The organism is Nitrosomonas marina, assembly GCF_900110145.1.
Lineage (GTDB): Bacteria > Pseudomonadota > Gammaproteobacteria > Burkholderiales > Nitrosomonadaceae > Nitrosomonas > Nitrosomonas marina.
Genome location: NZ_FOCP01000019.1, coordinates 1 through 57,671, shown reverse-complemented (window position 1 = coordinate 57,671; position 57,671 = coordinate 1). Strand labels below are relative to the sequence as shown.

At 47.8% G+C, this 57,671-nt stretch carries 44 protein-coding genes, 4 tRNA genes and 3 rRNA genes (1 of these 51 running past the window's edge); 24 read left to right on the top strand and 27 right to left on the bottom strand.

What is annotated here, in order from left to right; all coding sequences use genetic code 11:
• Together BMX44_RS12480 and BMX44_RS16620 are read right to left on the bottom strand one after the other, a co-directional pair.
• Window positions 1-1,784: the 5' portion of a TonB-dependent receptor gene (locus BMX44_RS12480; protein ID WP_177167756.1), read on the bottom strand. 445 nt of this gene lie to the left of the window's left edge; 1,784 of the gene's 2,229 nt are visible here — the first part of the coding sequence; the start codon lies at window positions 1,782-1,784; its stop codon lies beyond the left edge, outside the window.
• A complete protein-coding gene (locus tag BMX44_RS16620; protein ID WP_143056946.1) occupies window positions 1,765-2,562 on the bottom strand; it encodes a hypothetical protein in 798 nt (265 codons plus the stop codon). The genes BMX44_RS12480 and BMX44_RS16620 overlap by 20 nt, the downstream gene beginning before the upstream one ends.
• Before the next feature lie 221 nt (window positions 2,563-2,783).
• Between BMX44_RS16620 and BMX44_RS16890 the strand changes: the two genes are divergently transcribed.
• Entirely contained in the window at window positions 2,784-2,933 is a 150-nt protein-coding gene (locus BMX44_RS16890; protein ID WP_177167755.1) for a hypothetical protein, read from the top strand.
• Here BMX44_RS16890 and BMX44_RS12470 read toward each other — a convergent pair.
• Window positions 2,915-3,415 carry a VOC family protein gene (locus BMX44_RS12470; RefSeq protein ID WP_090633550.1) on the bottom strand — a complete coding sequence of 167 codons (501 nt, stop codon included), beginning with the start codon at window positions 3,413-3,415 and terminating at the stop codon, window positions 2,915-2,917. The genes BMX44_RS16890 and BMX44_RS12470 overlap by 19 nt on opposite strands.
• Window positions 3,416-3,976: 561 nt before the next feature.
• On the opposite strand from BMX44_RS12470, the gene BMX44_RS12465 reads away from it, so the two are divergent.
• Window positions 3,977-4,660 carry a hypothetical protein gene (locus BMX44_RS12465; RefSeq protein ID WP_090633547.1) on the top strand — a complete coding sequence of 228 codons (684 nt, stop codon included), beginning with the start codon at window positions 3,977-3,979 and terminating at the stop codon, window positions 4,658-4,660.
• Window positions 4,661-4,735: 75 nt separating this feature from the next.
• Here the strand turns inward: BMX44_RS12465 and BMX44_RS12460 are convergent, their stop codons facing one another.
• The 7 genes from BMX44_RS12460 to BMX44_RS12430 form a co-directional block, all read right to left on the bottom strand.
• A complete protein-coding gene (locus BMX44_RS12460; RefSeq protein WP_090633545.1) occupies window positions 4,736-5,266 on the bottom strand; it encodes an REP-associated tyrosine transposase in 531 nt (176 codons plus the stop codon).
• A 140-nt stretch (window positions 5,267-5,406) separates the two neighbouring features.
• Window positions 5,407-5,784, bottom strand: a complete 378-nt coding sequence (locus tag BMX44_RS12455) for a toll/interleukin-1 receptor domain-containing protein (protein WP_245738920.1) — start codon at window positions 5,782-5,784, stop codon at window positions 5,407-5,409.
• A gap of 136 nt (window positions 5,785-5,920) precedes the next feature.
• Entirely contained in the window at window positions 5,921-8,203 is a 2,283-nt protein-coding gene (locus tag BMX44_RS12450) for an AAA family ATPase (RefSeq protein ID WP_090633542.1), read from the bottom strand.
• 216 nt (window positions 8,204-8,419) lie between these two features.
• Window positions 8,420-8,683: a hypothetical protein gene (locus tag BMX44_RS12445; protein ID WP_090633540.1), complete on the bottom strand. Its 264-nt coding sequence runs from the start codon at window positions 8,681-8,683 to the stop codon at window positions 8,420-8,422.
• A gap of 125 nt (window positions 8,684-8,808) precedes the next feature.
• Window positions 8,809-10,197: a class II fumarate hydratase gene (gene fumC, locus BMX44_RS12440; protein ID WP_090633538.1), complete on the bottom strand. Its 1,389-nt coding sequence runs from the start codon at window positions 10,195-10,197 to the stop codon at window positions 8,809-8,811.
• 171 nt (window positions 10,198-10,368) lie between these two features.
• Window positions 10,369-11,562 (bottom strand): ribonucleotide-diphosphate reductase subunit beta, encoded by a 1,194-nt coding sequence (locus BMX44_RS12435; protein WP_090633536.1) that lies wholly within the window; start codon window positions 11,560-11,562, stop codon window positions 10,369-10,371.
• Between the two features lie 57 nt (window positions 11,563-11,619).
• Window positions 11,620-14,427, bottom strand: a complete 2,808-nt coding sequence (locus tag BMX44_RS12430; RefSeq protein ID WP_425433716.1) for a ribonucleoside-diphosphate reductase subunit alpha — start codon at window positions 14,425-14,427, stop codon at window positions 11,620-11,622.
• Window positions 14,428-14,784: 357 nt separating this feature from the next.
• On the opposite strand from BMX44_RS12430, the gene BMX44_RS12425 reads away from it, so the two are divergent.
• Window positions 14,785-18,213 carry an acyl-[ACP]--phospholipid O-acyltransferase gene (locus BMX44_RS12425; RefSeq protein ID WP_090633531.1) on the top strand — a complete coding sequence of 1,143 codons (3,429 nt, stop codon included), beginning with the start codon at window positions 14,785-14,787 and terminating at the stop codon, window positions 18,211-18,213.
• A gap of 9 nt (window positions 18,214-18,222) precedes the next feature.
• Here BMX44_RS12425 and BMX44_RS12420 read toward each other — a convergent pair whose 3' ends face one another.
• Together BMX44_RS12420 and BMX44_RS12415 are read right to left on the bottom strand one after the other, a co-directional pair.
• Window positions 18,223-20,034 carry an ABCB family ABC transporter ATP-binding protein/permease gene (locus BMX44_RS12420; protein WP_090633529.1) on the bottom strand — a complete coding sequence of 604 codons (1,812 nt, stop codon included), beginning with the start codon at window positions 20,032-20,034 and terminating at the stop codon, window positions 18,223-18,225.
• A 58-nt stretch (window positions 20,035-20,092) separates the two neighbouring features.
• On the bottom strand, window positions 20,093-21,358 hold the full coding sequence (locus tag BMX44_RS12415; protein ID WP_090633527.1) for an NRAMP family divalent metal transporter: 1,266 nt from the start codon (window positions 21,356-21,358) through the stop codon (window positions 20,093-20,095).
• 192 nt (window positions 21,359-21,550) lie between these two features.
• Here BMX44_RS12415 and BMX44_RS12410 point away from each other — a divergent pair, with 192 nt between their 5' ends.
• The 7 genes from BMX44_RS12410 to BMX44_RS12380 all read left to right on the top strand — a co-directional run bounded on the left by BMX44_RS12410 (window position 21,551) and on the right by BMX44_RS12380 (window position 28,721).
• Window positions 21,551-21,964 (top strand): hypothetical protein, encoded by a 414-nt coding sequence (locus BMX44_RS12410; RefSeq protein WP_090633523.1) that lies wholly within the window; start codon window positions 21,551-21,553, stop codon window positions 21,962-21,964.
• Window positions 21,965-22,493: 529 nt separating this feature from the next.
• A 16S ribosomal RNA gene (locus BMX44_RS12405) occupies window positions 22,494-24,029 on the top strand.
• A gap of 118 nt (window positions 24,030-24,147) precedes the next feature.
• Window positions 24,148-24,224 (top strand) — tRNA-Ile (locus BMX44_RS12400).
• Between the two features lie 6 nt (window positions 24,225-24,230).
• Window positions 24,231-24,306 (top strand) — tRNA-Ala (locus BMX44_RS12395).
• Between the two features lie 292 nt (window positions 24,307-24,598).
• Window positions 24,599-27,529, top strand: a 23S ribosomal RNA gene (locus BMX44_RS12390).
• A 107-nt stretch (window positions 27,530-27,636) separates the two neighbouring features.
• Window positions 27,637-27,749, top strand: a 5S ribosomal RNA gene (rrf, locus tag BMX44_RS12385).
• Together the 16S, 23S and 5S rRNA genes with 2 tRNA genes alongside form the textbook arrangement of a ribosomal RNA operon.
• Window positions 27,750-27,992: 243 nt before the next feature.
• On the top strand, window positions 27,993-28,721 hold the full coding sequence (locus BMX44_RS12380; RefSeq protein WP_090633521.1) for a ZIP family metal transporter: 729 nt from the start codon (window positions 27,993-27,995) through the stop codon (window positions 28,719-28,721).
• Between the two features lie 229 nt (window positions 28,722-28,950).
• Here BMX44_RS12380 and BMX44_RS12375 read toward each other — a convergent pair whose 3' ends face one another.
• Both BMX44_RS12375 and BMX44_RS16885 read right to left on the bottom strand, forming a co-directional pair.
• Window positions 28,951-29,160 carry a hypothetical protein gene (locus BMX44_RS12375; protein WP_090633519.1) on the bottom strand — a complete coding sequence of 70 codons (210 nt, stop codon included), beginning with the start codon at window positions 29,158-29,160 and terminating at the stop codon, window positions 28,951-28,953.
• 18 nt (window positions 29,161-29,178) lie between these two features.
• Entirely contained in the window at window positions 29,179-29,319 is a 141-nt protein-coding gene (locus BMX44_RS16885; protein ID WP_177167754.1) for a hypothetical protein, read from the bottom strand.
• Between the two features lie 342 nt (window positions 29,320-29,661).
• On the opposite strand from BMX44_RS16885, the gene BMX44_RS12370 reads away from it, so the two are divergent.
• Window positions 29,662-30,966, top strand: a complete 1,305-nt coding sequence (locus BMX44_RS12370; RefSeq protein WP_090633517.1) for an ATP-grasp domain-containing protein — start codon at window positions 29,662-29,664, stop codon at window positions 30,964-30,966.
• A complete protein-coding gene (locus BMX44_RS12365) occupies window positions 30,963-32,984 on the top strand; it encodes a CocE/NonD family hydrolase (RefSeq protein ID WP_090633515.1) in 2,022 nt (673 codons plus the stop codon). The genes BMX44_RS12370 and BMX44_RS12365 overlap by 4 nt, the downstream gene beginning before the upstream one ends.
• A gap of 398 nt (window positions 32,985-33,382) precedes the next feature.
• Here BMX44_RS12365 and BMX44_RS12360 read toward each other — a convergent pair whose 3' ends face one another.
• From BMX44_RS12360 to BMX44_RS12305, 12 genes are all read right to left on the bottom strand, one after another.
• Entirely contained in the window at window positions 33,383-33,907 is a 525-nt protein-coding gene (locus tag BMX44_RS12360; protein ID WP_245738919.1) for a cytochrome c oxidase assembly protein, read from the bottom strand.
• Between the two features lie 824 nt (window positions 33,908-34,731).
• The gene (locus tag BMX44_RS12355) at window positions 34,732-35,097 is read right to left on the bottom strand and encodes a hypothetical protein (protein WP_090633511.1); all 366 of its coding nucleotides are present in this window, start codon (window positions 35,095-35,097) and stop codon (window positions 34,732-34,734) included.
• A gap of 199 nt (window positions 35,098-35,296) precedes the next feature.
• Window positions 35,297-36,220, bottom strand: a complete 924-nt coding sequence (locus BMX44_RS12350; protein ID WP_090633509.1) for a F0F1 ATP synthase subunit gamma — start codon at window positions 36,218-36,220, stop codon at window positions 35,297-35,299.
• A 15-nt stretch (window positions 36,221-36,235) separates the two neighbouring features.
• Window positions 36,236-37,759: an alternate F1F0 ATPase, F1 subunit alpha gene (locus BMX44_RS12345; protein ID WP_281246253.1), complete on the bottom strand. Its 1,524-nt coding sequence runs from the start codon at window positions 37,757-37,759 to the stop codon at window positions 36,236-36,238.
• A gap of 4 nt (window positions 37,760-37,763) precedes the next feature.
• Window positions 37,764-38,546 carry a F0F1 ATP synthase subunit B family protein gene (locus BMX44_RS12340; protein ID WP_090633504.1) on the bottom strand — a complete coding sequence of 261 codons (783 nt, stop codon included), beginning with the start codon at window positions 38,544-38,546 and terminating at the stop codon, window positions 37,764-37,766.
• 3 nt (window positions 38,547-38,549) lie between these two features.
• Complete coding sequence (locus BMX44_RS12335) at window positions 38,550-38,825, bottom strand: F0F1 ATP synthase subunit C (RefSeq protein ID WP_090633502.1); 276 nt, start codon at window positions 38,823-38,825, stop codon at window positions 38,550-38,552.
• Between the two features lie 20 nt (window positions 38,826-38,845).
• A complete protein-coding gene (locus tag BMX44_RS12330) occupies window positions 38,846-39,544 on the bottom strand; it encodes a F0F1 ATP synthase subunit A (protein ID WP_090633501.1) in 699 nt (232 codons plus the stop codon).
• The gene (locus BMX44_RS12325; RefSeq protein WP_090633499.1) at window positions 39,541-39,849 is read right to left on the bottom strand and encodes an ATP synthase subunit I; all 309 of its coding nucleotides are present in this window, start codon (window positions 39,847-39,849) and stop codon (window positions 39,541-39,543) included. The genes BMX44_RS12330 and BMX44_RS12325 overlap by 4 nt, the downstream gene beginning before the upstream one ends.
• Before the next feature lie 18 nt (window positions 39,850-39,867).
• On the bottom strand, window positions 39,868-40,197 hold the full coding sequence (locus tag BMX44_RS12320) for an AtpZ/AtpI family protein (RefSeq protein ID WP_090633497.1): 330 nt from the start codon (window positions 40,195-40,197) through the stop codon (window positions 39,868-39,870).
• Complete coding sequence (locus tag BMX44_RS12315) at window positions 40,194-40,655, bottom strand: F0F1 ATP synthase subunit epsilon (protein WP_245738918.1); 462 nt, start codon at window positions 40,653-40,655, stop codon at window positions 40,194-40,196. Before BMX44_RS12315 ends, BMX44_RS12320 begins: the two co-directional genes overlap by 4 nt.
• A complete protein-coding gene (gene atpD, locus BMX44_RS12310; protein ID WP_090633495.1) occupies window positions 40,633-42,036 on the bottom strand; it encodes a F0F1 ATP synthase subunit beta in 1,404 nt (467 codons plus the stop codon). Before atpD ends, BMX44_RS12315 begins: the two co-directional genes overlap by 23 nt.
• 117 nt (window positions 42,037-42,153) lie before the next feature.
• Window positions 42,154-42,456: a hypothetical protein gene (locus tag BMX44_RS12305; protein WP_090633491.1), complete on the bottom strand. Its 303-nt coding sequence runs from the start codon at window positions 42,454-42,456 to the stop codon at window positions 42,154-42,156.
• A 212-nt stretch (window positions 42,457-42,668) separates the two neighbouring features.
• Here BMX44_RS12305 and BMX44_RS12300 point away from each other — a divergent pair, with 212 nt between their 5' ends.
• From BMX44_RS12300 to BMX44_RS16880, 10 genes are all read left to right on the top strand, one after another.
• Window positions 42,669-43,970: an exonuclease SbcCD subunit D C-terminal domain-containing protein gene (locus BMX44_RS12300; RefSeq protein ID WP_090633489.1), complete on the top strand. Its 1,302-nt coding sequence runs from the start codon at window positions 42,669-42,671 to the stop codon at window positions 43,968-43,970.
• Between the two features lie 11 nt (window positions 43,971-43,981).
• On the top strand, window positions 43,982-47,236 hold the full coding sequence (locus BMX44_RS12295) for an AAA family ATPase (RefSeq protein ID WP_090633487.1): 3,255 nt from the start codon (window positions 43,982-43,984) through the stop codon (window positions 47,234-47,236).
• 65 nt (window positions 47,237-47,301) lie between these two features.
• A complete protein-coding gene (gene gluQRS, locus BMX44_RS12290) occupies window positions 47,302-48,237 on the top strand; it encodes a tRNA glutamyl-Q(34) synthetase GluQRS (RefSeq protein ID WP_245738917.1) in 936 nt (311 codons plus the stop codon).
• Window positions 48,238-48,248: 11 nt separating this feature from the next.
• The gene (locus tag BMX44_RS12285; RefSeq protein WP_090633485.1) at window positions 48,249-49,406 is read left to right on the top strand and encodes an FAD-dependent oxidoreductase; all 1,158 of its coding nucleotides are present in this window, start codon (window positions 48,249-48,251) and stop codon (window positions 49,404-49,406) included.
• A 23-nt stretch (window positions 49,407-49,429) separates the two neighbouring features.
• A complete protein-coding gene (locus BMX44_RS12280) occupies window positions 49,430-49,903 on the top strand; it encodes an SRPBCC family protein (RefSeq protein ID WP_090633483.1) in 474 nt (157 codons plus the stop codon).
• Window positions 49,904-49,973: 70 nt separating this feature from the next.
• Complete coding sequence (locus tag BMX44_RS12275) at window positions 49,974-50,426, top strand: PAS domain-containing protein (protein ID WP_090633481.1); 453 nt, start codon at window positions 49,974-49,976, stop codon at window positions 50,424-50,426.
• 140 nt (window positions 50,427-50,566) lie between these two features.
• A tRNA-Ser gene (locus BMX44_RS12270) sits at window positions 50,567-50,656 on the top strand.
• Between the two features lie 479 nt (window positions 50,657-51,135).
• A complete protein-coding gene (locus BMX44_RS12265) occupies window positions 51,136-54,033 on the top strand; it encodes a hypothetical protein (protein ID WP_090633479.1) in 2,898 nt (965 codons plus the stop codon).
• 176 nt (window positions 54,034-54,209) lie between these two features.
• Window positions 54,210-54,285, top strand: a tRNA-Lys gene (locus BMX44_RS12260).
• A gap of 333 nt (window positions 54,286-54,618) precedes the next feature.
• Window positions 54,619-54,825, top strand: coding sequence for a hypothetical protein (locus tag BMX44_RS16880; protein ID WP_177167753.1), 207 nt, complete (start codon window positions 54,619-54,621; stop codon window positions 54,823-54,825).
• A gap of 25 nt (window positions 54,826-54,850) precedes the next feature.
• Here the strand turns inward: BMX44_RS16880 and BMX44_RS16875 are convergent, their stop codons facing one another.
• A complete protein-coding gene (locus BMX44_RS16875; protein WP_177167752.1) occupies window positions 54,851-54,994 on the bottom strand; it encodes a hypothetical protein in 144 nt (47 codons plus the stop codon).
• A gap of 210 nt (window positions 54,995-55,204) precedes the next feature.
• Here BMX44_RS16875 and BMX44_RS12245 point away from each other — a divergent pair, with 210 nt between their 5' ends.
• Entirely contained in the window at window positions 55,205-55,495 is a 291-nt protein-coding gene (locus tag BMX44_RS12245; RefSeq protein WP_090633473.1) for a hypothetical protein, read from the top strand.
• An 846-nt stretch (window positions 55,496-56,341) separates the two neighbouring features.
• Window positions 56,342-57,193, top strand: coding sequence for a PEP-CTERM sorting domain-containing protein (locus BMX44_RS12235; protein WP_090633468.1), 852 nt, complete (start codon window positions 56,342-56,344; stop codon window positions 57,191-57,193).
• Window positions 57,194-57,671: the final 478 nt, after the last annotated feature.

Here is a 57,671-nt window from a genome sequence, read left to right as displayed (position 1 = left end):
TTGGCCTCATAGCCAAAAACCGGCAGACAGTTTCGCAGGTCCGCGCAAGTCAATTGAAATCGAGGTGGATCAGGTGCAAAATTAAAAAAGAAATTCTGGTTTTCCAGGTAAATAAAATCCTGTATCGATTTGTAATAGCCGTTGGCCTGCATATGAATCTGGTTTCCTGAAAAGCGCAGACCCAGTTCATAGTGGTTTGTCTGCTCTGCGTCAAGGTTAAGGCGCCCGATTTCAAAGCTGCGGGTTGCAAAATGCGGCCCTGATGCGAACAGTTCCTGTATGTCCGGCGCGCGCTGGGCGCGTTGCCAGTTTAAATACATCGTTGTTTTGGGGAGGATCTCGTAATTCAGGCTTGCTGCAAGTGAGTATGTGAGAAAATTCAGCCTGTCCGGCAGGGGCAATTCTGATGGAATGCCCGCCAGCCTGATTCCGCTGCTTAGGGGGTTTGTAGTTTGATGTTCGATACGGGCGCCCATTTCGAAATCGAGGCGGTCAGTGATAAATACAGTTTCAGTGATAAAAAACCCCAGCGCATTGACATCAGTAGCAGGGGTGAACGTTTCAATTCCGGTCGCCGTAAAAGAACGATTCTGCCATTGCATACCAAAAGTCCCGTCGAGCCATTCCCCTTTTTGATGGTTCATTTCAAACCGTGATTCCCAGACAGAGTTTTTAAAGCGCGTCAGCGAAGTGTTTTTATCCGCAACGCTTTTATCAAAATCCTTATGATCATAGTCGATGTGGCTCAGTTTTGCGCTTATCCTGGGCAATGACGGCCAGAGGGTTTTCCACACGCCGTCCAGGTCATAACGGCGCTGCGACATATCTATCCTGATGGCTTCCGGTGCGACGCTTCCTGGCTCGGTATGACCCGGAACGCCGGGGGGTATGCCATAGTTTCTGACCATTTCATGATAACTTCCGCCGATATGGCCATGCCTGCCAATCAGCGAAATGCCAGCAGAGCCGCCCTGGCTGCTGGCATTGCTGTTTTGAATGACATTGAAACTGTTTGTACTGGGTTCAACCTGGAATTGCTGGCGGATTGCCGCTTCATCTAAAGCGGCACCGGGAATATGCGTATTATTTGATGCGCGATGAAAATAATCCAGGTGAATTGCAAGCATCCGCTTACCGATATCGATGCCAATCATTCCGGCTTTATCAGCTGAATTATGATCATAGCGAAAATCCATACGGCCGGCGGCACCGTTCAGAGGAATCTTTTCCGGTATTCGTCGGTGCTGAATATCGACCATTCCGCCAATTGCATTGCCGCCGTAACGCAGAGTAGCAGGGCCTCTCAAGACGGTGACGCTGTCAGCCAGCATGGTTTCATAAGCGATAGCCAGGTCGGGGCTCAGCGAAGAAAGATCATGCATTCCGATACCGTTTTGCATGACTCTGACGCGGGGGCCGCTCATGCCGCGAATGACTGGCTGACCTACACTGGGGCCATAGGACAGATTATTGACGCCTAGTTCCTGCTCCAGTGTTTTACCCAGCGTTTCTCCTGTGTGAACACGCAACTCCCGGCTGTCCAGTTTTTGCGTCGGGTCAGCAGGCATGGAGACTGCTTCGATGGTAATCGTGTCAAATGTGACAGGCGCTCCCGGGTTGACCGCAGTTGCGGTTATAGCACCGGACTGGTTCTTATCTTCCGGTTTTTCTTGTGTATCAGGATCGGCTGCAAATACCGTTGGTAAAAAAAAACCATCAGGCCTGTCAGAGATAAAATTCGGGAATGGAATGGCATCGTCCGCATTACAGCCCCGCACTTTCATAAAAAGCATTTATCGGACCGTGCTCGGTAATACCGCCAAAAACACCGCCGGTAGTGTAGATCTTGCCATCTTTGCTGCCGAGACAAACGCTGTTGTTATAACAGCGTGCATAGTAGCCGAATAAAAAACGACTGTCAGCGGTGTGCGGGAACAGTTCGATAAATTGTGACTCTGCCCAGTCAAATAACGCATCCATACGGTTGTAATCGTTCAACTCGATTTCCGGCACGACTTTTAGTGCCGCAGATAGCGCCAGCTTGTCAAAACCTGCCTGGGCATTGATATGAAAAGTCAGCGCAAATGGCACAGAGGGCTTGTAGAGAATGGCCTCACCGGTTTCGTCAAAACCCAGAATATTGATGAAAACCATATAGGCGCCGTCGTCGGGTAATGATTCGTCTGTTTTTTGTATTTTGAAGACCGGGTGCGCTTCAAAGCTGCTGCTGGTCGTCAGATTTGTAATAAAGCCCTGTAATCCCGTTCCTGTTTTGTCAGTCACTGTGTTTTCGACCGACAGGCGGCTGATAACCAGTTGCTCGTCAAAGCCTTCCTGCAGCCACAGTGATTCTGTTTCGGACCACTTCAGCAGGGTGCTTTCTATTTGATAGCTGATTATTCCGCCCTGATCGAAGCCCGACCCGGTGAATCCGGCATCGCCCATGCGATAAGGGGTGAGAGAATCGGTAAAATTAATGACAAATGCCGTGTGATCACCCAGCGCTCTTCCCTGGCGCATGGTGTCGACTACAATTTTTCCGTCGCGCCAAATAAACGCCATATTCGGCTCGCCCTCATGCGCGAAAGCTGCCGTATTGCCAAGAAGCAAAAAGAATCCTGTAATAAATAAGATAAATCGGTACAAGTGTTGGTACTCCGGAAGTTTCTTTAAGATGTTTTTTCGATAGACCCGGATAATGGATTGATATCAATCGTGAGAAACAACTTGGGCTATTGCCGCTCGAGAATCTGGAATAATATTTGAGCAGGAAACTGAATTCAATGCGACAAATTGTCGCAGGCAGGATTGCAGGCAAACGCTGGTCGGTGACATGCCAATCCAGTGGCTTGGCGTTGAATACGGGTGCAACCTGCCGTTTCGTCAGAGACAAGCGACATATTCCGGGTTTTCATCAATGGCGATCGCTATGATCCTGGGTGCCTTCAAAAGCCATTTGTAACGCTGCGATGTCAAATTTTTTCATTTTCAAGAAGGCCTGAGTGACGCGAGACAGCGCGTGCGGGTCTTTCGATTGCATGATGGTGTCCATAATCGCCGGCACGATTTGCCACGAGAGGCCGAACTTATCCTTCAGCCAGCCGCATTCCACTTCCTGTCCGCCTGCTGCAGTGAGTTTTTCCCAATAGTAGTCGATTTCGTCCTGTGTATCGCATTTCACTATGAACGAAATCGATTCGTTAAATCTGCAAAAGGGCCCGGCGCTGATAGCCTGAAATTCCTGCCCGGACAGCTCAAAGGTCACCACTTCCACTGTTCCGGAAGGTGTGCCTTCAAGCATGGCGGTACTGATAATCCGTGAATTGTCGAAAACGGTGGTGTAAAACTCGGCCGCCTGTCTGGCTTCGGTATCGAACCACAGATGCGGTACGATTTTGTGTTCAATGGTCGCCATCGTGTCCCTCCCAGTTGACTATCGGTTATTGTACCGGCGCGACGGTTGATTGGCATCACTTATGTGGAGGACATGCGCAAATGTGCTAATGAGTTTCTTTGCAGTGATGAACGCGGTTCGGGAACATCGCCTTTGGGTTATGTCATGTTCCTGTTTGCTGGCCCTGCGCGGACTGCAAATAAGCGGCATGCAGGTTGGGGTGAGTGTATGAACCCCAGCATGGTGATCTCATCGCTCGCCATACGCGTCTGTTCCCGTAACTGTCCCTGTCTTGTGTGTTCCCCTTCAAATAGTTCACGACGAATGTATATGTGGATCATCTCAGTGAGAAAAGGCACAGAATATTATTTGCGTTTGGGATAGCATCGGTTCATAGGTCTGCATGAGGGTACGTCATACTTCATTATGACCGGATTAATAACCGAATGACGTTTTTGTGCCGGCAGACTCATATTTTATGCCCGTTGCGTTTACAGTGAATCATGTACAAGTTAGTAGAATCTTCTGGTCATAATCGGCAACAGGTTATATGCATTTTATTCAACTTCGGAGGCGGAGATCATGAACAGAAACAATCAAACTATACTGAAATTTTCTGAATGGACACAGATTTATGTCGGCTGTCTGTTTTTTGTTTTTGCAGCGTTAATGGGGAATCCAGCCCAGGCCGGCATGGAAAACCCTGATACCGGAGAAACCTGTCAGGGTATTGATTGCGATGGATTCAACGACACAGCCGGATCGAATGCTGGCGCAACTTCCGGTTCATCCGGTACCACAATCGATCTGAAAGTGATTGATTGTGATGCTACACAAGATAAGGATATTAATGCGGTTGCCTGGAATATTGTGGATGACTGGGAAAACTTTGAAAAGCTGGTTGAAGCAGAAACAGGCGCTAATCTGGGAAACTGCGCTAAAAACCGGTTCTCGAAGAACGGAAAGGTAAAATGCATGCCTTCCGATAAGTGTAAAAATAATGGCGACTGTTTAAACGGCTGGTCCTCACCTTTTACCAAAAAAATCAAGATTTATCCGCAATTTCTTGCGAAAATAGCAGGACTGGACCAGGCAGACCGGCGCGCCTGCTATGCAGCGCTCCTGGCGCATGAGTTCGCACATAGTTGCGATTTGGGTGAAGACGGTGCAGAAGCCCGTGAAGATGCGGCTTTCAAATACTGGAAAGACCGCTTTGCAGCCACATCGGATACACTCAATATGCAGCTTAATTGCGGACTGGACTGAATGTTTGCAAGCATTTGAATGCCATACATAGCACGTAGGTTGGGGTGAATTTTATGAACCCCAACATGCTGCTTCTCATCGCTCGCCGTACTCGCCTGTCTTCGTTTCATCACTCCACCCCCAATCGGGCAAAATGACACCTGCTGCAATGTATCGATGAATACTTGACCAGGCCCCATCCACGGCGTGATCGACATAACCGTGTTTCACCGGATTGAAATGAATGTAATCCACATGCCGCGCGTAGTCGTTATCGTTGCGGATCATATGTTCCCAATACCGCCGTTGCCAAATGCCGCGTTCGCCTTTCTTTTTTCTGCTTGTGCTGCGATGCTCGTTTTTGGGCATGCGGCGTGAAAATTGCGCCTTGATCAGCATCCACCGCGTCGCGAAATCTGCATCCTGTTCCGGCAGCGTCCAGATTGCGTGCAAATGGTCGGGCAATACGACAAAGGCATCAATATAAAACGGATGTCGTTGCTTGACTGATCTGACCGCTTCCCGAAGCGCATCAACATATTTCGTCAATAGACATAAGTGTCGCTCAGCAAGGTTCACTGTAAAAAAATAGGTACCGCCTTTTACATTCGCACGTCGGTAACGCATCGCAACAGATAACCGTCCCGGATTGACCAAGTAGAAGAATTATAACAAGCAAATTTTGGCATCGTTATAGTCCGATTAACGTTGTCTGTCAGATAAACGTTGGGGTGCGCAAAGCTTACCCCAACCTACCGTGCTTTCGATCAAGTGCTTGAGTGCCGCTGGATAGTTTTGCTCGTCCGTAAAATCCGCATAAAATTTGCCCAGTAGAAAGCAGGCAGTTCACACGGGCGATACAGTATTGGAAGCACCTTAACTTGGCGACCCGAAATTTCCTGATTCATCGCGACATCCAGCTCTCGCTGAACCCATGGCGATGCAATCGAGTCGGGAGAAAGGATTGCGGCGACAAAATCTACGCCGTCCAAACCTTGGCGGATTTTTTTAATGAGAGATTGGCCTACCTTAATTTCAGCCTCATCTAGCCAATACCGAACGCCGTGCGCCTCAAGATCAGCTGCCAACTTACGAACGAACGCTTTATCCGCATGCGTGTGGCTTAGGAAAATACTCTTGCTCAACGAATTCTCCAAAACACCCAACGGCGCGATAACCGGCGCTTGACGGCGAGCGACCGGAGCGGCAGCGCAGGGAGGAAGCGGTCAAGCGTCCGAGTTGATCGCATTGTTATGTGCCTGCACGCCACCCTCTGAACCACTAGGCCATTCCAGCATGAACAACATTGATCGCTCGCTCAACGAATTGTCTTAATTCACCATCTATGATCTGTACTTGATCGGCGGATGGATTGGTGTCGTGGTGGAACTGGCCGGCATAACTATTGATACCCGTCAATTCATCGGTGATGTTCTGAGCATGAATAAGTGGACTGCCTTGTGGGGCATTTTTGATTGCATCGATGACCTGCCCGAAAAGCAAACCGCCATTTATCAAGCCCGGAAATCTCCGGTGCAGGTACCCTTCAAGCATGGGTCGGATCGATCTAGCCACTTCCATGCTGCTCTGTGCCGCTCCGTTCAAATACTCCCCCAGCACTCTATGGCATTTGAAATACGCGCTTTCGCACTCCTTATCGATGTCTATCTCATCAAAATTGCTATAACGGTTTGCGACTGTTTTTAATTTCACACACGCAATTTCTTGGGGTGGGCTGGTGCGCAAAATTTCATTCCGTAGACCCCTCATGAAATGAATATCGTGAACCAACACGATTAGTTGCTCGCAGGCGTCATGAACTCGCTTCAAGATCAACCGAGTTTGCTGCTTTCGATTTAGGTCAAGGCTGCACATAGGATCGTCAATGACGACGACTCTATTTGCCAAATCCGCATCGGACTCGACAGACGCGACGAAAAATGCAAAAGCCAATGTACGCTTGTCGCTTTCACTTAGTGAGGTCTTGAAGTCTGGTATGCCTCCGGTCAACTCAATATTTGCACCTCGCATGTGCAGGTTGTAATTGCTCCGCAATCCTCCCTTGTAATTGAAATCTATGTTTGGGATTGAAAATTGCGCACCAAATGCACTGAGCAGACGATTTATCCTGCCTTTGTAGCGCTCTAGCGTTGTCTGCATGATCCCGTTCAACGCATCCTTTTTAGTCTGTTTCTCGGCCTTTGTAGCGACTTCCTGCGCTAACGCCGCATCAAGTTGTGAGAACAGATCAAGAACATCCTGCCGATGTCGAGTCTTCGCCATCTCCAAACCGTTAATGGCCTGACGCAAACCATCCAGATTCACTGCAGCCAAGCTCGCCTTGTAGGCCGTGATCAGGTTGACCGCATTGTCTATACCGTCGTTACAAGATTTTATGATGCCGGCGATTTCACTCCAGATTCCAAGCAGTTCGTTCTTCGCGTCATCGGAACCTACGGTTTCAAGCAGATTGGCTTCTTTAGCGAGTCTTAGAGCTTCGAGTCGTTCTCTTATCACAGCCAACTTTTCGTTGGCGGCCTCACAATCAAATTCCGGAGGGGGTATCTCAACATGCTCTTGCCAACCGTCGATGGTCGCGCTGGCCGTGGCAAAACTTGCCTGCAATCTCTCGACAATCGCTTCAGGTGCAACATTTGATATAAGCCGGGCCAGATCAGCTACAGAAGCCTTCAGTTCGTTGTAGTCCTTATTGAAATAGCTGCGATAGGCTTGTATGAGCTCGACCCCTTGGAGCGGCTGATTGCAATATGGGCAACTTTCAGTCTCTCCGTAAGCATGGCCATCACTGATCCATCTTTCGAGATTCGGCTTCGCGTGAGAGTCCAAGTGTTGCTTCACTCGTTGCTCTGCGGCCAGGTCAATATCGGCCAGCGAGCTTTCAAGGATGCGAAAGATGTGAGTAACGTCAAAGGCAGGCTCGTCCAGTTTCTTAGGCAATGCCTTCGCCTGAATTAAGCCTATGTTTTGAGCTTCGACAGCCAGTTCGTGTAACGCTGCGATCTGGTTGTCAGCATCCGACACTTCCGCAAGATCGCGAAACTGTTGAAGTGATACTCCCTGATGAAACCCCGTTAGCTGATTAGTAAGATCTCTTACCAACTGCGACGCTGCTAGAGCAGCTGTGTCCGCCTGGTCATACTCACGTTGAGCGTTCACCGCGCTACTGCCCAATGCGAATTGGAGAAGGTTTTTCCGCTGATCTGTACTTACTTGACCACCGGCATATACGTTTTTCTCCACAAAATCCGCATCGAATACCAACAGTTCCGGATGTGAGTTGTTCCAATTTTCTTTTGCGAACGAGGACTGCTGCCCATTCGAGAATTGAAGCAGAACTTCGGGTGGACAGTTGCCATCTATCGTTTTTCGGCGACGTATCAATTCTGGGTCATTAGAAGCGCAAGACCGAAAGATGGATGCAAGAGTAGATTTGCCAACTCCGTTATCGGCGTATACAAGAGTTGCCTTCTTTAGGGAGTGCGGCCTGCCATCCGCATCATGAAGTAGGCCGATTCCCTTAACCCGGTAGATTCTTTCGAGCATTATTTAGCCGTCCCTCCCCAATCGCTAGGCATTGAGTTCGCACCATCGCCCAACAGGCACATAACTTAATATATGCGACATTTTGTCCAATAATCTTTTCAACAATTCAGAAGAGAAAATTTAGGCTGATTAATAGAACTAGATTGAAAGTCTGGTTGGCTAAGTAATGGAACCTAACCCAAACACTAGCAAATTTTCTAAAGAAATATCACAAAATCACCCATTCACCACTTTCTTCTCCGTACGCGCATAAAAACCCGCTACAACTGTTTTCAGCCAGTCTGCTACCGTTGGCGAATAGGACTGGATTTCTATTTCGGTTTCGGTTGCAGCCGAAGTTGTTGACTTCAGATGCTGCTGTTTCCAGTCGCGCCAGATTTGTTGCGCTTCGTCGGTGTTCTGGCAGGTGCACAGCACGATGCCGTCGGCGGTGATCAGCGAGGCCATTTTGTTGGGCCATTCCTTGATGTAACAAAACATGTTGTTCTCCTTATTTCATGACATTTTGTTGACAGTGCAAGTGTATATCTCAAGTGTGACGGTTTGATTACCATTGTATTTTTGTCTGGTAAATCTGCATGTTGGTTCTCGTGTTCATGGCCTTGTTACGCTTTTCCGACCATTTTGAGCGGGTCGACCCAGGCGTCGAACTGTTCGGCGGTGACATAACCAGTGGCGATCGCTGCTGCTTTGAGTGTGGTGCCTTCGCGGTGCGCCTTTTTGGCGATTTCAGCGGCCCTGTCGTAGCCGATATGCAGATTCAGTGCGGTGACGAGCATCAGCGAGTTGTGCATCAGTAAATCGATCCGGTCGAGATTGGCTTCGATACCGGCGGCGCAATGGTCGTTGAAGCTGGTGATGCCGTCGGCAAGCAGGCGCACGCTGTGCAGGAAATTGTGGATGATCAGCGGCTTCATTACGTTCAACTCGAAATTGCCCATGGCGCCACCCATGTTGATGGCGACATCGTTGCCCATCACCTGGCAGCACAGCATGGTCATGGCCTCGGACTGTGTCGGGTTGACTTTGCCGGGCATGATGGAGCTGCCGGGTTCGTTTTCCGGTATTTTGAGTTCTCCGATACCGCAGCGCGGGCCCGAGGCCAGCCAGCGAATATCGTTGGCGATTTTCATCATTGACGCGGCGATCGTTTTCAGTGCGCCGTGCGCATGCACCAGCGCATCGTTGCTGGCCAGCGCTTCGAATTTGTTCGGTGCGGTGACAAACGGCAACCGGGTCTGGGCGCTGATTTCGGCAGCCACGCGTATGGCGAACTCGGGATGCGCGTTCAGTCCGGTTCCGACGGCGGTGCCGCCGAGCGCCAGTTCGTACAAATGCAGCAGGGTGGCCTCGACATGTTTCAGGCCGTGATCGAGCTGCGAGACATAGCCGGAAAATTCCTGGCCGAGTGTAAGCGGTGTGGCGTCCTGCAGGTGCGTGCGGCCGATTTTGACGATGTCGGCAAATGCCTGTGCTTTTTGCGCCAGCGTATCGCGCAGCAGGCGGATTGCCGGTTTCAGCTGGTGATATATGCCCTGCACCGCGGCCACATGCATGGCAGTCGGAAACACATCGTTGGACGACTGGCCTTTGTTGACATCGTCATTGGGATGAATCGTGCGTTCGTTGCCGCGTCCGCCGCCGAGCAGTTCCGACGCACGGTTGGCGAGTACTTCGTTCATGTTCATGTTGGTCTGCGTGCCCGACCCTGTCTGCCAGATCACCAGCGGAAACTCGTCGTCATGCCTGCCTTCGATGACTTCGTCTGCGGCCTGGATAATTGCCGCTGTTGTAGCTGCGTTTAGTAAACCGAGATCGTGGTTGACGGTAGCGGCGGCGCGTTTGACCTGCGCCAGCGCATGAATAAATGCTGGCGGCATCTGTTCGCCGGAGATTTTAAAATTATCCAGCGAGCGCTGTGTCTGCGCACCCCACAAAGCCGTTTCGGGCACTTGCACGACGCCCATGGCGTCACGTTCTTCGCGGTAGTTCATTGCGTACCCCTCTAACGTTTCTTAATTTCTGGTTGCTTGGGCCAATGTTTGAATGCGTCTTGAGCGCAGCAGTTTCAAGGCAAAAATTAACGAGAAAGCGGAGTTTACAAACAGTAAATGAGCATTTTGAGTCAATTTTTAACGCCGAAACTGCTAGCGCAATAGCATTCATCAGTCCCAGGAGAGTGCGCCACCGGTCTGATACTCGATCACTCTGGTTTCGAAGAAGTTTTTCTCTTTTTTCAGGTCGATCATTTCCGACATCCACGGGAACGGGTTGGTCGCCTCAGGATACAGCACATCAAGGCCGATCTGCTGGCAGCGGCGGTTGGCGATGTAGCGCAGATATTCCTTGAACATCGGCGCATTCAGTCCGAGTACGCCGCGCGGCATGGTGTCTTCCGCGTAGCGGTATTCAAGAGTGACGGCCTTGCGTATGAGTTCGTGCACTTCCGCGCGAAATGCCTTGGTCCAGAGTTGCGGATTTTCCATTTTGATCTGGTTGATGACGTCAATACCGAAATTACAGTGCATTGATTCATCGCGCAGAATATACTGGTACTGCTCTGCCGACCCGGTCATCTTGTTCTGGCGGCCCAGCGCCAGAATCTGAGTGAAGCCGACATAGAAGAACATTCCTTCCATGATGCAGGCAAACACAATCAGGCTTTTGAGCAGTTGCTGATCGGTTTCCGGTGTGCCTGTTTTGAAGTTCGGGTCGGTCAGCGTGTCGATGAACGGAATCAGGAATTCATCCTTGTCGCGGATCGACCCAATTTCATGATAAGCATTGAAAATCTCGCCTTCGTTCAGACCCAGTGATTCAACGATATACTGATATGCATGGGTATGAATCGCTTCCTCGAACGCCTGACGCAGCAGATACTGGCGGCATTCCGGGTTGGTAATATGGCGGTAGGTGCCGAGCACGATGTTATTGGCAGCGAGTGAGTCGGCCGTAACGAAAAAGCCCAGATTGCGCTTGACAATGCGGCGCTCGTCTTCGGTCAGACCGTTGGGATCTCTCCACAGTGCGATATCGCGGCTCATGTTGATTTCCTGCGGCATCCAGTGATTGGCGCAGGCGGCGAGATATTTGTCCCAAGCCCATTTGTATTTGAACGGTACCAGCTGGTTGACATCGGCGCTGCAGTTGATGATCCGCTTGTCTTCTACTTTGACGCGGCGCTGTGCGCTGCCCGCAGCCGGTTCTTCGACGGATTCGTCGATGTCTGCCGTCTCGCTGCCGGTGGCTTTGTGCGCATGTGCTTCCAGCGTTTCGAAGCTGTTGTGCGCAGTGTTTGCGGGATTCATGGGGGTTGCCGGCTTTTTAGGCTGGATTGGGTCGTCTTCAAATGTCAGCATGTTTTGACTCCTTATAGATTAATTTCGTATTCGGGTGTGGTTTGCATTCAGTGGGTGCTATTGGCAGGATTCGCAGCTTTCGTCGTCAATCGCACAGTATTTGATTTCTGTCGCAGCTTCGGGGTTGCCGCCGGAAACGCCGCCATGCGCCGGCACGGCGTTGAGCGAACCTGCCTGAACAGTCGATTTTTCGGTACCGGTCGCACCCATTGAGCGCAGGTAATACGTGGTTTTCAGACCGCGCAGCCAGGCCAGCTTGTAAGTTTCATCGAGTTTCTTTCCCGATACGCCAGCGATATAAATATTGAGTGATTGCGACTGATCGATCCATTTCTGCCGTCGTGCAGCCGCTTCGATGAGCCAAGCCGGGTCCATTTCAAACGCGGTGGCGTACTGAGTGCGGATGTCGTCCGGTATACGGTCGATTTTGCTGACGGTGCCGTCGAAATATTTGAGGTCGGCGATCATCACTTCATCCCAGAGGTTGCGCTGCTTCAGTTCATTGACCAGCGATTTGTTGGCGATGGTGAACTCGCCGGACAGATTCGATTTGACGTACAGGTTCTGATAAGTCGGCTCGATACTGGCGGAAACACCGATAATATTAGAAATCGTCGCGGTGGGTGCGATTGCCAGGCAGTTGGAATTGCGCATGCCGTGTTTTTTGATCTGCTTGCGTAACGCTTCCCAGTCCAGCGTGGTGGTCAAGTCCGTCTCGACATAACCGCCGCGTTCTTCTTCCAGCAGTTTGAGCGATTCGTGCGGCAGGATGCCTCTGTCCCACAGGCTGCCTCTAAAAGTGCTGTAGCTTCCACGTTCTTTGGCCAGTTCACTCGAAGCCCAGTAGGCTTCATAAGCGACCGCTTCCATCGAACGGTCCGCGAATTCAACAGCTTCAGCCGAGGCATATGGAATGCCAAGGCGGTGCAGACAATCCTGAAAACCCATAATGCCGAGGCCGACGGGGCGATGGCGCAGATTGGCGTTTCTGGCTTTGGGGACAGCGTAGAAGTTAATGTCGACAACGTTGTCCAGCATGCGCATCGCGGTGCGGATGGTGCGTTTCAGTTTGTCTGCGTCCAACGTGCCGTTGTTCAAATGTGCAACAAGGTTGACCGAACCGAGATTGCATACGGCAATTTCTCTATCATTGGTATTGAGCGTGATTTCCGTGCACAGGTTCGAACTGTGTACCACGCCGACATGGTTCTGCGGCGAGCGGATGTTGCACGGATCCTTGAAAGTGATCCATGGATGGCCCGTTTCAAACAGCATGCTGAGCATTTTGCGCCATAGTTGTACGGCCGGTATTTTTTTGTATAACTCCAGTTCGTTGCGATGTGTTTTTTCTTCGTATGCCAGATAAGCACTCTCGAACTCACGGCCGTATTTTTCATGCAGGTCCGGCACGTCGGAAGGCGAGAACAGTGTCCAATCACTGCCTTCCATGACACGTTTCATGAACAGATCGGGAATCCATGTGGCGGTGTTCATGTCGTGCGTACGGCGCCGGTCGTCGCCGGTATTTTTTCGCAGCTCAAGAAATTCCTCGATATCCAGGTGCCAGCATTCCAGGTAGGCGCAGACCGCTCCTTTGCGCTTACCGCCCTGGTTGACGGCTACCGCAGTATCAGACACTACTTTCAGGAACGGTACCACGCCCTGCGATTTACCGTTGGTGCCTTTGATGCGGGCGCCCATGGCACGCACCGCCGTCCAGTCGTTACCGAGACCGCCGGCGTATTTGGCCAGCAAAGCGTTCTCCTTGATCGCTTCATAAATACCGTCGAGATCGTCGGATACGGTGGTGAGATAGCACGAGGACAGTTGCGAGCGGCAGGTGCCGGAATTGAACAGGGTCGGTGTCGAGCTCATGAAATCAAAGCTGGACAGTACATGGTAAAACTCGATGGCGCGTGCTTCACGGTCGATTTCATTGAGTGCGAGGCCCATGGCGACGCGCATGAAAAAAGCCTGCGGCAGCTCGATGCGTTTTTCGCGGATGTGTAGAAAATAACGGTCGTACAGCGTTTGCAATCCGAGATAATCGAACTGCAGGTCACGTTCAGCCAGCAGTGCATCGGAGAGTTTCGACAGATCGAACTGGTTCAGGCGCTCGTCCAGCAGGCCGGCCTCAATGCCCTGTTTGATAAACGAAGGAAAATATTCTGCATATCGCGACTGCATCGCTTCGTGAGACACTTCTTCGCCGAGGACTTCAGCGCGGATGCTGTTGAGCAGCAGGCGTGCTGTCACATAGCCATAGGCGGGTTCTTTTTCAATCAGAACGCGCGCCGACATAATAGCGGATTTTCTGACTTCCTCAAGGGTAACGCCGTCATACAATTCACGCAGGGTGGCCTTGAGTATCAGGGCAGGGTTCACCGCGTCACCAAGGCCGGTGCAGGATGATTCGATCAACGCGGTAAGCTGTTCCAGGTTCAGTGGTATTTTTTGTCCCCTGTCGGTTACATACAGCGTTTCCTGCTGGGCCTTGGCGGCATTTTTCTCTTTCAGGCGGGCGCGCTCGCGGGCGCGTTCTTCACGATACAGTACGTAGGCTCGCGCGACATCATGCTCGCCGGAACGCATCAGCGCAAGCTCGACCTGGTCCTGGATATCCTCGATATGAAACGTACCGCTTTCGGGTTTGCGGCGCAGCAGGGCGTTGACAACGTCCTGCGTCAGGCGTGTGACAAGTTCGCGCACACGCACCGATGCAGCACCTTGCCCGCCATCAACGGCGATGAACGCCTTGGTCATGGCGACGGAAATTTTCACTGGTTCAAACGCGACGACCGCGCCGTTGCGGCGGATAATCCTGTACTGTGAATAGCGTTGCTGATCGGTATGAATGTCTGTCATGGCATGGGTTGGGGATATGGGCTGTTGGGTTGAGGTTTCCGAGACGATCTGCATCGATTTCGATTCTCCCTGTGAATTGGAATGAGATAAACCGTTCTGATTCCGGGCATTAACGGAACAATATCAGGCAAATTCTGAACTATCCATATAATGTCTTGAACCACTATATATAGTATTCGGTGATCAGGAATACGTAACCAGTAGTATATATAATTCGGTTTTCGTTTGTAAATACAAATTAAAAATTTGTCGATATGTTTTTTCCGCGCAAGCGTTGGATAGGGATTTTACGTATTACTGCCGGTACAATTGAAAGCAACGGCCTATAATGGCAGGACCGGTTTGAGGAGGAATCTGATGAACTCTGATCAATGGCATTTGCTGAAAACCCGGCGTTTTTTGCCGCTGTTCTTAACCCAGTTTCTCGGGGCATTTAACGATAATCTTTTTAAGAATGCGCTGGTTATTCTGATCACTTACAGCGTCGTCGAGCATGCGGTATTTAGTGCGCCGGTCATGATTACGCTGGCCGCCGGAATTTTTATTCTGCCGTTTTTCCTGTTTTCCGCCATTGCCGGTCAGTTTGCAGACAAATATGACAAGGCCCGTCTGATACGCATTATCAAATATGTCGAAATCGTGTTGATGGCGGGCGCGGTGATCGGGTTTTATCTACAGCAGATTGGGCTGCTGATGATTGTCCTGTTTCTGATGGGAACGCAATCTGCTTTTTTCGGTCCGCTGAAATACGGTATTTTGCCCGACCATTTGCGGAAAAACGAGTTGATCGGCGGAAACGCGCTGATCGACAGCAGTACGTTTATTGCCATTCTGCTGGGCACTATTTGCGGCGGGTTGCTGATTATGACGGAGAACGGGGTGCTGGCAATCGCGACGGTCGCGATTGTTGCCGCGGTTCTGGGGCTTATCAGCAGTTTGTCGATACCTGCTGTACAGCCTGCGGATGCCACGCTGGATATTCAATACAATATTGCGCGAGAGACGCATGCCATTATTCAACAAGTCCGCCAGCATCCGGTGATTTTCCGTTGTATTCTCGGGATTTCCTGGTTCTGGTTGCTTGGTGCAAGCTTTTTATCGCAGTTTCCGACCTTCGCCAAAACGATGATCGGTGGCAATGAGCAGGTGGTCATACTGTTTCTGGCGACATTTACCGTCGGTATTGCCATCGGGTCGTTGCTCTGCAACCGTTTGTTAAGAAGCGAAGTGGCTGCAACCTATGTGCCGCTGGGTATTCTGGGCATGACGGTTTTTACCGTGGACATGTACTGGGTCAGTCATCAAATAGTGGTTGAAGATATAGAAATTCTGATCGGCGCAACAGTTTTTCTAGAATCGCTGATACATTGGCGTATTTTGGCTGATCTGCTGGGCATTGCTGTTTGTGGCGGCATATATATTGTGCCGCTGTATGCGCTCATTCAGGATCGGGCCGAACAATCGCACATGTCGCGCGTGTTTGCAGCAAATAACATTCTGAACGCACTATTCATGGTGTTTTCAGCAGTCGGCATCAGCGTTTTGTTGGCGTTTGATTGGTCAGTGGCTGACGTGTTTCTGGTACTCGCCTTGATCAACAGTGTTGTGGCCGTTTATGTTTCCAGTCTGTTACCGGAAGGGTTGGTCAAATTATTGCTGCGCCGGATATTTAACCGTTGTTTCCAGCTCGAAATCAAAGGTTTGGAATATCTGCATCATATGCGCGGCAATACAATGATTGTGGCGAATCATTTGTCATATCTCGACGCTGTACTGATTGCTGTGGTGGTTCCGCACCATGTCAGTTTTGCTGTCAATACGTATGTTACCAAACGGTGGTGGCTGCGACCGTTTTTGTTTTTGTCCGACATCATTGTCATCGACCCGGCAAATCCGATGTCGACACGGTTGCTGGTAGATCGGATAAAGAGGGGTCACTGTGTTGCCATTTTTCCGGAGGGGCGGTCGACTGTTACTGGTTCGTTGATGAAAATCTATGAAGGTCCGGCGCTGATTGCCGACAAAGCTGCGGCAACCGTTCTGCCGGTGATAATATCGGGCGCACAGTACACGCCATTTACCAAACTGCGCGGCAAGGTGCGCATCCGTTTGTTCCCCAAAGTCACCCTGACCGTTATGGAGCCGGTGCAGTTTGATCTGCCACCTGGTTTGCGGGGCAGAAAAAGGCGACAAACGGCCGGAATCAGATTGTATGACGTCATGTCCGATATGATGTTTCGAAGCCACAATTTACAGCGGACATTGTTTCAGGCATTGCTCGATGCGCGTTCGGTCCATGGCGGCAGCCATGTAATCGCGGAAGATATTGAGCGCAAGCCGGTTACTTACGCACAACTCACCCTGCGCAGCTTCATAGTGGGCGATGCGCTAAGAAAAATAACGCGCAGGAATTCGGTCATCGGTATCCTGTTGCCCAATATGGTCAGTACGCTGATATGTTTTTTTGGAGTGCTTGGATATGGACGCATACCAGCAATGCTGAATTACTCGACCAGCGGAGATAATTTGCTGTCGGCCTGCAAAGCGGCGGAGGTGGCTGTGGTAATTTCATCCAGGCGTTTTGTTCATGCCGCCAAATTGTCGCATCTGGTGGAAAGTCTGGAGTCCCGGCAGATCAGCATTGTTTATCTCGAGGACCTGGTGCGGCAGATTTCCCTTTTGAGCAAAATACGGGGATGGTTGATTAACCAAATGCCACAATTCTGTTACCGCTTCTTGCACACATCTGCTGATGCCGAAGCAGCAGCGATGGTACTGTTTACGTCCGGTTCTGAAGCAGTACCCAAGGGAGTTGTGCTCAGCCATAAGAATATTCAGGCAAACTGCTTCCAGGTTGCGTCGCGCATAGATTTCGGCCCAAGTGATATCGCGTTCAATGCATTGCCGATTTTTCATTCGTTCGGGTTAACGGCGGGAACATGCCTGCCGGTATTGTCCGGGATCCGTACTTTCTTTTATCCGTCCCCGTTGCATTACCGCATCATTCCAAAGCTTGTGTACGACATTAACGCAACGTTAATGTTTGGAACAGATACATTTCTTTCAGGTTACGCACGCTTTGCGCGTTCCTACGATTTCCAGAGCGTCCGCTATGCATTTGCCGGTGCGGAAAAACTGCGCGAGGAAGTCCGACAGCACTGGGCGGAGAAATTCGGTGTGCGCATATTTGAAGGGTATGGCACTACCGAGACTGCGCCGGTACTCAGTCTGAATACGCCCATGCACAGCAAACCCGGCACCGTCGGTCGTTTGCTGCCTGGTATTGATTTTAGGCTGGAGCCGGTTGCGGGTATTGACGAAGGCGGCAAGCTGCTTGTTTCTGGTCCGAATGTTATGAAAGGATATCATTTGTCCGAACGGCCGGGCGTGCTGCAACCACCGGAAGGTGGCTGGTATGACACTGGTGATATTGTATCGATTGACGAGATGGGTTATTTGACTATCGAGGGACGTGTCAAACGTTTTGCTAAAATTGGTGGTGAAATGGTATCACTGGCCGCGGTGGAAGAGTATGTCAAGACGCTCTGGCCGGACGATTGCCATGCGGTCTTGTATCTGCCGGACCCAAAAAAGGGTGAACAGATTGTGCTGGTGTCAACGTACGCTGAAGCGGAACGCGGGCTTCTGGTTAATTACGCACGGCAACGGGGTATCAGTGAATTGAGCATTCCAAGAACCGTATTTACAATAGACGAAATGCCGTTACTGGCGACCGGAAAGGTGGATTACGTGGCACTGCGTGATTGGATAGAGGCAAAAAAATAATCTGAATCATTATCTGTCTGCAATTGACGGGGATATTTCAGACAGCCTGCTGTCGGTGTCCGGGTTTATTGCCTGCTGCCGCTGCTGCAATGTCCACATGCGGGCATAAGACTGGTTGGCTGCCAGTAACTGTATATGTTTACCCCGTTCGATAATGCGGCCGTTTTCCATCACCAGAATCTGGTCTGCATTAGCGACAGTGGATAGACGGTGTGCGATGGTCAGGGTGGTGCGGTTCTGGGCAATACGCTTGAGTTTGGCCTGAATCTTTTTTTCTGAATCCGAATCCAGCGCTGATGTCGCTTCATCGAAAATCAGAACAGCAGGATTTTTCAGAATGGTTCGCGCGATTGCGACGCGTTGTTTTTCACCACCTGAGAGCTTCAAACCGCGTTCGCCGACGATGGTTGCATATTTTTCAGGCAGGCTCATGATGAAATCATGAATATGCGCAGATCTGGCTGCTGAATAGACTTCTTCCTGTGTTGCATCGGGGTAACCGTACGCAATGTTGTAATAAATGCTGTCATTAAAAAGAACGGTGTCCTGCGGTACGATACCCATGGCCGCACGCAGGCTTTGTTGCGTTACATCACGGATGTCCTGGCCGTTAATGCGAATCGAGCCGGTCTGTACATCATAGAATCGAAAAAGCAATCGCGCGAGCGTGGATTTTCCCGATCCGCTTTGTCCGACAACCGCTATATTATGGCCGGCGGGGATTTCGAAGGTGACGTCAAACAGTATCTGACGATTGGTATCGTAGCCAAAATTGACACGGTCAAACCGTATAGCGGGGTTGCGAGCATTTAATTTCAGGGCGTCGGGTTTGTCCTGAATTTCACGGTTTTCATCCAGCAGTGAAAACATGCGTTCCATATCGGCGAGCGAGTGTTTGATTTCCCGGTAGACAAATCCCAGAAAATGCAGGGGCATGTACAACTGCAACAGATACGTGTTGACCAGTACCAGATCGCCGATGGTCATCGTGCCTTGGATGACGTGATCAGCAGCGAGAAACATCAATATTGTGATGCCGACAGCGATAATTGTGCTTTGTCCTGAATTCAGTGCGGCCAGAGAAGTTTGGTTGCGAATGGCGGCTTTTTCCCATGTCTGCAGGTGTTCATCGTAGCGGTTACTTTCCCATGTTTCATTGCCAAAATATTTGACGGTTTCGTAATTTAGCAAACTGTCGATGGCCTGGGTATTAGCCTTCGAGTCCATGGTATTCATGGTGCGACGGAAAATCATGCGCCATTCAGTGACGATCAGCGTCAGCGTAATGTATGCAAGCAACGTGATCAGAATAATCGCAGCGAACATAATGTCATACTGGCTGATTAGAATTGCCATGACCAGTCCGATTTCCAGTATCGTGGGCAGTATATTGAACAACATGAAATTCAGTAAAAAAGAGATGCCGCGCGTGCCCCGCTCGATATCCCGCGAAACGCCACCTGTTTGTCGTTCAAGATGAAAACGCAGGGACAGTGAATGCAGATGCGTGAAAACTTTGTTGGCAATGCGCCGGATTGCTCTTTGCGTAACCTTGGCAAATACAGCGTCGCGCAATTCGCCGAACAACGTACTGCCAAGGCGTAACAACCCGTATCCAAGCAATAAAAAAAACGGCAGCGTCAGCATAGCCTGAGGCTGATTCAGGGCATCGACAATTTCCTTTAGAACCAAAGGCACAGAGACATTGGCCAGTTTTGCCAACACCAGCAGGATTAGGGCAACCACAACCCGTGCCTTGAATTCCCATAAATAAGGCAGCAAAGTGACAATGGTTTTCAAGCTATGTTCTTTTGCCGACATGTTTCAGGGTGGACAATTACGTTAGGTGTGGGTATTCCGGGTATAGGCTGATTTCGGGCTACATGAGCCAAAGATAGCCAACGGAGCAACTGCTCAGCGCAATGAGTCCCGCTATGCACCAGATTAGCATTAGCTTTCCGGGTCGATATGGCATTGGAATCGACTTGTCGAACATCGCCAGAGTATTGAGAGAAGCCAGCACTGGCGCGGCAACAAATGCTATCACTGTTGCAACTTTGACCATATCACTCATCGACGGCATGAAAAAAAACAGCAGCGAGAGCGTTCCGGCAATGGTGACCAGAAGCCAGCTCATATAGGTAGAATTGTTTGTGCGATGCTGAAATCTCAGTGGTGATATGAGTTCGAGCGACATGCTGATGGTGCGCGGAAAAGCGTCGAGCAGGGTCAGGGTGGTGCTGAACATGGTGGTTAGTGCGGCAACTGCAACTATCGGATAGGCCCAGTCACCCAGTGCCTGTTTGTACATGTCCAGCAGTTGTTCCGCGAATGCTGCGCCGCCAGGTGCAAACTCCACACCACTACCGTACATAACCAGTGCGCCAAGCGTCAGGAAACACATGGCAAGAAATGCAGTTCCGATAAATCCCACACGGAAATCAAACAGCGCATCTTTCAAACTGGCAGTCTTGCCTTCATTTTCATTTTTACTCTCAGACCAGACTGAATGCCAGACAGAGATTTCAACAGGGGCCGGCATCCAGCCAAGAAATGTTGCCAGAAACAGTAGATGTGCAACATTCATCATCTCAATGTGTGTATCGCCTTTTGAATAGTTGCCGGGATTATCAAGTAACAGGGCAATGACGGCAGCAATTGAAGTTACCGACAGCACCAGTATGATAATTTTGATCAATCTGTCCAATAATACATAGTGGCCACTGGCCAACAAGGTAAAGCATATGATCAGTATCAGGCTGCTGATGATTGCGGCGACTAGTTGAGGTGCATGCCCGCCCAATTCCTCAAGCCCGAAAATATGGGTAAACAATCCTGCAGTTACGACGGTAACCGCCGCTTGAACGATGAACATGGTGGCAATGGTCATCAACAGGTAAACCCAGATAGCCCAGCTACCAAGTTTTTGGTAGCCATGTAAGATGTTTCTGCCTGTTGCCGCAGTGTAACGTGGTCCAAATTCGAAAAACGGGTACTTGATCAAATGAATTATCACGATGGCAATTAACAGGTCGAATCCATACATGCCACCTGCGCGTGTTGATTGCACCAGATGTGACACACCAACGGCTGCGCCTGCATACAACAGTCCCGGCCCCAGTTTTGAGAGAAAGTTACTGGTCATACTTTTAATGGGTAAATATCTTTTTGATTAAAGGTTGAATTTTATCGGCACGCGAATGAAGGATGAAATGTGTTTCTCAGAAATACCCGGTGCTCAGTTTAAAAGTGTCGAATTTAATGATATGGTAACAACAAGTAGTGATTTTATTGCATTCTGATATAGAAAAATAACATTTTGTACTTGGTGACCGCTATGGAAATTACCTGTTATCGTGAAGATGAAATAAACCGCGAATCACGTCAGTTACCTGCGAGTACCTATAATCAGGTTGTCACAATGCTTGCGCAGAACGAGGGTGCACATCTGTTCGTTCCAATACGCAGCATGCAGTATATGGCGATTATTGACGCGGAAGAAATTGTATTCATTGATGGAGACCGCCGCTGCTGGATAGATATTGCATGGCAGAATTTCCGACGTAAAGAACGGGCAGCGTTAGATCAGCCCATAACTTATGACGTTGTATTTTATCGCGACAATCTGGATGAAGTAATGCAGCGATTACAAAGCGAATTTCCATTGGCTTTACGGATGCTGAAGGATAAAACACCAATGCGGGCTGCTGCGCATGTCATTCGATTTCCAGGGCAAAAAAACAATAGTTGAGATTTACGAGCATAGTATTTCTAAAAAGGTATTTGCCTTTTTCAGTATTGAAGTAATAAAATACTACCTGTTAAGTAAGAAGCAGCATTATAAGTAGCAGCGCTTATGGGTGGCGCAGACAAGTACGATACCCATAGCACGGTTAAAGCAGTATTGGTTGACTTGATCAGTTGCATACAAAATTTTAAAAATTTTGAAAAAAGTGTTGACCGGATCTGTAGCTCATGTATAATCTCGCTTCTTTGCTGCTGACGCAGAAACGAAAGCAGCAGGAAAGCAGTTGCAAAGATAAGTAATATTGCAAACTGAATCGCTCTTTAAAAAACAACAATCGATAGGTGTGAGTACTTGGCTTGTGTCAGAAATAAATATTTTCTGAGACTGAGACAGCAGTATGAAAATATTGTCTGTAGCAGAGAAGAAAAGCGAAACAAGTATCAAGTACTACGCTAGACACAAATTAGATTGCAGCAAATGTTTATTCATTTGTTGCAAGCACATAAACGTCAAGCGAAGTTTTAGCAGAATTAAACTGAAGAGTTTGATCCTGGCTCAGATTGAACGCTGGCGGCATGCTTTACACATGCAAGTCGAACGGCAGCACGGGTGCTTGCACCTGGTGGCGAGTGGCGAACGGGTGAGTAATGCATCGGAACGTGTCCAAGAGTGGGGGATAACGCATCGAAAGATGTGCTAATACCGCATATTCTCTAAGGAGAAAAGCAGGGGATCGTAAGACCTTGCGCTTTTGGAGTGGCCGATGCCTGATTAGCTAGTTGGTGGGGTAAAGGCCTACCAAGGCGACGATCAGTAGTTGGTCTGAGAGGACGACCAGCCACACTGGGACTGAGACACGGCCCAGACTCCTACGGGAGGCAGCAGTGGGGAATTTTGGACAATGGGCGAAAGCCTGATCCAGCAATGCCGCGTGAGTGAAGAAGGCCTTCGGGTTGTAAAGCTCTTTCAGTCGAGAAGAAAAGATTGTGATGAATAATCACAATTCATGACGGTATCGACAGAAGAAGCACCGGCTAACTACGTGCCAGCAGCCGCGGTAATACGTAGGGTGCAAGCGTTAATCGGAATTACTGGGCGTAAAGGGTGCGCAGGCGGCTTTGTAAGTCAGATGTGAAATCCCCGGGCTTAACCTGGGAATTGCGTTTGAAACTACAAAGCTAGAGTGTAGCAGAGGGGAGTGGAATTCCATGTGTAGCAGTGAAATGCGTAGAGATATGGAAGAACATCGATGGCGAAGGCAGCTCCCTGGGTTAACACTGACGCTCATGCACGAAAGCGTGGGGAGCAAACAGGATTAGATACCCTGGTAGTCCACGCCCTAAACGATGTCAACTAGTTGTTGGGCCTTACTAGGCTTAGTAACGTAGCTAACGCGTGAAGTTGACCGCCTGGGGAGTACGGTCGCAAGATTAAAACTCAAAGGAATTGACGGGGACCCGCACAAGCGGTGGATTATGTGGATTAATTCGATGCAACGCGAAAAACCTTACCTACCCTTGACATGTAGCGAATTTTCTAGAGATAGATTAGTGCCTTCGGGAACGCTAACACAGGTGCTGCATGGCTGTCGTCAGCTCGTGTCGTGAGATGTTGGGTTAAGTCCCGCAACGAGCGCAACCCTTGTCATTAATTGCCATCATTAGGTTGGGCACTTTAATGAGACTGCCGGTGACAAACCGGAGGAAGGTGGGGATGACGTCAAGTCCTCATGGCCCTTATGGGTAGGGCTTCACACGTAATACAATGGCGCGTACAGAGGGTTGCCAACCCGCGAGGGGGAGCTAATCCCAGAAAGCGCGTCGTAGTCCGGATCGGAGTCTGCAACTCGACTCCGTGAAGTCGGAATCGCTAGTAATCGCGGATCAGCATGTCGCGGTGAATACGTTCCCGGGTCTTGTACACACCGCCCGTCACACCATGGGAGTGGGTTCCACCAGAAGCAGATAGTCTAACCGCAAGGAGGGCGTTTGCCACGGTGAGATTCATGACTGGGGTGAAGTCGTAACAAGGTAGCCGTAGGGGAACCTGCGGCTGGATCACCTCCTTTCTAGAGATACACGGGCCGAGTACTCACAACCTATCGATTGTTAATGCTAGACAGAGCTAAGAACCAGTAATCAGAATCTAGCAGGTCTCTCGATTAATGATGGCGCTTAGACTCAGAAGGGTCTGTAGCTCAGTTGGTTAGAGCACACGCTTGATAAGCGTGGGGTCGGTGGTTCAAGTCCACCCAGACCCACCAACAAATGGGGGTGTAGCTCAGCTGGGAGAGCACCTGCTTTGCAAGCAGGGGGTCATCGGTTCGATCCCGTTCACCTCCACCAGTTTTTAATACTGAAATTTTATAGTATAAAATTGGGTTCTGTATCTGATAGGTAACAAAAGCATCTGTCTCGTACTATTGTTCTTTAAAAATTTGAAAAGTAATAATATTCATTAGGATTGTAATGTTTTAAAATTTTCTTAACCAAGAAAACTAAAAATATAGCAATTAAATGAATAAGGGTTAGATTGTATCAAAATTGCAAATTAGAATTCCAATATTGCATATAGCTATAGCTAGAAAACCTGATATGAGTATTACAAAATATTCTTTCAAAAGTTTTAAAGTTATAGGATCAAGTGAATAAGTGCATGTGGTGGATGCCTTGGCGATTACAGGCGAAGAAGGACGTGGAAGCCTGCGAAAAGCTTCGGGGAGCTGGCAAACAAGCTATGATCCGGAGATGTCCGAATGGGGAAACCCGATCCTTGCTTAATCGATTTTTACGAAGAATTGATTAAGCAAGGATCAGCCTTAACTGAATATATAGGTTAAGAGCGGCGAACCTGGTGAACTGAAACATCTAAGTAACCAGAGGAAAAGAAATCAATTGAGATTCCCAAAGTAGTGGCGAGCGAAATGGGAAGAGCCATCAATATTTAGCATTTAAACTAATCGAATTTTCTGGAAAGTTAAACCATAGTAGGTGATAGTCCTGTAGGTGAAAGTTTGAATGTGGAACTAAGATTGAGAAAAGTAGGGCGGGACACGTGAAATCCTGTCTGAAGATGGGGGGACCATCCTCCAAGGCTAAATACTCGTAATCGACCGATAGTGGACAAGTACCGTGAGGGAAAGGTGAAAAGAACCCCGGAAGGGGAGTGAAATAGATCCTGAAACCGCATGCATACAAACAGTGGGAGCCTGATATACATAGTATATTGGGTAACTGCGTACCTTTTGTATAATGGGTCAGCGACTTACATTCAGTAGCAAGCTTAACCGAATAGGGGAGGCGCAGCGAAAGCGAGTCTTAATAGGGCGTTCAGTTGCTGGGTGTAGACCCGAAACCAGATGATCTACCCATGGCCAGGATGAAGCGAGGGTAACACCTCGTGGAGGTCCGAACCCACTAATGTTGAAAAATTAGGGGATGAGCTGTGGGTAGGGGTGAAAGGCTAAACAAATCTGGAAATAGCTGGTTCTCTCCGAAAACTATTTAGGTAGTGCCTCACGTATCACCTTTGGGGGTAGAGCACTGTTATGGCTAGGGGGTCATTGAGACTTACCAAACCATTGCAAACTCCGAATACCAAAGAGTGTAAGCGTGGGAGACAGACATCGGGTGCTAACGTCCGGTGTCGAAAGGGAAACAACCCAGACCCTCAGCTAAGGTCCCAAAGACACAGTTAAGTGGGAAACGAAGTGGGAAGGCACAGACAGTCAGGAGGTTGGCTTAGAAGCAGCCACCCTTTAAAGAAAGCGTAATAGCTCACTGATCGAGTCGTCCTGCGCGGAAGATGTAACGGGGCTCAAACTGTGCACCGAAGCTAGGGATTTACATTTATGTAAATGGTAGGAGAGCGTTCCGTAAGCCTGCGAAGGTGGCCTGTAAGGGCTGCTGGAGGTATCGGAAGTGCGAATGCTGACATGAGTAGCGATAAAGGGAGTGAAAGGCTCCCTCGCCGAAAACCCAAGGTTTCCTGTGCAACGTTCATCGGCGCAGGGTGAGTCGGCCCCTAAGGTGAGGCAGAAATGCGTAACTGATGGGAAACTGGTTAAAATTCCAGTACCTTTATTCAATGCGATGTGGGGACGGAGAAGGTTAACTCAGCCGGGTGTTGGATGTCCCGGTTCAAGCGTGTAGACATGCTGCTTAGGCAAATCCGGGCGGCTAAGTTGAGACGTGATAACGCAACACTCTTCGGAGTGCCAAGTGAGCGATACCATGCTTCCAGGAAAAGCCACTAAGCTTCAGTTGGATAAGGACCGTACCGTAAACCGACACAGGTGGGTAGGATGAGAATTCTAAGGCGCTTGAGAGAACTCAGGAGAAGGAACTCGGCAAAATGACACCGTAACTTCGGGAGAAGGTGTGCCCCTTGTACGTGTAGCACTTCGCGTGTGAAGCGGAATGGGGTTGCAATAACTAGGTGGCTGCGACTGTTTATTAAAAACATAGCACTCTGCAAACACGAAAGTGGACGTATAGAGTGTGACGCCTGCCCGGTGCCGGAAGGTTAAATGATGGGGTGCAAGCTCTTGATTGAAGCCCCGGTAAACGGCGGCCGTAACTATAACGGTCCTAAGGTAGCGAAATTCCTTGTCGGGTAAGTTCCGACCTGCACGAATGGCGTAACGATGGCCACACTGTCTCCTCCTGGGACTCAGCGAAGTTGAAATGTTTGTGAAGATGCAATCTCCCCGCGGCTAGACGGAAAGACCCCGTGCACCTTTACTGTAGCTTTACATTGGACTTTGATAACATTTGTGTAGGATAGGTGGGAGGCTTTGAAGTGGGTTCGCTAGAACTCATGGAGCCATCCTTGAAATACCACCCTGATGTTGTTGGGGTTCTAACCTAGATCCATTATCTGGATTGGGGACCGTGTATGGTAGGCAGTTTGACTGGGGCGGTCTCCTCCCAAAGTGTAACGGAGGAGTACGAAGGTACGCTAGGTACGGTCGGAAATCGTGCTGATAGTGCAATGGCAAAAGCGTGCTTGACTGCGAGACTGACAAGTCGAGCAGATGCGAAAGCAGGTCATAGTGATCCGGTGGTTCTGTATGGAAGGGCCATCGCTCAACGGATAAAAGGTACGCCGGGGATAACAGGCTGATTCCTCCCAAGAGTTCATATCGACGGGGGAGTTTGGCACCTCGATGTCGGCTCATCACATCCTGGGGCTGTAGCCGGTCCCAAGGGTATGGCTGTTCGCCATTTAAAGTGGTACGTGAGCTGGGTTTAAAACGTCGTGAGACAGTTTGGTCCCTATCTGCCGTGGGCGTTGGAAGTTTGAGTGGACCTGCTCCTAGTACGAGAGGACCGGAGTGGACGCACCTCTGGTGTGCCGGTTATGACGCCAGTCGTATCGCCGGGTAGCTAAGTGCGGACGAGATAACCGCTGAAAGCATCTAAGCGGGAAACTCCCCATAAGATAAGACTTCCCGAGGATATAATCCTCCTAAAGGTTCGTTGAAGACTACAACGTTGATAGGTCGGGTGTGGAAGCGTAGCAATACGTTAAGCTAACCGATACTAATTGACCGTGAGGCTTGATCCTATAATTTTAAAACTTTTGTGAATTCAGAATATAATTTGCATAAATATATAATCTAACAATCATTTACTTTTCAAATAAAATAATTAAAAAGCGAAGAACAAGTTTCGCTTGGTGGCTATAGCACTTTGGAACCACATCTTCCCATCCCGAACAGAATTGTGAAACGAAGCTGCGCCGATGATAGTGTGCAAACGCATGTGAAAGTAGGTTACTGCCAAGCATTTATTTATGAAAACCCCTCTTATGAGGGGTTTTTTTTTGAATAAATTTTATGTTTACCCGGACTAATTGGTAATGACTGGTTGCCTTCGAATCAGCCTTATGTGTAAATATGTATTTATACACTCTCAAATTCAGCAAGTATCATGATTTAACAAAGTTAAGGCAGCATAAATTTAACCAACAATAATTTGGTTTCGTCAATTATGATATAGAATTGAATTGAAACTGGTGGAGGTGCATCATGCTCAGCTCATTCTGGTCGGCGTTGGGAGCCAGTGTATCTGCTGCCCTGGTTACTCTGGTTGGCATATACACAATACGACACTTCGAAGATTGGGGTAGAAAATATAGTATTTATTTCGTTTGTTTTGCCGCAGGTGTGCTGATTTCAGTATCTTTTCTGCACATTATTCCAAAAGCATTTGAAATGAACACTAACGCGCCCGTTTATTTGCTTGGTGGCTTTGCCTTGTTGCACCTCTTCAATCGTTTTATTACGGCCTTTGTTTGTGAGCGAGGGGTTAATCCCAACTTTGGTATCGGTCTGGTACCAATGATCGGAATCGGTTTTCATTCTTTCATCGATGGCTTTGTCTATTCCATCACTTTTTCCGTCAGCATGTTTACCGGAGTACTGGCGACTGCCGGTATGGTGTTGCATGAATTTCCAGAGGGTATCATTACTTATTTGCTATTGTTGCGTAGCGGTTTCAGTGAGAGGAAATCCTTTTTACTGGCTTTCTACGCTGCATCAATTACTACGCCACTAGGTATGCTGGTTTCTTATCCTTTCATCAGTCAGACAAACACGTCATTACTGGGTGCTTTATTGGCATTATCTGCTGGAGCGCTTGTTTATGTCGGTGCCACGCATCTGTTACCGCAGGCCGATAAAGAGCCGCGTGAATACACGCTGCATGCACTTGGTGCTGGCATTCTGGTCTCGGTACTGATAGTGCTTTCAAAATAGTTGATTTGGTGAGTTTCAAATCAGGGGACTAAATATATTCCGATTTTTTGGGCAAACAGGCTAGCCCATATGTCATGTATTTCAGAAGCCGCCAAATCTTTATGCATCGTCGAATATTATTGAGTTTTATAGTGTTTTGTCGGAAAAACGACAAGACGCAATAACATAGAGGCTACTCATTTTGCGCCCGGATCTATTGGTTGTGGTTGGCGTCCACCAGAATATCAGCTTACAGCAGATGCGCACCACGCAATCCATGGCTGCAATGATGATAGTTTTCCGATCGACCCTTAACCTGGGTTTCAACAACATCCATGACCGGGTTGTGTCTTAATTTTGCAATGGCCTGATCATCACCGTTTGACAGCGCCTTGTGCCCGCGCAATACGAACGGCAACATGGTCGTTTCAGCCAGGCGCCCATCAATCAAGGACTGCACTATCTGACCGGCCCGATACTATGCCACCATCAGGCATAACAGCAGATTAACTACCCGTGCTTTAAAGCCGCTGCCGTATTGTTTCTTGCCATACAGGTCGGCAGGGAAGTGACTTTTAGTGGTGTGATGACAATGTGGCATTGTATCTATACCGGCCATCGTAAAACCACAATAAATTCATTATTGAAACGATAACATGCATTTTAGTCTATTGTAGGCAGGTTCAAGCAGATCTTCTCAGCAATTATTCTTTTCGCTTGCTTTGTGGCGCGATGAGTGATCAGATGTGAATCTGAGATCGCAGGAAGGCAATAATCTGCATCTGCCTGAAAGTGAAATCTAAATTTTTATCCCCTTAATTCATGTCAAGTGTTTTTGATTTTTTTGAGGGACGAGTAGTTACAAAGAATACTTTTAATTTAAAATTTGGGGTATAAGTGTAACCACTGATGAGCAATACAATTGATTTCGCATATGCCATTAAAAGTTTGATCATAACTGATGAAAAAAAATATTTTTGTATTCGGCCTCAATGACTTTAATCGTGAACAACTAGAGTCGTTACAGGATGCGGATCAGTATCAATTTCACGGATTAATTGCTCTGGAAAAACTGAAAGACGCGGTTTCCTATGATTTTCCTGCTTTACTGGTTGAAGCGCAGGAACAACTCGACAGTTTCAATGGGCCTATTGATGCCATCATTAATTTCTGGGATTTTCCATCCTCGGTGCTGCATCCTTTTTTGTGTGAAAGATATCAACTGCCCGGTCCGAGCCTTAAAGCTGCTATTTTATGTGGTAATAAAGGATTAAGCCGGGAAGCCCAACAAAGTATTATTCCGGACTATATTCCAAAATTTTCAATTTTTGATCCTTTTGAAGACAACCCTTTTCAGAAGATAGCACTGGATTTTCCCTTCTGGATCAAACCATTGTTGTCTTACTCCGGTTATCTCGGCTTTAGGGTCACAAACCGGGAAGATTTTTCCAGATATCTGCAGACCATACGGGAGAGTATTGATCGTTTTGCCGAACCTTATGCCGATTTACTGCAGCACGCTGATCTGGATTCTTCTCTCACGAAATATACCGCGCATCACTGTATCGCCGAAGAAATTATTTCAGCAGGTAGACAGTGTACGGTTGAAGGTTATTCTTATCAAAATCAGGTTGAATGTTATGGCATTATTGATTCGGTCCGTTATCCAAACATGGTGTCATTTTCACGTTACCAGTATCCCTCCAGACTACCCGAATCCGTAAAACAGAAAATCAACGCAATTTCCAAAACAATCATCGAATATATTGGCTTTGATCAATCTGCTTTTAATATTGAATATTTTTACGATGAAACGACTGATCGTTTGCGTTTACTGGAAATTAATTCGCGTATTTCACAATCGCATGCACTCTTGTTCAAGAATGTTGATGGCGCACCTAATCATCGTATTGTTCTTGATTTGGGACTCGATAATAAACCGCAGTTTCCGCATCGTCAGGGTCGATATGCTTGTGCCGCTAAAATTTTTGCGCGCCGATTTGAGGATGCATTGGTCACGCGTGCACCGACATTGAATGAAATCGATCATGCGCAACAGCTGGTACCCGGCGCTACAATCGTCGTTCCCGTAAAACAAGACAAAAGACTGTCAGAGTTATTGGATCAGGATAGTTACAGCTATCAATATGTTATTGCATATCTTGGAGGCGACAATATACATGATCTGGCACGCAGTTATAAGCGTGTTAGAAAAGCGCTACCGTTCAAATTCAAGTCATTAGCTGGAAACATCAACGTATCGTGAAGATTATTGAATCATTTCCCTGTGCGGTAGAAGTCCATGAACATGTGACGATACCCATGTCAGATGGTATTTTATTATCAGCCAGAATCTGGCTCCCGGTGAATGCCATACATGAGCCGGTACCAGCGATTCTTGAATATATCCCGTACCGGAAGCGCGATCTGACACGTCCGCGTGACGAGCAAAATTACGGTTATTTTGGCGGACATGGTTATGCTGGTGTTCGTGTCGATATGCGTGGAACGGGCGAATCGGAAGGTGTGTTGCAGGATGAATATCTGCCGCTTGAACTGAATGACGGCGTCGAGATTATTCAATGGATTGCCCGTCAACCCTGGTGCAATGGATCGGTCGGGATGATAGGAATATCGTGGGGCGGTTTCAATAGCTTGCAGATAGCTGCATTGCGACCGCCAGCATTAAAGGCGGTCGTTTCCTTGTGTTCGACCGATGATCGCTATGCCGATGATGTGCATTATATGGGCGGGTGCCTGCTCGGCGATAATTTATCGTGGGCTTCGACCATGTTTGCGCGCAACAGTAAGCCACCTGATCCTGACATAGTGGGAGAGCGATGGCGTGAGTTATGGTTGCAACGGCTTGAGGGCAGTGGGTTGTGGCTGGAAAAATGGCTGAATCATCCACATCGGGATGAATACTGGGAACATGGCTCGATTTGTGAAAATTTTAACCGTATCCAGTGCCCCGTATTTGCCGTCAGTGGCTGGGCTGATGGTTATTCGAATGCTGTATTTCGTCTGTTGGAGGGGCTGCGAGGGCCGCGCAAGGGTTTAATCGGCCCCTGGAGTCATAAGTATCCACACTATGGTGAGCCAGGGCCGGCCATCAATTTCCTGAATGAATGTTTACGCTGGTGGGATTGCTGGCTTAAAGGGATAGATAACGGCGTGAAACAGGAGCCGATGTTGCGGGTATGGATGCAGGAGAGTGTGCCGCCAACGACGCGATATACGCACCGTCCAGGGCGATGGGTGGCAGAGAATTGCTGGCCATCGCTACGCATTGAAAAAACAGTCTTTACGCTGGGACCGGGGCGTATTTATGCGCCCGGACGCAAGCCCAAAAACAGCAAACGAAGCATACAGTCACCTTTGAGTGTGGGATTGTTTGCAGGTAAATGGTGCTCTTACAGCGCCACTCCGGATTTGCCGCATGATCAGCGAGAAGAAGACGGCGGCGCGCTGGTGTTTGACAGTGCGCCGCTGCAGGGTTCTCTTGAGCTGCTGGGTGTTCCGGTTGTAACACTTGAACTGTCTTGCAGTAAACCGGTAGCTATGGTTGCTGTCCGGCTATCGGATGTTGCACCTGATGATAAGGCGACCCGGGTGACATATGGCATTCTGAATCTTGCGCATCGCAATAGTCATTCATTTCCTGAGCCACTGAATTCGAGTGAATCTTATCAGGTTCAGGTGCAGCTTAACGGCGTTGCACAATCGTTTCCAAAACATCACCGTTTGCGGTTGTCTATTTCAACTTCGTATTTTCCTTTGGCCTGGCCGCCGCCGGAGCCGGCAAGACTCACATTATATTTCCACAATTGCACACTGACTTTGCCCGTGCGTCCAGCATCAGAAATTGATAAAGCGCTGCCTTCACTAGGTGATCCCGAAGGTGCGCCCTGCTGTGAAAAGAAACTGCTCGAACCGCGTCGTGCAAACTGGCTGGTACATCGTGATCTTGCCGCAGATAAATCTATTTTGGAAATCATCAAGGATGACGGCCAATATCATATAGAAGATATTGATCTTGCAGTGCGCTCAAAAACGCTGGAATGGTATAGTTATCAGGGCGATGATTTTGAGTCTGTCCGCGGTGAAACATTGTGGGATATGACTTTTGAGCGGAAGAACTGGCGTGTGCGCACGGTGACCCATACGATTTTAACTTCAACATCCACACATTTCAGAATCCAGGCAGAACTGGATGCATACGAAGGAGACAGCCGCATATTCAGTAAAAGCTGGGATACTCGTATTTTGCGTCAGTATGTTTGATAGCAAAATTAGCAGATTATTTCTTGTCTACGCACTCAGCCTTGATTTTCAAATCAGTGTGGACACTTTTCAAAACGCTGTTTTCCACGCTGATTGACTTGTCTGCAGGGAAAATAAGCCTCGTGGCGATCTTGCTGATATTTTTTTACTGGCAAATTGTCGGCGCCTGATTTTCGCTATAGATTCCATGTATATCACTCCAGGGTTTTTCAGATAAAATGCCGGATTAAGCTGGAACTTTTCAAGGTTGACTCCAGTGTTTCCCTGGTGGTTTTTGCATCTTGATTAACATCATATACCTCATAGACAGCCGAATTTTTATCCGTTGCTGAGTCTGACTGGGTTGTATAGCGCTTTGTCTGATAAGTGGCAAAGCGCTATAAAATTTTATGAATTATTTAAATATCAGATTCCAGACGATAAAACGTATAGGAAATAGTTACAGTATTAATATCAGCGGGTAACTGAGGATCCACGGAAAACTTCACGGGCATTTGTCTTATTTCACCCGGTTCCAGGTCTTGCTTGGTAAAACAGAAGCATTCTATTTTTTTTAAATACTTCTCCAGGTTACGTGGACTATAACTGGGTATTGCCTGGCCAGTAATTGGAAGTTTGGAATTGTTTCGAACTTCATAAACGATTTCTGCAAACTCACCAAGATGCGTTTTAATGCTGGATTGGACAGGCTTAAACTGCAATGCGGCGCTGTGTACATTGGCGTCTAACTCTATAAAAATTTCGCGAGTTAAATCTACTGCACGGGCTTCCATAATAACCGCATCAATATCAGCTACTGGTTGTCGTATTCCTGTGACTTCACAGATTTTTTCATACATTGGAACAAGCGCGTAGCTGAAACTAAACATTAACACAGTAAAGAAAAGCAATTTTCTCAAAATTGTTGAATTATCTTCAGCCACACTGTCGATAATTGTTTTATGGTTTCTGTTACTCATGGTTTTTTCCTTGAAAAATGTATTGATTCACCACATTCATGCCAGCAAGCTTGATTTTTTACAAATTAGTTGAATCTATAAGCTATATATTATAGACATATAAAAATACATAATGTTCATGTTTGCCTGGTCTGGGAGTAATTTACAATCTGAAATCGTTGAATTACGACCATACGGCTCATTGTGACGGGCGAGAGCAGCTATTTGGGTGTGTCAGATTGAATTGATCGTTACCGGGTATGAGGAGAAGTGGTGTTAGATGCGGTCAGCCGAGGTGGTTGTTACCGTTTCATTTCCAGAAACGAGGCCGTTTTGCGAATTTCAGATGGGCGGTAATGATGAAATACCGGTTCTTTTATGCAGTTGACCGGTCGTTCGAACAACACCACGTCGTCCGATTTAGGGAAGAAAACCAGATATTCCAGTTCATCAACGAAGCGGTGTCCGTGCGAACGAGTTCTCTAGGGTGTTTTCGATTTTTTCAGTTTTCTTTGCGTTCCAGCAGTTTGATTAAATTCAAGGCGTTGTAGAATCGGAAACGTTCTTTAATGAATAGCGGCGATCCCCGTTGCTGTGGCCATATGGGCTTTCCGGTATCCATACCTCCTATCTGGACAAGAGCAAACGCTTCATACAGAAAGACAAACGTTTCAAGTTGAGAGTTCTATTTGCTGATGTGAGAGCGCCATTTAATCTTGTGCGGCATGAGTGATACTGGCTATCAATACCAGTATCACTGTATTATTTCTAAATTTTCTCAGGTTAGGTCAATTATCATAATATCTTGTTTATTTTGAAATCTCATCACTTATGACGCCCCAAGAATCACTTTCATCATCATCGACTTCTGAAAGGGAAGGCTCAACATCATCTGTGGAGTCAGATTCTTTGGATATTTTCTCGCTGATGACACCCCAAGAATCCTTTGTATCTGCTGCAGGTTCGGATGTTGTTTCATTATAGGCAGATTGATTTTCGGCCAGGGTAAAACTTTTCTTCTCCTCAGCTGTTTTTTGCTTTGACGATTCCAGCCCCTCGTTGCTTAGCATACCTTCACGTTCTTTATAGAGACTGGGCGGATATTGACCTGGTTTCTCATTGCAGGCAACCAAAAATATTGCAATCAACACGCCCGAAAATAATGAATATTTCATTGACAATCTCCTTTTTGATGGTGATATGTGTAACCTACTATATAGCAATTTAGTAGCACGTTTCAAGTTTATAGCTTCGTCCATCGCTGAGTAGAAAAGGGTCGAATCAGCTTATTTATTGAATTCGGGTATCAATAAATTCCGATTGTTTATATCAAGTTGGTGTTTTTGGAGGCTGACGATGTAGCATTGCTAAATATTAGTTTGACGGTGTTTTGGTGATTGCCTCAAAACCAGATACGACATCCAGCAATTCCGAGGTAATCACGTTCTGGCGTGCACGGCGGAAGGACATGGTGACTTCTTCTATACGATCGTCCAGGTTCCGCTGTGCAGATTGCATGGCGGATAACCGACTCGAATGCTCGCTAGCCTGTGATTCCGCACAGGCCCGGAAAATCGTAACAAACAGGTATTGTCGCAATAGCCGTGTGAATAATTGTTCGTGGTTCATGGTAAAGCCCGGCAGGCTGCGTGAAGGCCAGACTTCTTCCTCAAGGCGGTGGAAACGATGCAGGTTGACTGGCAACAACTCGAAACCGGTCGGGCGATAGCCTTTTCCGCCCGAGTGCCGGTTATAAAACAGGTAAACATAGTGAACGCCGTTTTGTTCGCGCCATTCATCTATTTTAAGCAATATCTGCTGCACACTCAGGGTGATTTGCGAAGCCGAACCCGGTACCAGAAAAACGTCTTCAACCATGTGACCCTCATGTTCAAGGCTGGCAGCGACACGTGCGCCGACCGCGAGCAGTACATGATTGTTTGGGTCGGCAGGTGATGATTGCATGCGCTCCAGCGCGAAAGTTGTAATATCCTCATTGAACCGTCCGCACAGGCCGTGGTCGGAACCGAAAACAATACTGCCCAGACGCTGCCGGTGGCGTGATTGCAGCAACTTAGGCTGCTGGCTGGTATTTTGTGTTACAGGTGGCGCCGATGCCGTGTTTTTCAAGACGACATGCAGGCCGCGCTCAACGGTTCGATAATACCCGGCAAGTGCTGTTACCGCCTGCTCGTATTGCCTGACACTGGCTGCCGATAAGGCTTTCATGGTTGTGACGATTGTTCGCAGTTCTTCAAGACTGTTCCGTTGTTTGTGTAATTGTTCGAGAGATTCCATAATGACCTGCCCAACTTAAACGTCTGATTCTGTCTCAATATTTGTGATTGCTTTGCGTGCAACATCAAGAATCTGCTTCCATTGCGATTCGTTCAGTTTTTTCCCTGTTTCCATTTGCTCACATAGGTCAGGCAGTTCCTGAAGTACACATTTCTGTATGGCCGCTTCGGCATTACTGATCTTGTCCAGCGCCAAATGATTGAATAAACCTTCATTTACAGCTTTCAGTACAACCATTTGCTCGCTAGCCCGAAGAGGGTGGTGTTCGACCTGTTTCAGGACTTCTCGTACACGCCGCCCATGCTCAATGGTGCTGCGCGTTTCTTCGTCCAGGCGCGTTGCGAAGCGTGCGAAGGTTTCCAATTCCTCAAACTGTGAATAAGAAAGTCTTAAATCGCCGGAAACGCTGCGAAATGTCGGAAATTGTGTTTTGCCGCCGACACGTGAAATGGATTTTCCGACATCGATGGCAGGCAGCAGTCCTTTATGAAACAATGTGGGTGATAGATAAATCTGGCCATCAGTAATTGAAATCAGATTGGTCGGAATATAGGCTGAGATATCCTGAGCCTGTGTTTCGATTATAGGTAAAGCCGTTAGAGAACCGCCGCCGCTGCGCTGGTGCAAATGCGTTGCTCTTTCCAGTAACCGTGCATGCAAATAAAAAATATCGCCGGGATAAGCTTCACGCCCGGGAGGGCGTCGCAGTAACAGGGACAGTTCCCGGTAGGCACGTGCATGGCGGGTCAGATCATCATAGACGATGAGCACATCTTTTCCCTGCTCCGAGAAATATTCGGCCATCGTAGTGGCTGCATACGGTGTGATATAGCGCAGGCCGGGTGGGTCTTCATCCGAAGCGACGACAACAATCGTGTATTTCAGGGCATCAAACTGACGCAGTGTGTTGACTACGCGTGCGACAGCTGTACCGCGCTGGCCAATCGCGCAATAGACGCAGATAACATGCTTGTTTCGCTGGTTGATGATGGTGTCAATGGCTACAGAAGTTTTTCCGGTCTGGCGGTCACCGACAATCAGTTCACGCTGGCCGCGGCCGATCGGAATCAGCGCATCGATGGTTTTGATACCGGTTTCCAGCGGTACGGTTACTGGGGCGCGTTCAATAATGGCTGGCGCGGGCCGCTCCACAGGGCGTCGCTCTTTGAAGCGCAGCGGTTTGCCGCGGTCGAGGACGCGGCCAGTGGCATCAATCACCCTGCCTAACAGACTTTCGCCGACCGGCGTATCTGCTTCGCGGCCGGTAGCGTTGACATCAATACCGGCCGCCAGTCTGTCGCTGTCACCGAGGAGGATGACTCCGACTTCGTGTGGTTCCAGATTAACCGCCACACCCAGTACGTCATCCGGGAAACGTATCAGTTCCTCGGACCGGATGCTGGACAGTCCTTTTATGCGTGCAATGCCACCGCCTACATGTATCACACGGCCTGTTTCTCTCGCATGTAATGTATATGTGTGCTGCCTGACCGTCCGGTCGAGCATTGACAGGGTTTTTTGCAGCAGCTGTTCTAGCAAAAGATTATTCCTTTTCCGTTCCAGGCTGCGTATCCAACGATATGGCTTGCTCGACATCCTGATTAAGTTTGTAAATATAATCAGCAAGATTCCAGCTCAATTGTCCTTCTCCAGCCGTTAAAGCAATGCCACACAGTAATTCGGCAGACTCGTAATATTCAATTTCAATGCCGTCGGCAAGGTTTGCATGTATGGCATGGGTAAGGCGTTTGCGGGTCGCCGAATCGAGTCTGAATGTGCTGGTAATGCGGACTGGTTCGGACGACTGCCGGGAGGTTTTCTGGAGCAAAGTCTGTGATTGCTGATCCAAGGAATTTAGGCGGTTGATAAATGAAGCAATGATCTGTTCTTCAAGCTCGATATCCGCCAGGTCAGCTAAAGCATTGCGCGCAATACTCTGCACCGTGTTAGCAATCAGACTGCGTGTATTGCTCAGGATTTCATCCTTTTCCAGCTGAAACTGTCTCTGCCAGTGCTCACGGGTTTCGTTGACTTCACGGCGTGCTTCATCCAGCAGTTGCCTTTTTTGCTGCTCGGCTTTTGCATGCGTTTCGGCCAGAATGTTGTCACGAGTTCGTTCCAGTTCTATAACCATCACCTGATACTCCTGCGCCTTTATCTCGGCTTTTTGCTCCCGTGCTTGCGCTTCATCCAGCTGTGATGCGATCTGTTGCTCGCGGCGATCCATTGCCCGGATCACCGGCTGGTATAAAAACCGTTTCAGCAGCCAGACCAGAATCAAAAAGTTGACAATCTGCGCCGTGACCGTAATCCAGTCAATGCTCATGCATTAACCTCCCGCGGCTGTTACATAATCCCAGAAAGGGTTGGCAAAAATCAGAATCATCGCCACCACAAAACAATAAATTGCCGTAGATTCGATCATGGCCAGGCCGACAAATAATGTACGTGTAATCGTCGCCGATTCGTCTGGTTGCTGAGCAATTGCGCTCAGGGCCTGTGCTACTGCGCGAGCTTCGCCAAATGCAGGGCCGATGGAGCCAATCGCGATCGTCAGACCTGCTGTGACAATAGATATCATGCCGATGAGTGAGATATTATCCAAGCTGAACCTCCTTGTTCAATTTAATTTCCGTTTCCGGTTGAACCTTGTTTCTCCGTGTGTGCCGAGGTTGCCGAAGCGATATAGACCATCGCTAGAATAGCAAAGATATAGGCCTGTATCATGCCGGTCAGCAGCCCGAGCAGTTGCATCACGACCGGAAAAAAATACGGTGTCAGACTCAGCAGTATCGCTACTATCACCGTGCCGCTCATGATGTTTCCATAGAGGCGCACTGCCAGCGCAATGGTGCGTGAAATTTCACCGATAATATTAAAGGGAAGCATAAGCAGAGTCGGTTTGACATAATGCGCAAGGTAGTTCAATGGTCCTTCATAGGCGATGCCATATATCGGCACGGCAGCAAAGACACAAATGGCAAGCGCTGTAGTGGTTGAAAGCGAGCCGGTTGGCGCCATGTAGCCGGGTACCACATTGAGCAGATTGGCCATTGCTATAAATAAAAACAGCGTGCCAACAAATGGCAGATATTTCCCCGGCTGCTGATGGCTGACTTCCTGGATCTGGTCACGTATGCCGGCCACAAGTACTTCCAGCAGGTTTTGCCACCGTGAGATTGTGGTGCCTGAAGATATTCGGCGCGTGACCAGCCATGAAATCAGTGTCAATAACGCCATCACCAGCCATGTGTATGCGATCGTTGCGTTCAACGATACCGCACCCCATTGCCAGAAAATGATATTGTCCGGGCTGATTGTCATAGCTGTTTTTCCCTGATATCTGTACTTGCTGATATCTGACGACGCATACTGCGTACCGAAAGAATGCGCAAGAATACAAACCCGGCAAGTACAACGAGTAATTCTTTCCAGTGTCCAAAACTAAGAATTAGATAAAAAGCCGTTAATAGCAGGGCCATACGCAGAATCAGACTAAGTATCAGCCAGAAGGCCGGATGCTCGCCGTTTTTGACATGCCGCACTGTAAACCACAGACCGGAAAAGTAAACAACACCAAGCACCATGCCGCCTGTAAACAGTGCTATCAGGATAAGTAATTCATGCATAATAATTTTTCATTAAACTTATTCGCGCCCGCTTTCGTGTTTGATCCAATACCAGGCATTCAGGCAACCCACTGCTATACCAATGATCAGAAAAGTCAAAGTCCATGAAACCTGGCCAGGCCATTCTTTGTCGAGCCAGAGCCCAACGGCAATTCCGATAATGGTGGGTATCGCCACAGACCAGCCGACAAGCCCGAACATGCCGAAACCGAACCAGACGGTGCGCTCATCTTTATCACGCGCCTGCAGCTTTCGTTTAGCCCGGTGACCAATCTGTTCGCCCAGTTTCTCTGTTGGGGAGGGATCCTGTGCCGGCGATTTTTCCTTTTCAGAGGATTCTTTGTTCATGATATTTTATCCTGCAACTCTCTGAACCCGCGCAAAGTGCCCGCTTCAAGCCGGGCCAGCGCCGTGCGTGCTTTGCGTTCATGTTCATCCAGGTCAAGAAAACGTTCTTTGATCAATGCTTCTAGTTGATCCAGATCGGTTCCGCAGACACCGTTTAAAGTCGACACATAGACATCGCGGCCACATTTGACCAGGATGCCTTCATCCAGGGCGGCAAAGTGTTCACCCCTTCCAGTCGGGTAGAAACTTAGAATGCCCGGCACCAGGGCTGCGACGTAGTCGATATGCCTTGGCAGAAGACAGAAGGAACCGTTTTCTGCTTCTGCAATAATCTTGACTACGCTTTCGTTAACCAGTATTTCAGTAGGCAGCAAGACCTGCAACTGCATTTCCGTCGCAATATTTTCCAGGTTGCGTTCATCCACCATTGATCCTTTATACCTTTCTGTCAATTTCATCGACTGAGCCAATCATGTAGAAGGCCTTTTCTGCTACACTTTCGAATTCGCCCGCCAGGATACGCTCGCAACCTTCAATCGTTTGTTGCAGGGGGACTCGTCTGCCGGATTGGCTCGTGTACTGCTCGGTTGTATAAAAGGGCTGTGTCAGAAATCGTTCCAGCCGGCGTGCTTTGTTGACTGTCATGCGATCTTCGCGAGAGAGTTCCTCTATGCCGAGCATGGCGATAATATCTTTAAGGTCCTCGTACTCTGCCAGTGTGCTGCGTACGCTCTGGGCTACACGATAATGTCGTTTACCGACCACGGTAGGTGTCAGCATTTTAGATTCTGTCTGCAGGGGATTAATCGCCGGATAAAAGCCCTGACTGGCCCTTTTACGCGATAGCACAATAGAAGCAGATAAATGTGCAAAAATATGCGTAGCTGACGGATCCGTTAAATCGTCAGCTGGAACATAAACCGCCTGCACTGACGTGATGCTGCCACTTCGAGAGCTACAGATCCGTTCTTCAAGTTTGGCCAGTTCGGTCGCCAGTGTCGGCTGATAGCCCACGCGCGATGGGATTCTTCCCATCAGACCCGAGACTTCCGTTCCCGATTGTACAAATCGAAATACATTGTCGATAAGTAGCAGAACATCGCGTTTGATCACGTCGCGGAAATATTCGGCTATGGTCATTGCAGCATGGCCGACACGAAAACGCGCGCCCGGTGGCTCGTTCATTTGACCATAGATAAGAATCGCTTTTTCCAGTACGCCGGATTCTTTCATCGCGCGGTACATTTCTTCCGCCTCGCGCATGCGCGCGCCGATACCACAGAACAGACTGATGCCTTCATACTGTTCAGCCATGTTGTTGATGAGTTCATTGATCAACACCGTTTTTCCGACACCAGCACCACCAAACATACCCGATTTTCCGCCGCGTTCCAGGGGCGACAATAAATCTATGGCTTTAATGCCGGTTTCGAATATTTCTGTGCTGGTGGTCCGGTCTGCGAGTGGTAACAGCGGCCGATGAATAGGCCAGTATGCCTCTGCTTCAACTGGAGTATCAATGCCATCAACCGTATTGCCAAATACATTCAGCATGCGTCCGAGCAGTGATTCACCGACCGGTATCTGCAAGGTGGCACCGGTATTGCGTACAGGCATCCCCCGACCCAGGCATCTTGTAGAATTGAGAGCTATGCAGCGTGCCGTGGTTGCATCCAGATGCATTTGTACTTCCAGCACGACCTGTTCGTTGCTACCTGTCAGTAATTGAAAGTTGCGCGCAGGTAACGGTGGTTCAAAATGCACATCAACTACATTTCCCTGAACTGCAACAACCTTTCCAGGTGGCTGATTGCGTTCAGTTGATGTGCTTTGAATCATTTGTATATCGTCAGCCTGAATTCAATTTCCTGTTAGTGAAATCCTTTCTAACTGTAACAATAAGGAGCCCAGCCTGTAGGGATACAGCATAATGCGGTTTAAGTCAACGGCAATGATTCAGTCGTCTTCACCTAATTCAGGGTTCCAGCCTTTGGCTTTCGCAGTTTGAATGGCGTGCTGATAGATGCGTGTATGCCGGTCCTTCAAATCCGTCGGCAGACGGCTTGGCAGATGGCCATACGGTGCCCATGCGGCATGCACTTTTTCGTACAGGTTTTGCATTTGTGAATGATCCCAACCTGCACAGGTCTCGGATTCGGGTAAAATACCAAATACCCAGGCATCCCGTACAATACGGCCAAGATGGGTCATGCCGTTGTGCCTGTCTTGTTCGATACCTATGTATTTTGATTCATTCATGTTGTGTACTCATGTTAATTAATGTTTCCGTATTGCTGTAATAATGCTTTGTCAGTTCATTTTAGCTTATCTGGCGCAGTTGGTGGAACGGAAATATGTCAGAAGGTCGACTGACGCACAGGACTGCTTTTGCGTTTGGGTAAGTGATTGAGAAAGCGATCGTTTGCTTGTTACAGTGATTCAATATCAATAATCCAGGAACATTCAGGGCAATGACGAAAATACTGCATACTTCAGACTGGCATCTTGGCCGCACGCTCTGCGGCCGCAAACGGCACGCGGAATTTGAGGCTTTCCTTGGCTGGCTTGATGAAACGATACAATCTGAACGCGTTGATGTGCTGCTGGTCGCCGGTGATGTTTTTGATACCACGATGCCTGGCAACACAGCCCAGACACTCTATTACCGTTTTTTATGCCGTGTCGCTGCATCATGTTGTCGTCATGTCGTAGTGATCGCCGGAAACCATGATTCGCCTGCTTTTCTCAATGCGCCTAGTGAATTGCTCAAAGCATTGAATGTGCATATCGTGAGCAGTATTACTGAAGATCCTGAAGATGAGGTGTTAATCCTGCATGATGCCATGAATAAGCCGGAATTGATTGTCTGCGCCGTCCCGTATTTACGCGATCGTGATATACGTGTGGTTGATGCGGGAGAAGGCGTAGAGGATAAAGAGCGTAAGTTGCTGTCAGGCATCCGCCGTCACTATGTGGCGGTGTGCGAGCTGGCTGAGAAAAAGCGCGTTGAATCCGGCAGCGCTGTTCCCGTGGTTGTTATGGGACATTTGTTTGCAGCAGGTGGCGAGACTGTTGAGGGCGATGGTGTGCGGGAGCTGTATGTCGGATCGCTGGCGCATGTGTCAGCCGGTATTTTTCCGGACAATCTGGACTATCTGGCGCTCGGACATTTGCATGTGCCCCAACAGATTGGCCGCTCACAAGTGATGCGATACAGTGGTTCGCCGCTGCCGATGGGTTTTGGAGAGGCCGGCCAGCAAAAAAGCGTGGTTATTGTTGAATTCGAACAATTTAATACTGCAGTGCCAGCTTCAGCAGAATCCAGTGTTCTTTCTGAAATCAGCAGGCCTCAGGCGGTGGTCAGGCTCATATCCATTCCTGTTTTTCAGCAGCTAGAGCGGATTAAAGGAGATTTGCCGTCGATATTGAACCGGATATATGCTCTGGTGAGTAGAGGTGCTCGCGTATGGCTTGAGATAATCTATGAAGGAGAGACAGTGCAAGGTGATTTGCGTGCCTGCCTGGATGATGCGATTGCCGGTTCAAAAGTGGAAATACTCCGCATGAGAAACAATCGAATTATCGATAGAGCGCTTAACTCCGCCGATGATATTGAAACGCTGGGCGATCTCGATATCGACGATGTTTTCGAGCGCTGTCTAGCCGCTCATGAAATTCCTGACGCACAACAACCGGAATTGATTCGTGCTTATCACGAGATCGTTTTATCTTTGTCCGAAAATGAACTGGACACGGATCTGCAGAAAATCTGAAGAGAAAATCGGTGCGGATTCAGCAGCTGCGTTTTAAAAACCTGAGTTCATTGCATGGTGAGTGGGTCATTGACTTGACGCATCCGGAATTTGTTGCTGACGGAATCTTTGCCATTACCGGCCCGACCGGTGCAGGCAAGACAACTATACTGGATGCTATTTGTTTGGCGCTTTACGGTCGCACACCGAGACTGAGCCGAATAACAAAACGTGACAATGCACTCATGTCACGTCAGACAGGAGAGTGCTTTGCAGAGGTGGTGTTTGAAACGCAAATGGGTTGTTACCGCTGTCACTGGAGTCAGCGCAGAGCGCGGAGAAAACCGGAAAACGATCTGCAGGTACCCAAACATGAAATTGCTGATGCCAGTTCAGGCGCAATTCTGGAGACCAAAATCCTTGAGGTCGCGGCCTGCGTTGAGAGATTAACCGGTATGGATTTCGAACGTTTTACCCGTTCAATGCTGTTGGCGCAGGGCGGTTTTGCTGCATTCCTGCAGGCGGATTCGAACGAACGGGCGCCGATTCTTGAACAGATTACCGGTACCGAAGTATATAGTCTTATTTCAATCAAAGCGCATGAACGTGCACGTGCTGAGCGTGAAAAACTGAATCTGCTGAAAACCGAGATGTCGGGTATCACTGTTTTCAGTCACGAACAAATTGAGCAAATGCGCAGCGAACTGGTTGCAGCGCAGCACCATGAAACCGAACTAACCGCAAAAATGATTGAAGCCGGTAAGGCACTTGCCTGGTTAAAAAACATGGATGAATTGCACAATGAAATCAAATTATTAAAAGAAGAAGAGAAAAAGCTGGAAGCTGAACGCAAAGCGTTTGAACCGAAGCGGAAACACCTGCGCCGTGCCGATGCAGCCGCCGGGCTCGAAGGTAACTACGCAACGCTGGGTTCTGTCAGAAAACAGCAGGACGAGGATCGGCAAGTAGTTGCCAGCGAGATATCCAGATTACCTGATGTTGAATCTTCCGTGCGACAGTTTGAATCAGCGTTGCGCGCTGCTGAAGAAGCGGTTGAAAAGTCCAGATTTGCGCAGAAAAATGTCGCGCCATTGATTCAGAAAGTACGGACAATTGATTATCAACTCTCAGAAATGCAGAGAGTCATTAAAACGGACGCTGCGTATTGCCGGAAAATGGCAGATCAGATCGAGTCAGACCGAAAGCAATTGACTCAACAGCATAAGCAACTCGAAACCACTCGAAAAGAATTTGCATGTATTCATGATGATCTGCAAAAAAACAGCCAGGATGGGCAGCTGGTTGGTGAGCTGGCCGGAATTGAAGCGCGCATCAAACAATTGATAGCTGCAGAGCAGGATATTGCCAGTAAAACAGCAGAACAGACAAAAATCAAAAAACAGCTGGAATTCGAGGTGAAAAAGCTCGCGGAATGTACAGATCTGTCAGCCGTTCGCAAGCAAGAACTGGAGACAGTCCGGAAACAGATAGACTGCCAGCGCGAGGCGTTGGATAAATTGTTGAACAGTCGGCATTTGCGCGAATATCGTGCAGAAAAAGATGCCCTGCTGCGTGAAATGGTTTTACTGCAGAAAATAGCTGATCTTGAATCCGAAAGAATGCAACTCGAGGAAGGAAAACCCTGTCCACTTTGCGGTTCCCTGCAACATCCGTTTGCGCAGGATCATCAACCACCAGTAAACGAAAGCGAGCAGAAAATAGCAGCACTGGCTGGATTAATTGAAAAAGCAGAACAATTCGAGGCTGAAATCCGGACACTTGAGACAGCCGAGCAAGTGGCGCAAAAGGCCCTTGCGGTTGCTGAAAAAAATGAAGCAGATACGGTGAATGCAATCAGAATTGTGGAAAAAAGTCTGCAGGATATTACTGTACTGCTTGCGCAAAACCATGCGCAATGTGCAGAACTGAGGCAATCGGTATTGACCAGGTTGGAACCTTTTGGCGTGCCGGCAGCGGTCGTTTTAGACATGCTGCAAATTCTTGAGCGGCTAAAAAAGCAGATGCGCAACTGGCAGGATAACATGGAAAAAAAATCCGTCCTGGATAAACAGATTACCGAGCTGGAAGCTACTCTGAAAAGCGATACGGCGGTACTGGAAACGCACGAAAAAGTGTTACTGGAGAAGCGGGCCGAACTGAGTAAGCTTGAAAAAAACTTTGAAACCTTAAATCTCGAACGCAGGCAATTGTTTGGCATGCTGCATCCTGATGATGAAGAAGTCCGGCTGGAGAAAGCGTTTGCCGATGCTGAATCTGTTCAGAAAAAAGCTCGACAAAGCTGTGATGACGCCAAAAAACAGTTGCATGCAATTACTGTGCGAATAGCTGCACTCAAGTCGCGTCTTGACAACAGAAGCAACGAACTTGAAGCATTGGAAACGTTTTTTCTGGCAGCTTTACGCGCGGCCGGATTTGCCGACGAGCAGCAGTTTGTTGCCAGCCGCCTGACGGTTGAGGATTTCCGTAAACTCAAAACCGAAGAGCGGGCACTGGATGATCGGCTGGCAGATATGCAGGCGCGAAAAAAGGACAGGGAGCAACGTTTGTCCGTTGAATCAGAAAAATGTTTGACGGTGCAAACAAGCGAAACGCTGGAAGCGAAGATCGGCGCGCTCGAGGCGTTGTTAACCCAGCAGCGCGAAGCAACTGCTGGATTGAAGCTTGCACTTGCACAAAATCAGCAGGCTATGGAGCAGATCGGTGTAAAGCAATCGGCAGTCAATGCGCAGAAAAAAGAGTGTGATCGCTGGGAGCGGCTGCATGCACTGATCGGCTCGGCTGACGGTAAAAAATACCGTAATTTTGCCCAGGGTCTGACGTTTGAATGGATGATTCGCCATGCCAACCGGCAATTGCAGAAACTGACCGATCGCTACTTGTTAATTCACGATTTGGAACAGCCGCTTGAGTTGAATGTGATAGACAATTACCAGGCCGGAGAAATCAGAACCACTAAAAATTTGTCGGGAGGGGAAAGCTTTATTATCAGCCTGGCGCTGGCGTTGGGGCTGTCCAAGATGGCCAGTAGTAATGTGCGTGTCGATTCTTTGTTCCTTGACGAGGGTTTCGGTTCATTGGATGAAGAGGCGCTCGAGATCGCGCTTGATACGCTTGCCGGTTTGCGACAGGATGGCAAATTAATTGCTGTAATTTCTCACGTGCCTTTATTGAAAGAACGTATCGGGGTTCAGATTCAAGTGATTCCGCTGGTTGGAGGGAGAAGCCGGCTGGCAGGTCCGGGGTGCCGGCGTATTGAACAATCATAATCGGTAACCGATGATCAGCGCGTAGACGATTTGAATCCCTTATCGCGATTGCATACAATTTACAGGTGGAAGCAAAGTCAGAAAATACCATTTATCGCGGCCGTTTTGCTCCTTCACCAACAGGTCCGTTACACTTCGGTTCGCTGGTGACGGCTTTGGGGAGTTATCTGGATGCAAAATCAAATAATGGTGAGTGGCTGGTTAGAATAGAGGATCTCGATCCACCGCGTGAAGTGCCAGGCGCGGCGCGCGATATACTGGTTTTACTTGAAAAACTTGGTATGGAATGGGATGGCGAAGTTGTTTACCAGAGCCATCGTCATGATTTCTACCGTGCTGCGTTGGCTCAACTGAAAAAGCAGGCGCTGATTTATCCATGTTTCTGTTCACGCAAACAAGTAGCTGCTTCAAGACTGACCGGCATCGACGGTCCAGTCTATTCCGGTACCTGCCGCAGTGCGTCGAGCAAAGAGCAGAACAGTAAGTTACAAAAGCGCAGTGCGGTACGTGTAAAAACCGACATGCGATGTCTTGAGTTGACGGATCGGGTACAGGGGTTTTTATCGCAGTGTATCGGCCAGGATATCGGCGATTTTGTGCTGCGTCGCGCCGATGGCGTGTTTGCGTATCAGTTGGCGGTGGTGGTGGATGACGCAGATCAATGTGTCACTCATGTTGTCCGAGGGGCAGATTTGCTTGATTCAACCCCGCGACAGATTTTTCTGCAGCAGGTGCTCGGCTATCCGGTACCGGCATACATGCATTTACCGCTGGTAACGAACCAGTACGGCAAAAAACTCAGTAAGCAAACCTTTGCTGCACCTGTACGGCAATTCGATGTATTATCACAGCTGATGGCCGCATTGCGGTTTCTTGGCCAGAATCCGCCGCAAGCATTGCTTGACAGCAATCTGGAAACATTCTGGCAATGGGCGGTTTTACATTGGCGAACGGATAGCATACCGTCCTCCGTTGCGTCCGGGAACTTTACTATCAAATAAAAGGAGCATGCGTGGCGTTACTACCATTTTATATACCTGGCAAAAAACGGATAAAGGTGGTGATAGCAGGTGGCGGTTATGCCGGTTTGGCTGCGCTGACGACTCTGAAGCGGTTTGCGCCCGATACTGATATAACGCTGATTGATCCGGGTGATCGGCATCTCAAAATTACGCACTTGCATGAAACATTTCGCTATCCGTTATCGGATTTGGAGGTGCCGTTCAGCATCCTTGAAGAGCGCTTTGGTTGCCGACATATAGAGGCTTCACTGACTATAACAGATGAATTGTTACAGCAATGGCAGGATAACAGGTATCTTGCTGTCGATGATGAATTCATCGAGTTTGATTATCTAATTATAGCGATGGGAGCAGAATCGCGTCAGGCCGAGCTGACTGGAAATGTGCTGACATTGCAGCACTTCATGCAGAAAACCGGCCCCGAGCTGCTTTTTGAATGCCTAAAGATAAATGAGCAGAAACAACGGATCATTTCAGTTGTCGGCGCAGGCGCAACCGGTATACAGTTTCTATTTGAAATCAGGCAGTTCTTAAGTAGGCAGAAAATCAACGCACAATTGCAGTTGATTTATTCGGGTGACCGGGTGCTGACGCAGTTTCCCCAGGGTTTCGATACCTATGTGCAATCCTGTATGCAGGATATGCGCATCAAGGGCGTGCCCAATGCACGCTATCATGGTCAGGCTGGCGACCAGATACAGCTTGAAGACAAACAGACGGGGCAATTGTTTGAGCTGCCGTCGGACCTGACACTGCTTTTTCTGGGCAAAAAACAGAAAATGATAATGTCCGCAAACTTGTTTGGTCAGGCTGTAGTCAGCAAACAAACGCTGAACAATATTTTTATTGCAGGCGATTGTTCAGTTTATGAATCCCTGGGGTCGAATGTGCAGTCTGCACAATCAGCTGTTCGCAAGGGCAAACTGGTCGGCCGAAATATTTTGCGTCACTCTGGATTATTAGCTATTCTAGAACCTTATCTGCATCATGATATCGGGTATGTGGTCAATCTGGGCCCTGTGGACGCTGTTGGCTGGCTGGTTACAGAGGGTAATATTGTTACAGGTATCCCCGCATTGACCATAAAGGAGTTGGTCGAGGCGCAATATGATCTATTATTGAGAGGGATAGATACGTATGTGGTATAAGAATTTAACGCAGGAGACTATTTATGTTCGGTTTATTAAAACAGACCCCTGTCGTTGGTAAAGCCAACGCACTGATTCATAGTCCGTCTGAGAAACTGTTTAATTTTATTGGTGTAGAGCTGCTCAACAATTATCCGCGATGGTCACCGGAGGTCAAGGAGCTCGAAAATCTGACAGATGGTCCCATCAAACAAGGTACGCAATGTCGTCAGGTACGTGTTGATCAGGGGAACCGTTCAGAGTCGACATTTAAAGTCACTGTGTTCGATCCCGGAGAACGTGTACGTTTTGAAGGTGTTTCGAATCCGTATCGGTGTGATTATCTGATAGAAGCAGTTGATGAAAAAAACAGCCGAATAACTTTTGTTTTTGAATTGCTTGATCTGGAGTTGCATATGAAGCCTTTTGAGAAGTTGATTCGTATAGCCATTCAGGACGGTACAGAAAGGACCGTGCATAATATAAAAAAAATCATTGAGACAGAATCTGCAGAATAAAAAATCAAAGCCTTGATTGTAATTTAGGCGTTATGCTGCGTATAGCTTGTATATAAACTTGGAGAAAATTATGGACTTTATAGTTGAAAAAGATCCTGGGCTGATTCCGCAGGTATTATCCAAAATTCTTGACTCGTGTATTAATGGCGTTTCATTGGCTGATCCCGATCTGGAAGATATGCCGCTGGTTTATGTTAACAAGGCATTTGAGAGTATTACGGGTTATTCTCAAGAAGAAACTCTAGGAAAAAACTGCCGTTTTCTACAAGGCGAAGATAGAGACCAGGAACAGGTTGCCAAATTACGTGAAGCGATTAAAAATAAAGTAACGGTTGAAGTAACGCTCAGAAATTACAAAAAAAACGGCGAATTATTCTATAACCACCTGAAAATGATGCCATTGTTTGATTCCAGCGGTAATCTGCTTTACTTCCTTGGTGTGCAGTATGATGCAACCGATCAGGTTAAAGCCGAAGAGGAAATCAGGAAATTAAGAGAACAGCTTGCAACACGTGGTAACTGATACGGTTACGGACGCAATCGTCGAAACCTGCTGCCGGAAATTTTGATTGCACTTTCAAATAATGTTGAATACTACCGTGGGTTTGCAGGCAAAAGGACTGGCCAAATCACGGCTGAAAGAGTATGATTGCCGTTTTTCGGGGAGGTGTGGCCGAGTGGTTTAAGGCAGCAGTCTTGAAAACTGCCGTAGGGGTGACTCTACCGTGAGTTCGAATCTCACCGCCTCCGCCAATTCTATTTCTGTCCGTAGTGTTCTGTAATTGTCTGCTTGCGTTCAGTCTGAAACAAGGGTAAGTTCGTAATGAATAGTTTGCATCCTGTAGAAATAACCCTGTTATGACTGAAAAAATCCAACAAGTGCGTTATTAAAACGCAGTAACCGTAAGAAAATAATATAACCAGGTTTATGCGATGGTAACGCTCGTTTTTCTCAATTTGAGAAATCAGAGCTTAGAGTCAATACCCATCGACCATTCTGGCAATTCATCGCAAGCATAAAAGTGCTTGTTCAAGAACTGATCATAAAATGTGCTTTATGTGTTTATATGCTCTAAAAGCGTTGTTCAATTGCAGAGATATATTCACGCTACTATTTAAAAGAAGCAGACTACCCGGTGGCTCTGCTTCTAATTCCTAATTCTGTTTGATGCCGGGCTGAATTTCAGGCCTCGGCGTTCCACAATCGAATTTTTTTGTTATGTTGAGGAAGTATGCTTTTTTATAGTGAACCTATTGACGGATTACCGGCCAGGATTGCCAAAGACGCTTCATCCGGCTTGCCGCTCCTGACCGAGCAAACCGCAATTTTTGAAATATTACTGACATATTTATCGCTCCCGTATTCGGTAGCTGAATACGGATGCGGCAAAAAAGCCAGCTTGATTATCAAGCAGCTTACGGACATGAAAATTCCCGCCTGGGCCATTCAGCGTGGTATTGCTATCGAACGTGATATGTCGCCTGCAGCGCTGAATCAAATCGACATGAACCAGCGTCCACATGCAATTAGTGTCAATAATCCGTTGGCGCAACTGGGTGATCTGCTGGATCCAAATTTGCGCAAAATGCTGTCCTGCGTCGTTGAAGATGTGCAGCCAATGCAAAAGATGATCAAAGTGGGTCAATATGCCTTGCATCATGAAAATGTTATTCAATTTGTTAAGGCCCGCAGTCATGTCTTTACCGTACTTTTGTTCTGGGATGCGGAGCACCAGTGTGTTGTTGAGCGCGTAATAGATCCTACGCTTGAGCCTGCGGGACCATTTCCTTTTGCTGTGCTACGCGACAAATTGAACGCTCCTGAATGCTTCCTGCTAACAGCATGTTTATTAGGTAATTTTCGTTTACGTTCAGCATATTTGACGCATGGTCAGCAGAAAGAAATCATTGACAATCTTGGATCGCTGGACAAGCTGCAAGCGATAGGCCGGGATGAGCACAATCGGTTGTTTCGGACACTCACGGGAGCAGAGGCCGGCTCAATCGGCGACCCTGATTTCTGGAGTTATATTAACAATTTTCATGATGCAGATGAGCAGTATCAAAATGAAAAGCTACAAATGACAGGGCAAGGTGATGAGATCTGGCCCCATGTAATGGCGCTTATTGAAGCGCGTGAGAATCATCTTTATACGACAGGCATGATTCGTACAGAATTAGAGAGTATTGTGACCAGACTGCAGCTTGAATCAATTTTGGCAAATGATGCATTCCTGGCTGAACAGGCGCTGGAAGCGTTGGCTGATTGTGCGATTATCATTGTCTATTTTAACTCTTTACAGTATTTGGCTGAAAGCATAAAGAAGGGTGAGAAATTGCAGGATTATTTGCGAAATATCGTTACGAATAGTCCTTTGCGGGGTATTGGCGTGCGACAGCGGCGGCGCATAGACAAACTGGGCGTCATTGCTACACGGGAGGATGGCCAAATTGATGCCAGAGCATTTAATCCGCAATTTCAAAATTGTGCACTCGAAACCATCAGGCAGATGAACAAAGCCCGGTTGTCCGTTTTTGTCGATCAGGTTGGAAACATACATGGCGTGGGTCTGAGCGACGCTGAATGTACTGCAATACAACGGAAACAAGCCGAAATAAAAGAATTTATGCGTCATAGCGTGAATCATTTTTCTCATATCGATACTGTCAAGGATGGCGGAAAATTTGATGGCCGCCTGGGCGTGACGGGTGGCATTGAGACCGCTGAACTGATTGCTGACTTAAAAGAATATTTTGGCGTAGAGGTCCAGCATGAAGACTCCACAGTAAGACTTGTCGTCACGGCGTTTAATAATGAAGAAATGACCTTTACCGGCGAGGGGGTTTCCATGTCTGGCAGCGCCGCAGTTGCGGGATTTGCAGCCCCCGGTACAGTGCATAACATGATCAATCAGGAAGGTGAGCGTTATGGCGATAAGCTCGTGGATTTTTTGACAGGATTAAAATCAGCCTGCGAATCCGGCGAGATCCAGCTTGCCCATGAATTGAAAGGTAATGGAAAGGGGTTGGTCAATTCTTGTGCCAAGCCAACTGATTTTTTTACAAAACATACGTTTGAAAGACATATTGAACAGGGTCCGGTGCTCGATCGCGCCCGTGTACCGATGATTACCGTAGGAACAATTATGGGTATCCATCAAAGAGATTTCTTTTTTGATGGACAATTGGCTGAGCAGGCGGCTATAGAAATGAATTGCCGTTTGCGCGAACTGAACCAGCAGGCACCTTTCGTGAATTCGCGGCTCACTGTTGGTATTATCGAGCCCATTGGTGAACGTACACGCCACGCAAACCCGGACTTTGCAGTGCGGTGCGAGCTGGAGGGTGAGATGAATCATGCCGGGGCCACGGCGCTGGCTGACCGTCGTGATCCGGGGGTTGGTATCGGAAAACTGACACGCATATTCCATAACTGGATAACAGCGCATGCCAGTCAATTTAACGAGTTGCAGGCGATTATTGGTGATGTTGAAATCAAACCTGGAACAAACCGAAATGTAATTCCTGGTAAAGCTGCAATAACACTGGCGTTAAGAGCCGATAATTTTAATACCGATCAGGGCGACGAAATATTAAGAACTCTGCTGGCTACGGCCGCTGGAAAACTGACGGCAAGTGTGCCAGCTGGCGGAGAAGGTGTAACTGTTGGGCGCATTGAGCCTGTCAGCTATGTTAAAAATGCCTCGCTGGTGCGTTTGTCGTTGGATATTCGGGAAGCCGACGCGACAGTGCTTGGACAAGCCCAGCGAAGTCTCGATAAAATTGTGACAGCGTTGGAGAATGATTTTAAGGTAAAAATCAGGCACGAAGTCAAACAGCAGTTAAATCCAAGCCAACTGGTCGATTCCGGACAAGTTCTGCTGATGGAGAGGAGTTATGGGGGAAGTCATAATCCAAACGAAACGGAAATGATGGTTGATTTGACGCGCGGCAATTTATTGGCCTTTGTTGTGATGCAGGATGTATTACAACGAAAGGATTTGAACGGCGCCAACCTGGTTGATATCACCGAACAGAAAATGCCCACAGAGTGGTTATCAAAAATGGATCGATTTGTTTCCGGCGCTTTGCACGATACCTGTAATATTGCGGCTGCATGCAAATCTTAATTTGTATGCATATTTTATATACGAGGGGCTGACGATAAGGCATAAATAACCACTATGTCATAACACCGTTGCATTTCTTATATTGGATGGGTATCGGAGGAAGGTAGTGTGTTGTGGTTTTGTGACAAAGCATTTTGGGTTGAAAGCGAAATCAGGTATAATCCCGTTTTTTATATGGGTCGTTAGCTCAGTTGGTAGAGCAGCGGACTTTTAATCCGTTGGTCGTGAGTTCGAGTCTCACACGGCCTACCAAATAATTCAATAAGTTATATTGTTTTCTTCTGGTAGACTAAATTTTTTTATCGGAAAACGTGCCGTTATCGTGCCGTTACGCAATATGCTTAAGCTTGGGCTGAATATATCAGTACCAGCAAATTCCTAAATTTTTTTCTGGTTTGGTGAAATAGAATTCATTGTTAAGAGGCAAGGCAAAGTATTGCCTCTTAACAATGCGCTAGTTTTCATGAAACAAGAACAGTTAATGCACATTTACCTGACGGCATAGACTTTCGGCGCTTCCTGCGCAATAGGGTCGGATAATTCATGACCTATGACGGCTAAACCCGCTTGTCAGTGTGAACATCAATGAATATCGTATCCTTGATGCTTGGAATGACGACACCGTTTATTTTGAATGGTCCGTCTGCTCAGATTGGAGCAATTCGTTTTCCGAAGATTTTTGTAACTCTTTCCGCTGCTTTTGTTTGCGCTCCGCTTCCCAAAGAAACAGAGTTCCGCACACCCTTGGACGTGATTTTGAAGATGTATCCTTTGGGTCTGAGTCGTTTTTAGAGTCTGATTGATCGGTCATGGTCTTTTAGCCTTGCTGTTTGGGATCTGGAGAATTGACCTTTCTTGCTGCCTTCAGCATTATCTGTTTTAGCTGTGGATTTTTGTTTATCTGATTGATCAGTTTCGTTATCGGTTCCGAAGAGGCCAGGCTGTTCTTTTGGTTTTGCATTTTCTATTACCCCTTTTTTGTTTGCAATTCGTATCACCGATTATATGATCTGTCGTAAATTTAACTCTTGTATCATATTCTGACACGCTTTCAAATATTCGTATATTTAGAAATGCATATATTCAGATAATGTGCATTTGATCTTTTTGCATTTGTGCATGCCAAATAAAAGAAGCTGCTTGTTTTTTACTAATTTATAGGGGAGCTACCATGAAAACGATTATCTTCATTTTGTTACTTGCAGTATCTTCAGCATCACTCGCTGGTGATTATGATCGACCAAAATATCAAACGCTCAACCAGCGTTATGAGGCTATCGAAGCTCAGAAACGTGAAAACATGATGCGCGGCCTAGAAAGGGAAGTTTGGGAAATCGGCAGAATATCACCAAAAACACCGCTTGACGTTGGCAATCTTCGCAATGGCTACGGGTACGATGGTGGTATATCCGTTCCAAATGGAAATTATCCTGCTGGCGGTAGTTATGGATACGGGTATTGATTTGTAAAATTAGCGGTGTTTATCGCTGCTATCCTATTATTATCATCGCCCAACGCCTACGCTGAAGGTTTACGGGTAGAGAAAACGGCCGGTATTATCGCTTTTTTACAAATAACCCTGAAATGGCCGGAATCATGCAGTGCGAACTTTATGAGAATGGACGCATTGCACCAAAAACAGCAGTTTATTTTTTATAAAATGCGTGAAGACGGATATGGCCATGATGATGGATTGTTTTATTATGATGTTCCGTATGGATACTGAAGACTAGAATTTACCATTCAGCATAGCTATATATTTATCTGTCGCTTGCTTGCGATATGTGAGCGTTACAATTTGTTTTGTTCAGTATCTCATACACTAAATTCTCACGTCAGGCGTATTTGAACTGCGAGGCCCGGCAACATTCAGAATCTGTATTGTGTTTGTTACGAAGAACGTTTTGATTTTTACCAGATATTGATTGACTGCATTCGACCCGTATCAGCCACTTACCTCCCATTGCCAGATGACAGCATCCCGACAGTAAGCGGACAGTCAATTCTGCTGTGGTAGATCACAAGTGAGAACACTTGCTTGCTTTATTTTTGGACTAGCGCGATAAAACACTTTAACCATCGGACTAGAATTAACCTGTTCTGGAAAACCTAGAGAAACTCTATTGCTTTACATTCTTCCCCGGACATGACACATCAGGTTGGCTTTTATTCATGCATACGCATACGTGTCGAGATTCTTTACATATAGTGTAACGCAACTTCGTCATCAAGAAAAATAACACCCTTAATTTCAATGTCTTGTTAACATTGGTGCGAAAATTGCTTATATTTTATAAGGAGGTGTCTCATGAAGAATTCGTACATATTGGGTGCTGCGTGCACTGTTCTTTTTGCTCTTGGTAATTCTGCCGCATACGCAGCGCCGACATATTCTGTGCTTGTCGAATCCGATCCAGGCGGCCTAGGGAATCTCAACTATGGTGAGTTTGCTTCGCTGACTGATGTCAAAAACTGGAATGTCAGCTCTTCGCATTTCATCGGCCAAAATCTTTTTGGGTCTGGCGTCAGTGTGGGTGGTTATACCTTTGATGGTTCAAAATATCACGTGCTGGTCGAGTCTGATCCTGGCGGGCTCGGTAACTTAAATCTCGGCACATTTGATACCCTAGCTGATCTAAAGAATTGGAACGTCAGTTCTTCGCATTTCATCGGCCAAAATTTGTTTGGGTCTGGCGTCAGTGTAGGCGGTTTCGCCTATGACGGATCAAAATATCACGTGCTGGTCGAGTCCGATCCTGGCGGGCTCGGTAACTTAAATCTGGGCATATTTGATACCCTGACTGATGTCAAAAACTGGAATGTCAGCTCTTCGCATTTCATCGGCCAAAATCTGTTTGGGTCTGGCGTCAGTCTAAGGGGATTTGAATTTGATGGATCGAAGTATCACGTGCTGGTCGAGTCTGATCCTGGCGGGCTCGGTAACTTAAATCTCGGCACATTTGATACCCTGGCTGATCTAAAGAATTGGAACGTCAGTTCTTCGCATTTCATCGGCCAAAATTTGTTTGGGTCTGGCGTCAGTTTAGGAGGCTTTACGGTCGTTTCCTCAGTCTCAGTCCCAGAACCCGCAACCGTATGGCTATTCAGTACAGCACTGATTGGTTTAATCGGATTCAGCAAACGAAGGAAGGTAGCTTAATTTTCAAAGAATCTAATATGAAGCCCACTGGTGGGGTTTTTTTAGGTCTACGAGTGTTCCGAGTGTACGTACACGTTCTCGGCCCTTCTCGAAATCCCGTGCGCGCTATTCAGTGACCGCTTTTTAAGGTTATCCAGCCGTTTACTGGATACTGGCGACCGGCTGTTGTTGGCCGACGGCCGACTGTCAGGTCACATTAAGATCAATTTAGCGCGGTGTGTTAACACCAAGGGACTTTGTCGTACTTTAACTGCCAAGCGATTTTGTCGTATTCAATAATTACCAAGGGAAATTGACGGATCTATTTGATCAGTGATTTTCTGAATATTCCATTGTGTTTATTCGGAGGTCACAAAGGATGATTATTATGGATTCAAAAGCCCAGCTGTTGATACCGGTTTAAAATTGACCACCCATTACGGTTGAAATTTGACCAGGGTAAAACAGATCGCAGGATACTACGCATCTGTGGATAAGT

Excerpts from the sequence above, each read along its gene's own strand:
- BMX44_RS16620 (WP_143056946.1), bottom strand. The coding sequence starts at position 2,562 with ATGGCGTTTATTTGGCGCGACGGAAAAATTGTAGTCGACACCATGCGC.
- BMX44_RS16890 (WP_177167755.1), top strand. The coding sequence starts at position 2,784 with ATGCGACAAATTGTCGCAGGCAGGATTGCAGGCAAACGCTGGTCGGTG.
- BMX44_RS12470 (WP_090633550.1), bottom strand. The coding sequence starts at position 3,415 with ATGGCGACCATTGAACACAAAATCGTACCGCATCTGTGGTTCGATACC.
- BMX44_RS12465 (WP_090633547.1), top strand. The coding sequence starts at position 3,977 with ATGAACAGAAACAATCAAACTATACTGAAATTTTCTGAATGGACACAG.
- BMX44_RS12460 (WP_090633545.1), bottom strand. The coding sequence starts at position 5,266 with ATGCGTTACCGACGTGCGAATGTAAAAGGCGGTACCTATTTTTTTACA.
- BMX44_RS12450 (WP_090633542.1), bottom strand. The coding sequence starts at position 8,203 with ATGCTCGAAAGAATCTACCGGGTTAAGGGAATCGGCCTACTTCATGAT.
- BMX44_RS12445 (WP_090633540.1), bottom strand. The coding sequence starts at position 8,683 with ATGTTTTGTTACATCAAGGAATGGCCCAACAAAATGGCCTCGCTGATC.
- fumC (WP_090633538.1), bottom strand. The coding sequence starts at position 10,197 with ATGAACTACCGCGAAGAACGTGACGCCATGGGCGTCGTGCAAGTGCCC.
- BMX44_RS12435 (WP_090633536.1), bottom strand. The coding sequence starts at position 11,562 with ATGCTGACATTTGAAGACGACCCAATCCAGCCTAAAAAGCCGGCAACC.
- BMX44_RS12430 (WP_425433716.1), bottom strand. The coding sequence starts at position 14,427 with ATGACAGACATTCATACCGATCAGCAACGCTATTCACAGTACAGGATT.
- BMX44_RS12425 (WP_090633531.1), top strand. The coding sequence starts at position 14,785 with ATGAACTCTGATCAATGGCATTTGCTGAAAACCCGGCGTTTTTTGCCG.
- BMX44_RS12420 (WP_090633529.1), bottom strand. The coding sequence starts at position 20,034 with ATGTCGGCAAAAGAACATAGCTTGAAAACCATTGTCACTTTGCTGCCT.
- BMX44_RS12415 (WP_090633527.1), bottom strand. The coding sequence starts at position 21,358 with ATGACCAGTAACTTTCTCTCAAAACTGGGGCCGGGACTGTTGTATGCA.
- BMX44_RS12410 (WP_090633523.1), top strand. The coding sequence starts at position 21,551 with ATGGAAATTACCTGTTATCGTGAAGATGAAATAAACCGCGAATCACGT.
- BMX44_RS12380 (WP_090633521.1), top strand. The coding sequence starts at position 27,993 with ATGCTCAGCTCATTCTGGTCGGCGTTGGGAGCCAGTGTATCTGCTGCC.
- BMX44_RS16885 (WP_177167754.1), bottom strand. The coding sequence starts at position 29,319 with ATGGCCGGTATAGATACAATGCCACATTGTCATCACACCACTAAAAGT.
- BMX44_RS12370 (WP_090633517.1), top strand. The coding sequence starts at position 29,662 with ATGAAAAAAAATATTTTTGTATTCGGCCTCAATGACTTTAATCGTGAA.
- BMX44_RS12355 (WP_090633511.1), bottom strand. The coding sequence starts at position 35,097 with ATGAAATATTCATTATTTTCGGGCGTGTTGATTGCAATATTTTTGGTT.
- BMX44_RS12350 (WP_090633509.1), bottom strand. The coding sequence starts at position 36,220 with ATGGAATCTCTCGAACAATTACACAAACAACGGAACAGTCTTGAAGAA.
- BMX44_RS12340 (WP_090633504.1), bottom strand. The coding sequence starts at position 38,546 with ATGAGCATTGACTGGATTACGGTCACGGCGCAGATTGTCAACTTTTTG.
- BMX44_RS12330 (WP_090633501.1), bottom strand. The coding sequence starts at position 39,544 with ATGACAATCAGCCCGGACAATATCATTTTCTGGCAATGGGGTGCGGTA.
- BMX44_RS12325 (WP_090633499.1), bottom strand. The coding sequence starts at position 39,849 with ATGCATGAATTACTTATCCTGATAGCACTGTTTACAGGCGGCATGGTG.
- BMX44_RS12320 (WP_090633497.1), bottom strand. The coding sequence starts at position 40,197 with ATGAACAAAGAATCCTCTGAAAAGGAAAAATCGCCGGCACAGGATCCC.
- BMX44_RS12315 (WP_245738918.1), bottom strand. The coding sequence starts at position 40,655 with ATGAAATTGACAGAAAGGTATAAAGGATCAATGGTGGATGAACGCAAC.
- atpD (WP_090633495.1), bottom strand. The coding sequence starts at position 42,036 with ATGATTCAAAGCACATCAACTGAACGCAATCAGCCACCTGGAAAGGTT.
- BMX44_RS12305 (WP_090633491.1), bottom strand. The coding sequence starts at position 42,456 with ATGAATGAATCAAAATACATAGGTATCGAACAAGACAGGCACAACGGC.
- BMX44_RS12300 (WP_090633489.1), top strand. The coding sequence starts at position 42,669 with ATGACGAAAATACTGCATACTTCAGACTGGCATCTTGGCCGCACGCTC.
- BMX44_RS12280 (WP_090633483.1), top strand. The coding sequence starts at position 49,430 with ATGTTCGGTTTATTAAAACAGACCCCTGTCGTTGGTAAAGCCAACGCA.
- BMX44_RS12275 (WP_090633481.1), top strand. The coding sequence starts at position 49,974 with ATGGACTTTATAGTTGAAAAAGATCCTGGGCTGATTCCGCAGGTATTA.
- BMX44_RS12265 (WP_090633479.1), top strand. The coding sequence starts at position 51,136 with ATGCTTTTTTATAGTGAACCTATTGACGGATTACCGGCCAGGATTGCC.
- BMX44_RS16880 (WP_177167753.1), top strand. The coding sequence starts at position 54,619 with ATGAATATCGTATCCTTGATGCTTGGAATGACGACACCGTTTATTTTG.
- BMX44_RS16875 (WP_177167752.1), bottom strand. The coding sequence starts at position 54,994 with ATGCAAAACCAAAAGAACAGCCTGGCCTCTTCGGAACCGATAACGAAA.
- BMX44_RS12245 (WP_090633473.1), top strand. The coding sequence starts at position 55,205 with ATGAAAACGATTATCTTCATTTTGTTACTTGCAGTATCTTCAGCATCA.
- BMX44_RS12235 (WP_090633468.1), top strand. The coding sequence starts at position 56,342 with ATGAAGAATTCGTACATATTGGGTGCTGCGTGCACTGTTCTTTTTGCT.